Here is a 56,155-nt window from a genome sequence, read left to right on the forward strand (position 1 = left end):
GACTCGGGCAACCGCTGGATCGCGCTCGGCGTGGCCCTCGCCGCCGCCGCGACGTTGGTGACCCTCGTCGTGGACGCCTTCCGCAGCACCTGGATCGACCTCGGCACCGTCGCGGGCAGCACCAAGGCCAACGGCGTCACCCTGTTCCGCTACTGGGTGCTGCCCTTCGAGGCCCTGTCGGTGCTGCTGCTCGCCGCGCTCGTCGGTGCGATCGTCCTCTCCCGGCGTGAGAAGAAGGAGCCCTGAGCGGGATGCATCTCGTCTTCCCGGCCGTGCTCGCGGCCCTGCTCTTCTGCGTCGGGCTCTACGGCGTGCTCGCACGCCGCAACGCCGTGCTGATGCTGATGTCCGTCGAGCTGATGCTCAACGCCGTCAACCTCAACCTCGTCGCCTTCGACGTCTGGCTGCGCGACACCCTGCACGCCGGTCAGGCGCTGACGCTGTTCACCATCACCGTGGCGGCCGCCGAGATCGGGCTGGGCCTCGCCATCGTCCTGCTGATCTTCCGCAACCGCGGCACCGCCGACATCGACAGGGTGGGCCGTCTCGCCGACGGCGACGAGAAGGCCGGCGTCGACGAGACCGAAGCGGAGACCACTGTCGGATGACCCTCACCCTCGCGATCCTCGTCCCGCTGCTGCCGTTCCTCGGCGCGCTCGCCGGCCTCGCCGCGGGCCGTCGCGCGCCCGGGCTGGTCCGGCCGCTGGCCGTGCTGCCGACCTTGGCCTCCGCCGTGCTCGCGGTGCTCGTCGCCGTCGACCTCGGCCCCGGGCACCGGCTGGACGCGTCCACCCAGCTGACGCCGACCGGCGGCCTGCCGATCACGCTCTCGCTGCACCTGGACGGCATCGCCGTGCTGCTGGCCGTGCTCGTCACGGTCGTGGCCGCCTGCGTGCAGATCTACTCCACCGCGTACCTGCGCGAGGACCCGCGCTACCCCTCCTACGCGGCGCTGGTCTCGCTGTTCACCGCCGCGATGCTGCTGGTCGTCTACTCCGGCGACCTGATCGTGCTGCTGGTCGGCTGGGAGGTCATGGGCGTCTGCTCGTACTTCCTGGTGGGTCACCACTGGGAGCGCCCGGACGCCCGGTCCGCCTCGATCAAGGCGTTCCTGGTCACCAAGCTCGGCGACGTCCCCTTCCTCTTCGGCATCTTCGTGCTGGCCGCCGACGCCGGGACGTTCCGCATCGACGGCATCCTCGCCGCGGCGAGGACCGGTCAGCTGCACCACGCGACGCTCGCCGCAATCCTGCTGCTGTGCGGCGTCGCCGGGAAGTCCGCGCAGTTCCCGCTGCACACCTGGCTCCCGGACGCGATGGCCGGCCCCACGCCGGTCTCCGCGCTGATCCACGCCGCCACCATGGTCGCCGCCGGCATCTACCTGGTGGCCCGGCTCGAGCCGGTCTTCCTGCGCTCCACCGCCGCACTGGTGGTGCTCGGGATCATGGCCGTGATCACCATGATCGGCTCGGCGCTGTGCGCACTCGCCCAGGACGACCTCAAGCGCGTCCTGGCCTACTCGACGGTCGGGCAGCTCGGCTACATGGCCGGGGCCCTCGCCGTCGGCGACCGCGACGCCGCGCTGTTCCACCTGATCACCCACGGTGCGTTCAAGGCGCTGCTCTTCCTTGCCGCGGGTGTGGTCATCCATGCCGCGCACACCAACTCGCTGACCGCGATGAGCCGCATGGACGGCCTGCGCCGCCGTGTCCCGGACGCCTACGCGACCATGGGCATCGGCCTGGCCGCGCTGGCGGGCATCCCGCCGTTCTCCGGTTTCTTCAGCAAGGACGCCGTCCTCACCGCCGCCGAGCACGCCGCCAACGGCGACGCGCTGACCGGCGGCCTCGGTCCGGCCGGGAACGTGCCGTGCTGGCTCGGCTGGACGGTGCTGATCGGCGGCCTGCTCACCGCACTGCTCACCGCCGCCTACGCCACCCGCCTGTGGCTGCTGGCCTTCTTCCCGCTGACGTCGGCGGCAGCCCAGGCGTCCGTCGCGCCGACCGCCGCGGCGGCGGCCGCCCTCGCCTCCGACGAGCCCGCCGGGCCCGTGGAAACGCCCGCGATGCGCGGCCCGCTGTGGCTGCTGGCCGTGCCGAGCCTCGGTCTCGGCCTCGTCGGCCTGTGGCCGCACGCGCTGCCGCAGTGGCTCGACGGCGTCTCGCTCACCCCCTCCAGCGTCACCTGGCCGATCGCCGTCGCTGTCGCGCTGCTCGGCGCCGGTGCCACCTGGCTGGCCTGGCGTCGCGCCGCCGCCCGCGTGCAGGCCGAGGCGGAGACCGACACCGCAGCCGCCGCCGACCCGGCGCCGCTGCTGCTCGGCCCGCTGCTCGGGCCCGCCCGCACCGGCTTCGGCGTCGACACCCTCTACGACCGTGTCTTCGTCCGGCCCGTCGTCGCGGCCGCGCGACTGGTCTCCTTCCTGGACCGCGAGGTCGTCGAGACCTACGTCAAGGGCGCCGCCGGCACCCCCGGCCTGATCGGCCGCGCCGTCCGCCGCGCCCAGAACGGCAACACCCAGGACTACCTGAGCGCGCTGGCCGCCGGGGTCGTCGTGCTGGCCGTGATCGTGGCGGTGGCGCAGTGACCGGACAGCTGAACCGTACGGAGGCGACCGCCCGATGACCGCCCTGCTCCTCGCCCTGCTCGCGCTGCCGTTGGCCGGTGGAGCCGCCACGCTGGTGCCGGCGCTCGGCGGGCGCCGCGCGCTCTGGCTCGGCGTCGCCGTCACCGGTGCGGACCTGGCCCTCGCGATCGCCCTGGCCGCCGGCTTCGACCTGCACCGCCCCGCCGCGATGCAGGCCGTCACCGACGTGGCCTGGATCCCCGCCCTGAACGTCCGCTTCCACCTCGGCGTCGACGGCATCTCGCTGCCGCTGCTGGTGCTGACCGCGCTGCTGACCTTCCTGTGCTCGATCTACTCGCTCCGGAAGCTCCCCGCGGGCGGCAGCGAGCGCGCCTGGACCGGCCTGCTGCTGCTCCTGGCGACCGGCATGCTGGCCACCTTCGCGGTGCTGGACCTGCTGCTGTTCTTCCTGGCGTTCGAGATCGTGCTGGTGCCGATGTACTTCCTCATCGCCCGGTGGGGCGGCGAGAACCGGGGCCCGGCAGCGTTCCGCTTCATCCTCTACACCCTGCTCGGCTCCGCTGTGATGCTGCTGGGCCTGCTGCTGCTCGGCCTCAAGGGCGGCACCTTCGACATGACCGCGCTGGCCGCCCACCACGGACTTGGCCTCTCCCGCGGCACCCAGGTGATCGTCGTCCTTGCCATCGGTCTCGGACTGGCCGTCAAGTCGCCGATGTGGCCGTTCCACAGCTGGCTCCCGGACGCCCACACCGCCGCGCCCACGGCCGGCTCCGTGCTGCTGGCGGGCGTGCTGCTGAAGATGGGCACCTACGGCTTCGTCCGGGTGCTGATCCCGAGCGCTCCGCTCGGCATGCACACCCTGGCCCCCTACCTGGGCGCCTTCGCCGTCGTCGGCATCCTCTACGGCTCACTCGCCTGCCTGGCGCTGGTCCGGCCCGGCGCCAAGGGCGACCTGAAGCGCCTGATCGCCTACTCGTCCGTCGGCCACATGGGCTTCGTGCTCCTCGGCATCGCGACGCTGACCGCCACCGGCATCAACGGCGCGCTCTTCGCCAACATCGGCCACGGCCTGATCACCGGCCTGCTCTTCTTCCTCGTCGGCGCCGTCAAGGACCGCTACGGCACCGCCGACCTCGACGCGCTCGCCGGGGCCGGCGCCGACAGCGGCGCCGCACTGTACGGGCGGCTGCCACGCCTGGGCGGGCTGCTGGCCTTCGCCGCCGTCGCCAGCCTCGGCCTGCCGGGCCTCGCCGGTTTCTGGGGCGAGCTGCTGGCGATGCTCGGCTCCTTCCAGCCGGCCGCCGGCCTCTCCCGGCCGACCTTCCTCACCCTGATGGCCCTGGCCGGGCTCGGCACCCTGCTGACCGCGGCCTACCTGCTCTCCGTCGTCCGCCGCGTCTGCATGGGCGACCCGGCGCTGGAGAGCCCGGCCACCGCCAAGGCCCCTGCCCTCCTCGACGTCCGCGGCTACGAGGCCGCCGCCTGGACCCCGCTGGTCGTCCTGACCGTCGTGGCCGGGCTCTGGCCGGCGCTGCTGCTCTCGCTGACCACCCCCGCCGTCAAGGCCCTGCTCGGAGGCAGCTGAGCCATGCTGACCGTCGCCGCTCCCTCCATGATCCAGTCCGTCGACTGGGTCGCGATCGCGCCGCCGCTGGTGCCCGCGGCCCTGGCGCTCGTCGTCCTCGTCGCCGACCTCTTCCTGCCGCCGCGGCACAAGCCGCTGCTCGGCTGGCTCTCCGTCGCCGGGCTCGTCGCCGCGCTGGCCCTGCTGTTGCCGCTGGTCGACAGCCCCCGCAGCACCTTCTGCCTCCCCGGCTCCGCCCACGTGCCGACGTCCTGCTCGTACGTGGCCGACCACTTCGCGCTCGCCTTCCAGCTGCTGGTGCTCGGCGGGGCACTGGTCGTGGCGCTGCTCTCGATCGTCTCCGTCGAGGAGGACCGCCTCCCCACGGGCGAGTTCTGGTTCCTGCTGCTCGCCGCCACCTGCGGCGCGGCCCTGCTGCCCGCCTGCCGTGACCTCGCCTCGCTCGTCGTCGCGCTGGAGGTCGCCTCGCTGCCCGCCTTCGCGCTCGTCGCGCTGCGCCGCGACGGCCGCGGCGGGGAGGCCGCGCTGAAGTTCTTCCTGTCCTCGGTGACGGCCACCGCCGTCACCCTGCTGGGCGTGAGCTTCGTCTACGCCGCCACCGGCAGCCTCTACCTGGACCGGATCGCCGCGGCCCTGCCGGGCGTCCCCGGGCAGCTCCAGCCGCTGACCGCCGTGGGGACCGTGCTCACCCTGGTCGGCTTCGCCTTCAAGACGGCGGCCGTGCCGTTCCACTTCTGGGTGCCCGACACCTACGCGGGCGCCCCGGTGCCCGTCGCCGGATACCTCTCCGTGGTCGGAAAGGCTGCCGGACTCTCCGGCCTCGCCGCAATCGCCGTGCTCGGTTTTCACTCCTACGGGCGAGACTGGGGTCTGGCCCTGGCGGTGCTCGCGGCGCTCACCATGACGGTCGGCAACGTCGGCGCCCTGCGCCAGCGCGGCGACGCCCCGCACAGCGCGGTGCGCCTGCTGGCCTGGTCCTCGGTCGCCCAAGCCGGTTACCTGCTGGCCCCGATCGCCGCGGCGGGCTGGGGCGCCAGCGCCGCCGCGATCGGCGCGACGGTCGCCTTCGCCCTCGTCTACGGCGTGGTCAACCTCGGTGCCTTCGCCGTGGTCACCTCGGCCGGCAGTCGCCTGGACGACTACCGCGGCCTGTTCTCCCGCCGCCCCGCCGCGGCCCTGGCGATGGCCTTCTTCCTGCTGAACCTGGCCGGCCTGCCGCCGGGCGTGATCGGCCTGTTCGGCAAGGTCGTGGTCTTCCGCGCGGTCGTCGACTCCGGGATGGGCTGGCTGGCCGTCATCATGGCCGTCAACGTCGTGATCGCCCTCTACTACTACCTGGTGTGGACGGCGAAGCTCTTCCAGGCCGCACCCGAGGCCGTCGCGGTGCGCCGCCCGGTCCCGGTCGCGCTCGTCGGCGCGCTGGCCCTGGCGGCGGCGCTCGGCGTGGTGCTGTCGGTGGACCCGCAGCTCGTCCTGCAGCTGGCGTCGGGCTCCCTGTTCGGGTAGCACCACCTCGACTTGCGCGCGGAGCCCGCACGGGTGAGAAGGGAACCAACGAATCCGTCTCACCCGTTGAAAACACCGAACGGGCTGTGAAAGACACCCCCCACGCACGTCTCGGAGGGCTTCCGTGCACCGCCAGCACAACGGTCTGAAGACGGCCGTACTCCTCGGCGCGATGTCCGCGCTGATCATCGTGATCGGCAGCTTCTGGGGCCGTACCGGCCTGGTCGTCGGGCTGCTCCTCGCGCTGGCGACGAACGGCTTCGCCTACTGGAACAGCGACAAGCTGGCGCTGCGTTCGATGCGGGCCCGCCCGGTCAGCGAGATCGAGGCGCCGGTGATGTACCGGATCGTGCGGGAGCTCTCCACCTCCGCGCGGCAGCCCATGCCGAGGCTCTACATCTCGCCCACCGACGCGCCCAACGCCTTCGCCACCGGCCGCAACCCGCGCAACGCGGCGGTCTGCTGCACCCAGGGCATCCTCAACATCCTCGACGAGCGCGAGCTGCGCGGCGTGCTCGGGCACGAGCTGTCCCACGTCTACAACCGGGACATCCTGATCTCCTCGGTGGCCGGCGCGCTCGCCTCGGTGGTGATGTTCCTGGTCAACTTCGCCTGGCTGATCCCGATCGGCCGCAGCGACGACGACGAGGGCCCGGGCCTGGTCGGGATGCTGCTGATCATGATCCTGGGGCCGCTCGCGGCGAGCATCATCCAACTGGCCGTCAGCCGCTCCCGTGAGTACCAGGCCGACGCCTCCGGCGCCCAGCTCACCGGCGACCCGCTCGCCCTGGCGAGCGCGCTGCGCAAGCTGGAGCGCGGCACCCAGATGCTGCCGCTGCCCGCCCGGCCGGAGCTGGAGACGACCAGCCACATGATGATCGCCAACCCGTTCCGGGCCGGCTCCGGCGGCGGGCTGGCCACCAAGCTGTTCTCCACCCACCCGCCGATGCCGGAGCGCATCGCCCGCCTGGAGCAGATGGCCGGCTACGACAGCGCCGCGGACCGGTCCTGACCCGGGGCCTCAGCCCAGGCCGAACCAGCCGAGGACCGTGTCGACCAGCAGGACCGTCGACATCGTGGCCACGCCCACGACCACGACCGTGGCGGCGATCCGGAAGCCGCGCTTGTTCGCGTGCTCGCCCAGCAGGCTGCGGCGGTTGGTCAGGATCAGCAGGTAGACCAGGACCACGGGGGTGATCAGGCCCTGCAGCACCTGGGTGCCGATCAGCAGCTGGATCACGTCGATCGGCGTCATCGCGACCACCGCGCCCAGCGCGATCTGCGCGGTGAACAGGGTGAGGAAGAACGGCGCGTCGCGGAACGAGCGGGAGACCGAGCGCTCCACTCCGGCCGCCTCGCCGATCGCGTAGCTCGCCGAGAGCGGCACCACCGCACCGGCCAGCGCGGAGGCGCCGATCAGGCCGAGCGCGAAGAGCAGCTCCGCGCTCTGCCCGGCGACGGGTTCCAGCGCCTTGGCGGCGTCCGCGGCCGAGTTCAGCGGACCGGTGCCGCCGATGGTGGTGGCGGTCGCGATGATGATCGTCAGGCTGATGCAGCAGGCGAAGACCGCGCCGATGATCGCGTCGGCGCGGATCAGGGGGTAGTCGATGGTGCGGGTGCCGCGGTCGACGACGCCGGAGGCGGCGTAGAACTGCATGTAGGGGCTGACGGTGGTGCCGATCAGGGCCACGGCCAGCAGGATGAAGTCCTTGTCGCCGCTCAGGTGCGGGATCGCCAGGTTCTTGCCGACGGTGCCCCAGTTCGGCTTGCCCATGATCATCGCGATCGGGTAGGCGAAGAAGACCAGCGACATCACCAGGAAGATCCGCTCGGCGTAGCGGTAGGAGCCGAACAGCACCAGCCCCCACAGCAGCAGCGCGGCAGGCGGGATGATCGCCCACTTCGGCACGCCCAGCAGCTCGAAGCCCGCGCCGATCCCGGCGAACTCGGAGACCACCAGGCCGGTGTTGGCCAGCAGCAGACAGCCGAGCGCCAGGCCGGTCGCCCGCAGGCTGAACTGCTCGCGGATCAGCGCGCCCAGCCCCTTGCCGGTGAAGGCGCCGAGCCGGACCGCCATCTCCTGCACCAGCACCAGGGCGACGGTGACCAGCACCATGAAGAAGAGCGTCCCGTAGACGTACTGCGAACCGGCGCTCGCATAGGTGGCGATCCCGGCCGCGTCGTTGCCGGCGTTCGCCGCGACCAGGCCCGGCCCGGCCACGCCCATCAGGGCCACCAGTCGGGCCCAGCGGTTCCAGCGGGTGATCCGGCCCAGCACCGGTATCCGGGCCAGCCGGCTCGCCGGCAGTGCGCCCACGCCTTCCGTGGCACCGGCGGCCTCGGCCCGGCTCCTGTCGGTCTCGACGGTCACTGCAGGAACCTCCGGAAGTGCAGGCGGCCCCGGGCGGGCAGCAGGTAGTCCAGGACGTCGTCGGCCAGGATCCGGCCCACGGGACGTCGTTCGTCGTCCACGACCAGGAGCGAGGACGCGCGCGAGGCGACCAGTCGCTCGGCCACCTCGCCGAGGCGGGCGGTGGCGGCCACCGCTTCGTCCCGGGTGAACTGGCTCAGCCAGTCCGCGACCTCGCCCATGGTGGTGCGGTCCTCGGCCACGGCCAGGTCGAACAGCGGGATGTCCGCCAGCAGCAGGCCGTCCTCGGTGACCAGCGCCACCGCGTCGATCTCGGTCCGGTGCTCGGCGGAGGTCGCCAGCTCGGCGCGGATCTCGCCGACGGTCTGCTCCCGGCGCGCGGTCACCAGCGTGGTCGTCATCGAGCCGCCCGCGGTGTCCTCCGGGTAGGCGAGCAGCTCGCGCAGCTGCGCCGCCTCGTCGTCGCCGATGTGGGTCAGCAGCTGCTCGCGCTCGTCGTGCTGGAGGTCGCGCAGGGCCTCGGCGGCCTCGTCCGGCTCCATCTCCTCGACGATCCGGGCGGCGCTCTCCGGCGGAGACTCGCGCAGCAGGTTCTCCAGCTCGGCGGGCTCCATCTCCTCCAGCGCGTCGGCGGCGTGGGCGGGGTCGAGCATGGCCAGCAGCTGCTGGCGCTCGGCGCGGCCGAGGTCCTCCAGCAGGTCGGCGAGCTCGGCGGGGCGCAGCCGGTGCAGCGCGGAGCGGGAGGCGTTCAGCTTCACCTCGGCCGGGCCGTCGGTGGCGTTCTCGGCGAAGGGGGCGACCGTCTGCCAGTCGACCACACGATCGGGTGTCGCTCGCGTCTGCCAGCGCTTCGGGCCGAGCCGCCGCAGGAGGGTGGGGAGGCTGACATCGACACCGACGAGCAGCACGCGGCCGCCCACGGGCGCCAGGTAGAGGTCGGCGGCGCGGTTCACCTGGACGCCGTCCACGTCGACCAGTTGGTGGTCCAGCACATCGCGCCCGAGCAGCACCTCGCCGGGGCGGCGGACGAACTCACTGAGATCCATCCGGGCGCTCTTGAGCTGCACCCGGTCGGCGTGGATCTGGCCGATGGCGGAGGCGGTCAGGAACGAGCGGCGGCGTCCGACGCGGACGACCAGACCGGTGACGGGCGGGTAGGGCTCGTTGCCGTACAGCCGCGCGACGACGTCGACGACGCGGCCGACCTCGTCGCCCACGGGGTTGAGCACGGGGCGTCCGGTCAGGCCGGCCAGGGAGACGAGCGCGTCCCGGACCGTCTTCGACGCGGTGGCCTGACGCACGAGCTGGACGCGACGGCCGCGCAGCTTGGCCGTGGTGCTCATCAGCAGCGCGGACGCGCCCGGTCCGGCGGCGGAGCCGGACGTGCGCGTGGTCGAGCGCGAGGTGGTGGAAGCCATGGCGGAGACACCCCCAGTAATCCGCAGTGAGGCGGAGCAGGGCAGCACGCAGCCGGACGGCCTCGGGCACAGAGGTGGGCGCGATTCGTTGGGAGCACGCCTACCGGCGCGGGGCGGTCGACCTCGTGCGGCGGGAGAAGGCGATGGACGGTTTCGGTGCGGGGTGGGGCCGACTATGGCCCGGACTACTGTCCACTGTTCGCCTCCTTCCGGTCGGGACGCCGTAGGTGCGGGACGCCGCAGGTGCCGTTGACACAATGACAGCTCGACACGGTGGCAACCGGCCGGATTCTACCCAGGTGGAGCACAGGCACGCCATCAGTCCAGCTCCGGGGCGGGTAAGGGCTCGAGTGGCGGCCTGCCCGGCGGGGAACCAGACTGGCTCGGACGGGCGTGTAGCCGAGTGGACGTGTCGGCATCGACGACATCGAGGAGAGACGTGAAGCTGATCAACTTCGTCCTCAACGTCATCTGGCTCATCTTTGCCGGGCTGTGGATGTCCATCCTCTACGTGCTGGCCGGCATCGTCTGCACGATTCTGATCATCACCATCCCGTGGGGCATCGCCTCGTTCCGGCTCGCCGTCTACGTGCTGTGGCCGTTCGGTCGCACCACCCGGGTACGCGACGACGCGGGCGCGCCCTCCTGCGTCGGCAACGTGGTGTGGCTGGTCTTCGCCGGGTGGTGGCTCGCGCTCGGCCACCTCACCACGAGCATCGCCCTGGCCTGCACGATCATCGGCATCCCGTTCGCCTGGGCGAACCTGAAGATGATCCCGATCTCGCTGATGCCGCTCGGCCGCGAGATCGTCTCGACCGACCAGAGGTTCGCGGGCTGGTGAGACCCCGCTGACCTTCAGTCCACGGCGCGGTCCTCGTCCTCGACGGCCGCGCGCAGGCGGCGGAACTCCGCGGCGATGCCGTCCGGCGTGTAGTGGGCGTTGAGGCCGCTCGGGTTCGGCAGCAGCCAGACCAGGGTGTCCCCGGTCGCGCCGCCCAGGCCCAGGTCCTGCGGGCCGACGGTGGCCCTGGGTCGGCCGAAGGCGGCCCGGTAGGCGCCGATGCCGAGAACCGCCAGCACGCGCGGACGCCACCGTTCCACCCGCTCGACCAGCGCCTTCCCGCCCTCCCGGTACTCCTCGGCGGTCAGCTCGTCCGCCTTGGCGGTGGTGCGGGCCACGACGTTGGTGATCCCGAGCCCGAGGCCGAGCAGCTCGTCCTGCTCCTCCGGCCGCAGTTGACGCGGCGTGAAGCCGGAGCGGTGCAGCGCCGGCCAGAAGCGGTTGCCCGGCCGGGCGAAGTGCCGGCCCGTCGCGCCGGACCACAGACCTGGGTTGATGCCGCAGAACAGCACCCGTAGATCCGGCCCGATCACGTCGGCGATGGTCGCGTCCTGCGCGGCGGCGAGCTGCTCGGCGGTCGGCTTCATGCCCCTAGTGTGCCGACCGCCTCGGGCTCCTACTGGTCCGGCTCCGTCGGGATCCACTTGCTGCCGTCGTAGGAGTAGGCCGGGTCCCCCTTGAGCCCCACGGTGCGGAACGGTCGGCCGTTGTCGTTCACGAGGTACCGGCCCTGTTGGCCTCCGCTGCTCCAGACCAGCTCCAGGTACCAGCTGACGTCCTGCTGCACCGTGCTCGCGTCCACGTCGAGCACCTGCGGGTCGGTGGCGGAGATCTGGAAGGGGAAGTTCAGCAGTTGGGAGGTCTCGCCGTTGCCCACGGTGCCCGCGACGGGCGTCGTGGCGGGGGTCGTCCGATCGAGGTCCACCGCGAACGACGCCGGGTCGAGCCCGCCGCCGCAGCCGTCGGCCGGCGTGTAGGCGAGCCCCTTCGGCGCCGGCTTCCGGCTCAGGACGTGGATGTAGGCGGCGTGCAGCACCACCGACTGGCTGCCCAGTCCCTGCGCGGTCAGCTGCAGTCGCAGGTGCCCGGCCGGGATCCCGCCGAGCGCCGACGCCCACGCCTGCGCCTGCTCCAGGGAAGGGGGCGGCGGCACCTTGCCGGGCTGTTGGTTCATCAGGAACCACTGGCCGCATTGGGTGTCCCAGTTGTCCGCCAGCACGCTCACCCGGAACGGCGTCGGGCCGCCCGGCGTCGGTGCGGCGGAGGCGGAGCCGGAGGGGCTGCCGCTCGCGGCCGGGGAGGTGGGGGACGCCGTCGCGGAGCGGGACGCGGAGACAAGGGGGCTCGCCGAAGGTGTCCCTGCCGCGCCGGTGACGCTGCGACCCGGCACGGGGGAGGAGGCGCCGACGTCCTGGGGGGCGCCGGTGCCGTGAAGGGCCAGCGGGATCGCGGCGATGGCGGCGACGGCCGCGACCGCGCCGAGTGCGAGCACGGTCCGCCGGCTCCGAGGCCGTCGGGGCGGCGCCTCCAGGAGATCCTGCCGACCAGCCTCCGGTGCGGGCTCCGGTGCGGGCTCCGGTGCGGGCTCCGGTGCGGGCACGGGGGTCGGCCCGGGCGTCGCTTCGCGCCCCGGCTCGCGGTCCGGCTCGCGCCCCGGCTCGCGGTCCGGTTCGCGGCGGGCGGCGTCCGCGAGGAGCCAGCGGCGGTGCAGCGCCACCAGCTCGTCCGGGCTCGCGCCGCACAGGCGGGCAAGGCGCTCGACCGGGGCGTAGTCGGTGGGGACCGCGGCGCCGTTGCAGTAGCGGTGCAGGGTGGAGGTGCTGACGTGCAGTCGTGCGGCGAGCTGGCCGTAGCTGCGCCCCGACCGCTCCTTGAGTTCTCGCAGCGTCGCCGCGAAATCCTCGATGTGCGTGGCCATGTCGTCCTCCCCCTCGTCCCGGACCGGCGTTCCAGGCAGTGCCATTCTCGCAGGTCAGGGCGGCAGGAACGTTCCAGCGTCCCCAACTGTCGCGAGACTGTGGCATCGGGGACGGGACGTGGACGACGGTTGCGGCAGACCGATCGACCAGCTCTCTCAGACAGCGAAGGTTTGCCGCCATGTCTCTGCGCACCCTGAAGTCCGCCCTGTCCTCCGCCGCCGTCCTCGCCCTCGGCGCGCTCGCCCTGACCGCCTGCCAGCCGGGCACGACCGGAACGGCGTCGGGCGCCTCGTCCGTGGCGGCGTCGAACCCGGCGTCCTCGAGCCCGGCCCCGGGCGGCACGGGAGTGGCTCCCGTGTCGGCGCAGTCGTCGGCGCCGTCCCACGGTGCGTCCGGCGGTACGGGCACCGGCGGCGGTGACGCGACCAGCGACAGCTACGCCTACAAGCACCCGTGCTCCGCCGGGCAGCTGTCCGTGCACGTGACCCGCCGTGCCGCCGCGCCGTCCCAGCGGGTCATCTCGGTCCGCAACACCGGGTCGCGCTCCTGCGGGCTCAGCTACTTCCCGCTCGTCTACCTGGACCAGTCCCACGCCGCGAACGCCGCCGGGGCGGTCAAGCCGCTCGTCCCGGGCGGCCTCGGCGGCGCCCCGGCCTACCCCGTCTACGCCGGCCGCACCGCCTACGCGGTCATCGACCTCGACCCGAGCGGCGCGACCTCCGGCACCGTCGCGGGCATCGACGAGCTGAACGTGCTGGCCGACGGCGACCACATGCCGAACGCCGACACGCTGAACTTCCCGCTCGGCTCCGGCGCGCTCGTCCTCAAGCCCAAGCTGGGCCTCTACGAGGCGACCGTCGCCGACGCGGTCACCTCGATGCAGTCCGCCGACACCCCGCAGTCCTGACCGGGAAAGCAGCGAGGACGGCGGCGGGAGACCCCACCACCGTCCTCGCTCTGCCCTGCCTGTCCGAGTCCTAGCGGTAGTTCACGAACTGGATCGCGAAGTCCAGGTCCTTGCCCTTGAGCAGCGCCTGGACGGCCTGCAGGTCGTCACGGCTCTTGGAGCTGACGCGCAGCTCCTCGCCCTGGACCTGCGCCTTGACGCCCTTGGGGCCCTCGTCGCGGATGATCTTGGCGATCTTCTTCGCGTTCTCCTGAGTGATGCCTTCCTCGATGGTCGCGAAGATCTTGTACTCCTTGCCGGACAGCTGCGGCTCGCCCGCGTCCAGCGACTTCAGCGAGATCCCGCGCTTCACCAGCTTGGTCTCGAACACGTCGAGGATGGCCTTGACCCGCTCCTCGCCGTTCGCCTTCATCTCGATCTTCTCGCCGGACCACTCGATGGAGGCCCCCACGTTCTTGAAGTCGAAACGCGTGGCGATCTCTCGGCCGGTCTGGTTGAGCGCGTTGTCGACCTCCTGCCGCTCGACCTTCGAAACGATGTCGAAACTGGAGTCGGCCATGATGCTTGAGTCTCCTTGATTGCTACGGGGCCCGTGCGCCGGCCCGGGCACGGTGGTCGATCCAGCCTAGCCACCCGCCTGCGCCGCCGCCTGCCCCCACACTGATCAACCGAGTGGCGAAGCACCCCCCACCATCAGGTATGGTTTACGTCGTCGGAGCGGGAGACCGCGAAGACACCATCCCTGGCGGGTTGCCCGAGCGGCCAAAGGGAGCAGACTGTAAATCTGTCGCGCAAGCTACGCAGGTTCGAACCCTGCACCCGCCACGTGGAAGACGAGAGGCCCCGGACCAGCACAACGGTCCGGGGCCTCTCGCATGTCCAATCCCCGGTGATCTCCGCCGCTCCCCGGTGTTCCCCGCTGCCCCAGGGCACGCGCGGGGCACGCTGCGACCGGGCTTGCTCGTCCAGGCTGAGGCAAGATCACACCCGGAGGGGTGTGCATGGATGTCTTGGAACTCATGGAGTGGCTGGCCGAGCACGGGTGCTCTGTCGTCTTCAAGGCGGACGGTGAGCGCTCCCGGGGCACGCGCTGGATGGTGATCGTCTCGGGCGGGGGCTTGGGGGAAGAGTCCTTCTTCCGGGTCGACCTGCCGTCCCCTGACGCCTGCCTCGCGGCCGTGCTGGACCACCTGGAGGCGGTTGGCCTCTCCCCGTTCGCCTGAGATCGGACGCGTTCCGACCCCGTTGGGCACCGCCTGCCCGACGACCTCGAGCATTCTGGCTCGCGAGGCCCGTGCTGTGGAGTGGTCGCACGGCAGTGGGCGGCCGTCACCGTGGTAGGCCCATGTGGACCCGGATCGGCAACCCCAGGGCTGCGCGGATCTTACACACGCGCAGCTGACGAGTTGCGGTTTTCCTCAATTCGACGATGCCTCAGTTACGCATCCCACTACGGTCCCTGGACATGGCGAATACCGACATTGCACTCAAAGAAGCGATGATGATCGACGGCGCCCTCGGGGTGGCCCTGGTCGACTACAACAGCGGCCTGGCTCTGGGCACTGCCGGCGGGGGACGCGAGCTGGACCTGGCTGCTGCTTCCGCAGGCAACACGGACGTCGTGCGGGCGAAGCTCCGCACGATGGAGATGCTCGGCCTGGACGGCGCGATCGAGGACATCCTCATCACGCTGACCGAGCAGTACCACATCATCCGTCCTCTCACCGCCCGGTCCGGCCAAGGCCTGTTCCTCTACCTTGCGCTGGATCGCGCGCGGGCGAATCTGGCGATGGCACGCCGAAAGCTGCACCTGATCGAGAAGGACCTGGACGTGTAATGGCGGCACCACCGCTCTACCAGGTCAAGGCCGAATTCTTCCGGCTTCTGGGCCATCCGGTTCGGATCCGAGTGCTGGAACTCCTCCAGCACGGCCCCCGCCCTGTTCGCGACTTCCTCGCGGACCTGCAGATCGAGCCCTCCACGCTCTCCCAGCACCTGGCGGTCCTGCGCCGCTCCGGGATCGTCGTGTCCTACCGCGACGGCGTGAACGTCTGCTACGAACTGGCGGGCACCGATGTGGCGGACCTGCTTGCCGCCGCGCGCCGGATCCTCACCGTCATGCTCGCCGACCGTGACCGCCTGCTCGACCAGCTGCGTGAGTCGGACGACGCCACCGCCTCAGGCCTGGCGCCAACCGCCTGAAGCGAAATCGCGACGATGGCGCCTGCGGACCTGACCGACCCTTGAGGCGGGGACGCTCTGGCGGGCAGACGAGCCGCGGTGGGGGATGCGTGGGGCCGCCCGGCCGGGCCTGGGCGGCGAGGCAGGTCAGGTGTGGTTCGGCGCGCGGTCTGCAGATCTGTCGCGCAAGCTGCGCGGGTTCGAAACCTGCACCCGCCAGGTGGAAACGAAGAGGCGCCCCATCTGTGGAAACACGGATGGGGCGCCTGCTTTTGTCCGGCCGCGGGGGTCGTGCGGTCGCAGGGGGAGTGGTAGAAAGCGACCGCACGGGCGGGAGGCGGGTCGAGCGAGGGGGCCGCATGGGCGGGGGCGTGGTGGTGATCGGGCCGGCCGCGGCTGAGGAGGTCGGGGAGGCGCTGGCTGTCTGGCAGCACTCGCACATGATCCGCCGCAACGGGCGGCCGCTGTCGCGGGCGCACGTCAGGTCCGCGTACGCGCGGATGGCCGCGCCCGGGGCGATGCTGTTGCTCGCCCGCGAGGAGGGCCGCCGGGAGGACGGCGGGCCCGGGATCATCGGGACCGTGCTGGGCGTCCAGGGGCTGGCGGACGACGGCGCGGGACCGCCGCAGCCGGGGTTGCTCCACCTCAGCCTGCTGAGCGTCGCGCCCGACCGGTGGGGCCAACGGGTGGGCCGGCGACTGATCGAGCGGGTCGTCGCCGAGGGCCGCGAGCGCGGGTTCACCGAGGCGCAGCTGTGGACGCACGCCGACAACCTGCGTGCCAACCGGCTCTATCGCGTGCTGGGTTTCCGCCGCACCGGCCGCGTGAAGATCGACGACTGGGGCGAGTTGCTCGTGCACTACCGCCGGACGCTGGGCGAGGCGTAGCCGACGGCTACGCCGGGCCCAGGGGGCGGACCTGGCGGGGGACCGCCGCCGTCGTGGTGTCGGCGTACTCGCGGACCGCGCTGGTGCGGGAGACGACGCGGCCCGCGTGCAGCACCACGCGGCTGTGACCGCCGCTCAGCGCCGCGTCGAGGCAGTCGCCGCGCAGCGCCAACAGGTCGGCGGGGCGGCCGGGTTCGACCGCACAGCCCGGCAGGCCGAGGATCGCGCGGGCAGCCGGGGCGACGGTGTCGTAGGCGGCGCGGGCGGACAGGCCCGTCGCTGCGGCAAGCAGGAACGCCGCCTCGATCGGGTCGGCGCGGCCCACCGGACGCGCGGCGTCGCGCAGCGCGCCGCTGCCGGCCGCGAGGGGGAGGCCGGACTCGGCGAGGCGTCGCGCGGTCGCCGCGTCGAACCCGCCCGGGCCGCTGGGCCCCACGCAGCAGCCGCCCTGGGGGAGGACCACGATCCCGAAGCGCGAACCCGTCCCGGTGGCGGCGCTCCCCGGTGCGGCGGCGTCGGCGAGGGTGGATACCGCGGGCGGGGGCAGCGGGCCGGCGAGCGTCAGGACCGAGCCCGGCGGCAGCGAGGACAGCAACCGGGGCCCGCCCGAGGACAGCAGCCGAGGCCCGTCGAGGTGCAGGTCGAGCGGCAGGTCGCAGGTTCCGGCCAGCTCCAGCAGGGCCGCCAGCGCCTCCTGCGGCGCCGGGGCCGCGCCGGGGCGGCCACCCAGGGCGTGGGCGCCGGCGCGCGCGGCCTGGCGCAGGAGCGCACGCTCCTCACGTCCACGATCGCCCGTCAGGTTCGGCGACGGGTCAGGCATGGCGATGATCTGAAGATCCATCAGGCCGCGCAGGTCGCGCGCCGCCGCGAGCGCGGCGTCGAGGCGGGTGAGGCCGGTCGCCGCGGAGACCAGGACGTGGGTGCGTACGGCGGTCGAGCCGTAGCCGAGGTGGGTCAGTGCCGCCTCGGTGATCCGGCGCCGCAGGTCCTCCTCCGCCTCGCCCGCCGGGACACCGCTGCTCGCCGCGCCGCCGCTCCCCGCCGGGGCACCGCTCCCCGCCGTGAGCGCCTCGTCGAGGTGGGCGTGCGGTTCGACGGGGGCGGGCAGCAGCAGGTAGCCGCTCAGGTCGAGCCGTTCCGCTGCGCGCAGGGAGCCGGCCGTGCCGACGGCCTCGATGCGGTCGCCGCTGAGGCGGACGTCCACCGTGCGGCCGTCGGCCAGGCGTGCGCCGGTCAGCAGCAGGGCGCCCGGTCCGGGCAGCACAGGCTCCGGCTCCGCTTCAGGTCCCATGCCCCGCACGCTCCCTCCGCCAAGATCGCAGACCTGTGAGCCTAGGGCGCTGCGGCCGGGCCGCAGGGGAGGCGCGTGGGGCCCGCGAGCCGCGGTGGCAATAGTCGTACCGGGGGGCCTCGATACGGATTTCACGGTTGGGCTGCGGACCGTGTAATGTCTTCCCCGTTCGCCCCTATAGCTCAGTCGGTAGAGCGTCTCCATGGTAAGGAGAAGGTCTGCGGTTCGATTCCGCATGGGGGCTCGGATGAGAGGGTTCCCCGTCGCAAGGCGGGGAACGCGATCGTCGTGGCGGTGTAGCTCAGTTGGTAGAGCAAGCGGCTCATAATCGCTGTGTCACCGGTTCAAGTCCGGTCACCGCTACCACGCCTGTAGCCGATTTTCGGGTAACAGCCCGATCGGCTATTCTTGTCTGTCTGTAACGTTGTCTGTCCCAGGAAGGCACTCCCGTGGCCGCCACTGATGTCCGTCCGAAGATCACGCTGGCGTGCGTGGAGTGCAAGGAGCGGAACTACATCACCAAGAAGAACCGGCGTAACGACCCGGACCGTCTTGAGATGAAGAAGCACTGCCCCCGCTGCAACGCTCACACGGCGCACCGCGAGACCCGCTGACGTTTGAGGCCGCAAGGCCCCAGGGTCGGTCTCGTGCCGATGGTTTTCAACGAAGGCCGCTCCCACTTGCTGGGGGCGGCCTTCGTCGTTCCCGCCCAGCTCACCTGCCCAGCTCACCCCACCGATGCCAGGAGTCAGCATGCCGCTGGACCCCGCCTTCGTCGGGCGGTCGTACCCGCCCACCCCGGCCTACGAGGTCGGCCGCGAGAAGATCCGCGAGTTCGCCGAGGCGGTCGGGGACGCCAACCGCGCCTACGTGGACGCCGAGGCCGCCAAGGCGCTCGGCCACCCGGACGTGATCGCTCCGCCGACCTTCCCGTTCGTGATCACCTACCGCGCCGCCGCGCAGGTGGTCCAGGACCCGGAGCTCGGCCTGGACTTCACCCGCGTGGTCCACGGTGACCAGCGCTTCGTCTACACGCGCCCGGTCCGGGCCGGTGACCGGCTGAGTGTGACCTGCGTCATCGACTCCATCAAGTCGCTGGCCGGCAACGACGTCCTCTCCGTCCGCGGCGAGGTGCACGACGAGAGCGGTGAGCACGTGGTGACCGCCCACATGACGCTGGTCGCCCGCGCGGCCGAGGGGGAGTGAGGAGCGAGATGAGCGCGAGCATCGACTACGACGAGGTCGAGGTCGGCACGGAGCTGCCGGCGCAGACGTTCCCGGTGTCCCGGGCCACGCTGGTGCAGTACGCGGGGGCGTCGGGCGACTTCAACCCGATCCACTGGAACGAGACCTTCGCCAAGGCCGTCGGCCTGCCGGACGTGATCGCCCACGGCATGTTCACCATGGCCGAGGCGGTCCGCGTGGTCACCGACTGGGTCGTGGACCCGGGTGCGGTGGTCGAGTACGGCGTCCGCTTCACCAAGCCGGTGGTCGTGCCGAACGACGCGACCGGTGCTGTGATTGAGGTCACCGGCAAGGTGGCGGCCAAGCTGGACGACCGCCGGGTGCGGGTGGACCTCGTCGCGACCAGCGACGGGCAGAAGGTGCTGGGCATGTCCCGGGCCGTGGTCCAGCTGGTCTGAGATTCACCGCACATCTCCTCTTGCGTAGTTAGTAATCAACCACTAACTTTGAGGGCATGGCGAAGGCGAGCATGCGGATGAGCGCGGAGGAGCGACGCGAGAGCGTCATCCGCGCCGCCATGGTCGAGTTCGCCGACCACGGCTACAACGGCACCTCGACCGCGGCGATCGCTCGCCGGGTCGGGGTGTCGCAGCCGTACCTGTTCCGGCTCTTCGAGAACAAGCGGGCTCTTTTCGAGGCCGTCGTCCGCCGCTGCATGGAGGAGATCAAGCAGAGCTTCATCGAGGCGGCGGAGGGCAAGACCGGCGAAGAGGCCCGCGAGGCCATGGGTGACGCGTACTTCCGGCTGATCGAGGACCGGTCGCGGCTCCTCATGCAGCTCCAGATGTACGTCTCCACGGCGGCCGCCGAGGCCGCCGGGGACCGGGCGGTGGGCGAGGCGGTCCGTGCGCTGTGGACGGACATGTGGGACTCGGTGGCCGTCGCCTCCGGCTCGACGCCGGAGGAGATCACCGACTTCTTCGCCTATGGAATGCTGATCAACAACCTGGTGGCCATGGGCTTTCCGCTGGAGCACCGCATGTGGCAGGGCTTCGGCTGGGACCAGGTCAAGAAGGGGATCTGCACCACGAAGGGGACCTGAGAGCGCCGGCGCCTGCCGCCGGTGTGTTTTTTTGAACGTCAAAGTTATTGATCGATCACTACAATCTGCGCCTGGGGGACATCATGCGCAAGATCAGCCCGGCCGTCTGGGCCTTCGTCGTCACCAGCACCGCCGGCTTCATGGCGGCACTCGACAACCTCGTCGTCACCACCGCCCTGCCCTCCATCCGGGCCCACCTCGGCGGCGGCATCACCGACCTCGAATGGACCGTCAACGCCTACACGCTGACCTTCGCCGTGCTGCTGATGCTCGGCGCAGCGCTCGGCGACCGGTTCGGCCGCCGACGGGTCTTCACCGTCGGGTTGACGCTGTTCACCCTCTCCTCGTTGGCCGCCGCGCTCGCCCCGAACATCGGCGCGTTGGTCGGTGCGCGCGCCGCCCAGGGCGTCGGCGCGGCGCTGCTCACCCCGGTCAGCCTGACCCTGCTCACCGCCGCCGTCCCGGCCGCCCGGCGTGGGCTCGCCTTCGGCGCCTGGGGGGCGGTCAACGGCATGGCCGTCGCGATGGGCCCGCTCATCGGCGGCACCATCGTCGAGCACCTCTCCTGGCAGTGGATCTTCGCGCTCAACGTGCCGATCGGCCTCGCCCTGCTGCCGCTGGCCCGCCTGCGGCTGACCGAGTCCCACGGACCGAACAGCCGACTCGACGTGGTGGGCACCGCTCTGGCCAGCGCCGGACTCTTCGGCATCGTCTACGGACTGATCCGCGGCAACTCCGACGGGTGGACCAGCGCCCCCGTGCTCGCCGGACTCGCCGCCGGTGGCGCGCTGCTGGTCTCCTTCGTCGTCTGGGAGTCCCGGACCGCCACCCCGCTGCTGCCGCTGCGCCTCTTCCGCAACCGCACCTTCTCGGCCGTCAACGGCGCCTCGATACTGATGTCGCTCGGCATGTTCGGCTCGATCTTCCTGCTCAGCCAGTTCCTCCAGAACGTCCAGGGCTACAGCCCGATGACGGCAGGCGTGCGGATGCTGCCGTGGACCGGCATGCCGATGATCGTCGCCCCGCTCGCCGGACTGCTCGTCGACCGCATCGGCGGCCGGGTCGTCGTCGCCCTGGGCCTGGCGCTGCAGGCCACCGGGCTGGCCTGGTTCGCGCTGATCGTCTCCCCGCACGTGAGCTACGCCGCACAGGTCCCGCCGCTGGTCATCTCCGGGACCGGCATGGCGCTCTTCTTCGCCCCGGTCGCGGCCGTGCTGATGGGCTCCGTCCGGCCGCAGGAGCAGGGCGTGGCCTCCGGCGCCAACAACGCGCTGCGCGAGGTCGGCGGCGCACTCGGAGTGGCCGTGCTGACGTCGGTCTTCACCGCCCACGGCAGCTACGCCAGCGGCCAGAGCTACGTGAACGGCCTGACCCCGGCACTGTGGGTGGGATCCGCGGCCATCGGGCTCGCCACCCTCGCGATGCTCACCGCGCCCCGCCGCTCCCGGGCCCGGGCCCTCGTGGCGGCCGGGACCGCGCAGCCGGTCGCGCAGGGAACGGTCGGGGACGGAGAGGTCGTGGACGGCGCAGCCACCCCGGTCGGCTGACGGACGCGTCCGCGCGGGCCCGTAGGCTGGACCCCGTGCAGGAACTCCATGACGCGCCCCTGGCCCCCCTGACCACGCTGCGGATCGGCGGCCCCGCCGCCCGGCTGGTGACGGCGACGACCGACGACGAGGTCGTCGCCGTCGTCCGTGCCGCCGACGCGGCGGGCGAGCCGCTGCTGGTCCTCGGCGGCGGCAGCAACCTGGTGATCGGCGACGCCGGTTTCCCCGGCACCGTGCTGCGTGTCGCGACACGGGGCTTCGAGTTGGACGGCACCCGGCTCACCGTCGCGGCCGGCGAGGTCTGGACGCAGGTCGTGGACCGCGCCGTCCTCGATCACGGGCTGGCCGGCATCGAGTTCCTGGCCGGCATCCCCGGCTCGGCCGGGGCCACGCCGGTGCAGAACGTCGGCGCCTACGGCCAGGAGGTCGCCGACACGATCACCGAGGTCGTCGTCCACGACCGCCGGTCGGGGGAGACCCTGACCGTCCCGGCCGCCGACTGCGGATTCGCCTACCGGCACAGCCGGTTCAAGGCCGAGCCCGACCGCTACGTGGTGCTGCGGGTCGTCTTCGAGCTCCAGGACGCCGACGGGGCGTCCACCCCGGTCCGCTACGCCGAGGCGGCCCGCACACTGGGCGTCGCCCAGGGCGAGCGTGCGGAGCTGCGCGCGGCCCGCGAGGCGGTGCTGAAGCTGAGGGCCGGCAAGGGCATGGTGCTGGACCCGGAGGACCACGACAGCTGGTCGGCGGGGTCCTTCTTCACCAACCCGATCCTCACCGACGCCGAGCACGCCGCCTTCCTGCAGCGTGTCGCCGAGCGCCTCGGCGCCGACGTCGAGCCGCCCGCCTACCCGGCGGGGGAGGGCCTGGTGAAGACCTCGGCCGCCTGGCTGATCGACAAGGCCGGCTTCACCAAGGGCTACGGCAGCGGTCCGGCGCGCCTCTCCGGCAAGCACACCCTGGCTCTCACCAACCGTGGCGACGCCACCGCCGCCGACCTGCTGGCGCTCGCCCGCGAGGTCCGCGACGGCGTCGCGTCGGCCTTCGGCGTGACGCTGGTGAACGAGCCCGTCATGGTGGGCGTCGAGCTGTAGCGGCGGGCCCCCGCGCGGGGTCGGACCGTGGGTCGGACCCGGGGTCGGACCGTGGGTCGGGCCAAGGTCGAGCCGGGGGTGGAGCCTGCACCACCCCCGTTTCGGGCTTCCGCGCTACCGCGCCGGGCGCCGCGCGTCGCGACGATGAGTGGCATGACTCCTCGCGTGCGGCCCCGCGCCGCCTTCCTCGCCGCACCGCTGCTGCTCGCCGCCTACGGCGCGATCCGGCTCGGCAGCCACCACCGGGCCCCGAGCCTCGGCTGGACGCTCGGGCACGTCTGCTTCCTGCTCTCGCTCCTGGCCTTCGCGCCGGTGCTGATCGAGCTCTCCCGCCACGCCACCCGCCCGTGGCTGGGCCGACTGCTGCTGGCCCTGGCCCAGGTCGGGCTGGTCGGCATGGCGGGCCAGGCCGCCGTCGACCTGTGGGCCGGGGCGGTCGCCGCCGACCGGCCCGGCATGGGCGCCGTCTACGACCGCGTCGACGCGGTGCCCGGCCTGCACGCCTGGTTCTACTCCGCGGGGCCGACCGACTTCGTGCTGGGGCTTGTCGCACTGGCGGCCTGCGCCGCCTACGGCGCCGGACCGCGGGCGCTCGCGCGCTGGGCGCCGCCCGTGCTGCTGCTGGGGATGCTGCTCGGCACCGCCGACCTGGACCTGCTGTCCGCCGGTGCGGCGCTGGTCGCCCTCGCCCTCGTCGCGCCGCCGGCCCGTGCCCGCCGCGCCCCCGCCGACTCCCGCGCCGACTCCTACGCGGGCTGCTCCAACCAGGCGTCCACGTCGGCCAGCAGCCGCGTGCGCACCGGCTCGGGCGCAAGCGAGCCCCGCACGGACTGGCGGGCCAGTTCCGCCAACTCCTCGTCCGTGAATCCGTGGTGACGACGCGCCACCTCGTACTGCGCGGCCAGGCGCGAGCCGAACAGCAGCGGGTCGTCCGCGCCCAGCGCCAGCGGCACGCCCGCCTCGAAGAGGCGCCGCAGCGGGACGTCCTCGGGCCGCTCGTACACCCCGAGGGCCACGTTGGACGCCGGGCAGACCTCGCAGGTCACCTGGGCGTCGGCCAGCCGCCGCATCAACTCCGGGCTCTCCGCGGCCCGCACGCCGTGACCGATCCGTCGCGCGCCGAGATCGTCCAGGCAGGACCTGATGCTCTCCGGCCCCGCGAGCTCGCCCCCGTGCGGCGCGGCCAGCAGGCCGGCCTCGGTGGCGATCCGGAACGCGCGGTCGAAGTCCCGGGCCATCCCCCGGCGTTCGTCGTTCGAGAGACCGAACCCGATCACGCCCTGGTCCGCGTAGCGCACGGCGAGACGGGCGAGGGTCCGGGCGTCGAGCGGGTGCTTCATCCGGTTCGCGGCCACCAGCACGCGCATCCCCACGCCGGAGCGGCGTGAGGCGTCGTCCACGGCGTCCAGGATCAGTTCGAGCGCGGGGATCAGCCCGCCGAGACGGGGCGCGTAGGAGGTCGGGTCGACCTGGATCTCCAGCCAGCCCGAGCCGTCGGCCTTCTCGTCCTCGGCGGCCTCCAGGACGAGACGGCGGATGTCGTCCTCGTCCTGCAGGCAGTTGCGGGCGGCGTCGTACAGCCGCTGGAAGCGGAACCAGCCGCGCTCGTCGGTGGCGCGGAGCTTCGGGGGTTCGGCACTGATCAACGCCTCGGGGAGGCGGACACCGTGCTTGTCGGCGAGCTCCAGCAGCGTCGCGGGACGCATGGAGCCGGTGAAGTGCAGGTGCAGGTGCGCCTTCGGCAGCAGCCGGACATCGCGGGGGGCGGAAGGCAGCGTCGATGGACGGGACGGGGCAAGGACCTGTTCCATTCACAGATCCTACCGGGAGGCGTGAGCCTCAAGGGGCGCGAGGAACTGCGCGACAAGCCACCCACGGCCTTGAGATCCCGAGCAGACAGGGCCATCCGCCTGGAGTGGGTTGCTCGCGCAGTTCCTCGCGCCCCTGAAGAAGCCCTACCTCGCTTCGGCCAGCAGCTTCTGGATACGGCTGACGCCCTCGACCAGGTCGTCGTCGCCCAGCGCGTAGCTGAGCCGCAGGTAGCCGGGGGTGCCGAAGGCCTCGCCCGGGACGACCGCGACCTCGGCCTCGTCCAGGATCAGCGCGGCCAGCTCCGCCGAGGTGGTGGGGCGCTTGCCGCGGATCTCGCGGCCCAGCAGGCCCTTGACCGACGGGTAGGCGTAGAACGCGCCCTCCGGCTCGGGGCAGAGCACGCCGTCGATCTCGTTCAGCATCGCCACGATCGTGCGGCGGCGACGGTCGAAGGCGACCTTCATCTCGTCGACCGCGGACAGGTCACCCGCGACCGCGGCCAGCGCGGCCCGCTGGGCCACGTTGGAGACGTTGGAGGTGGCGTGCGACTGCAGGTTGGCGGCCGCCTTGACGACGTCCTGCGGGCCGATGACCCACCCGACGCGCCAGCCCGTCATCGCGTAGGTCTTGGCGACGCCGTTGACGACGATGCACTTGTCCGCCAGCTCCGGGACCACGACCGGGAGGGAGACGAACTCCGCGTCGCCGTAGACGAGGTGCTCGTAGATCTCGTCCGTCAGCACCCACAGGCCGTGCTCGGCCGCCCAGCGGCCGACCGCCTCGACCTCGGCGCGGGTGTAGACCGCGCCCGTCGGATTGGAGGGGGAGACGAAGAGCAGCACCTTGGTGTTCTCGGTGCGCGCGGCCTCCAACTGCTCGACGGAGACCTTGTACCCGGTGGTCTCGTCGGCCACGACCTCGACCGCGACGCCGCCCGCGAGCTGGATCGACTCGGGGTAGGTGGTCCAGTACGGAGCCGGCACGATCACCTCGTCGCCCGGGTCCAGGATCGCGGCGAAGGCCTCGTAGATGGCCTGCTTGCCGCCGTTGGTGACGAGCACCTGTGAGGCGTCCACGGCCCAGCCGGAGTCGCGCAGCGTCTTCGCGGCGATGGCGGACTTCAGCTCCGGCAGGCCGCCGGCGGGGGTGTAGCGGTGGTTCTTCGGGTCGCGGCAGGCGGCCACGGCCTCCTCGACGATGTAGTCGGGCGTCGGGAAGTCGGGCTCGCCCGCACCGAAGCCGATCACCGGGCGCCCGGCGGCCTTGAGGGCCTTCGCCTTGGCGTCGACGGCGAGCGTGGCGGACTCCGCGATGGCGCCGACGCGGGCCGAGACCCGGCGGTCGGCGGGGCGGACAGATGCGTCAGGGGTGGGGGAGGCAGTGCTCATGTCGGCATGCTCGCAGAAGGCTCCGGGCCGGGTCGTGGCGTTTCGGGATGCGACCCGAACGGGCCCGAGCTGCGGAACTCATTCGACGCGCGGGCCCTCCACCCCCTACACTCAACCCTCGTTGGAAGCCCTTCCGACGGCACGCCAAAGCGCAGTCAGCTGCACCGGCCGCGATGCTGTAGGTTGGGTCTGCGAGTCCGCACCACGGGCTCAAAGGGCTATAGCTCAATTGGTAGAGCACCGGTCTCCAAAACCGGCGGTTGGGGGTTCAAGTCCCTCTGGCCCTGCTGTCCGCTCTGTCGAAATCCTTGGACAGGCGGTACGGTCAGCAGTGCACGCAGGGGCCTCGTGATATGCGAGCGCCCCTACAGGTACCCGGACATCAGGTGAGGGACAAGTGACGGAGACCGTGGGCTCCACCGCCACACCTGAGAGCGGCAATTCCGCCGACGGGGACGAGCTTTCCCGTCGTGACCGGAAGCGCGCCCGCAAGGCGGGCGACCCGGACGGCAAGGGCGGTCGCAAGCGCGACAAGGGCCCGAACATCTTCGCCCGTACCGCGCTCTTCTACCGTCAGATCATCACGGAGCTGCGCAAGGTCGTCTGGCCGACGCGGACCGAGCTGACCTCCTACACGACGGTGGTCATCACCTTCGTCGTGGTGATCATGGCTCTGGTCTACGGTCTCGACACCGGCTTCGTGAAGCTGGCGTCCGTCGTCTTCGGCTGAGTTCTCGCCCGAGGCGTCCGTTCCCTTCACCCTCGTTCGGCAGCTTCGTCCCGTGGTCCGGGCGCTCCGCTACCGTTGTATCGGTATCGTTGAATCCACCGATCGCAACAAGCAGGAAGAAGCAGCCAACGTGTCTGAGTCCCACTCGTACGACGCCGCTGAGGCCCTGGAGGCCGAGGAGCAGGCGTGGGGCGACGACTCCGTCGAGGAGATCGTCGACAACGCCGATTCCGACGTCGACGAGGTCGAGGCTGCCGAGGAAGCGGCCGGCCGCTCCGCGGAGGAGGAGGCCCTGACGGTTGTCAGCGCCGACGAGTCCGCCGCGACCGAGGCCTTCGAGGAGTCCGCCTCCACCGTCACCGAGGACGACGGTGTGGAGATCGACCCCGTGGCCGCCTTCCGCGAGGAGCTGCGTATCGCCCCGGGTGAGTGGTACGTCATCCACACCTACGCGGGCTACGAGAACCGCGTGAAGGCCAACCTGGAGCAGCGCGCCGTCTCGCTGAACGTCGAGGACTACATCTACCAGGCCGAGGTGCCGCAGGAAGAGGTCGTCCAGATCAAGAACGGCGACCGGAAGACCATCCGCCAGAACAAGCTCCCCGGCTACGTGCTGGTGCGCATGGACCTGACGAACGAGTCCTGGGGCGTCGTCCGCAACACCCCCGGCGTCACCGGCTTCGTCGGCAACGCCTACGACCCGTACCCGCTGACGCTGGACGAGGTCGTCAAGATGCTCGCACCGGACGTCGAGCGCGCCGCGGCCAAGGAGGCCGGCAAGCCGAGCCCGGTTCGTCCCGCCGAGGTCCAGGTCCTGGACTTCGAGGTCGGCGACTCGGTCACCGTCACCGACGGCCCCTTCGCGACGCTGCAGGCGACGATCAACGAGATCAACCCGGACTCCAAGAAGGTCAAGGGCCTCGTCGAGATCTTCGGCCGCGAGACCCCGGTCGAGCTCTCCTTCGACCAGATCACGAAGAACGACTAGTACCAAGAGCGACTGAGCCACTGATCGGCTGACGACGCCGGAACCCCGTGCCCATGATGGGTGCGGGGTTCCGGCGTCTTTGGAGGGCCCCTGGAGGGTGCGCCGCGGGTCGTCCCCGGGCCGGCGGAGGGGGTGGCCCGGCTGCTCGGGCGGTAAGCGATTTCGGGGCTGCGGGGGTCTCGGGCTATTCTGGTTCGATGTGTGTGCGCTGTCGGCCGTGTGCCCGGCGCCTCACGATCATCCAAGGCCCCGCCGGTGTGCTGACGCGCGCCGGTCGGGAACACCTCTCGTAAGGACCCGGAGAGAGCATGCCTCCCAAGAAGAAGAAGGTCACGGGGCTTATCAAGCTCCAGATCAACGCCGGTGCGGCCAACCCCGCGCCGCCCGTCGGCCCGGCCCTGGGTCAGCACGGCGTCAACATCATGGAGTTCTGCAAGGCCTACAACGCGGCCACCGAGTCGCAGCGTGGCATGGTGATCCCGGTGGAGATCACGGTCTACGAGGACCGTTCCTTCACCTTCATCACCAAGACTCCGCCGGCCGCTCGCCTCATCCTGAAGGCCGCGGGCGTGGAGAAGGGCTCCGGCGAGCCGCACAAGACCAAGGTTGCCAAGATCACGGCTGCCCAGGTCCGCGAGATCGCCACCACCAAGATGCCCGACCTGAACGCGAACGACATCGAGATGGCCGAGCGCATCATCGCCGGTACCGCTCGTTCGATGGGCATCACCGTCGAGGGCTGACCTTCCCAGGTCACCTTCCGACAGAGCTTTTCCGTGGTAGGGCCTGCGCGGCCCGTAGCAACCACGACTCCACGCCAAGAAATCCAGTAGGAGCAGCAGTGAAGCGCAGCAAGGCTCTGACTGCCGCGGCCGCCAAGGTCGACCGCGAGCGTCTGTACGCCCCCCTCGAGGCCATCCGCCTCGCCAAGGAGACCTCCACCACCAAGTTCGACTCGACCGTCGAGGTCGCCATGCGTCTGGGTGTCGACCCGCGCAAGGCCGACCAGATGGTCCGCAGCACCGTGAACCTCCCGCACGGCACCGGCAAGACCGCCCGGGTCCTGGTCTTCGCGACCGGTGACCGTGCCGCGGCCGCGGAGGCTGCGGGCGCCGACATCGTCGGTGCCGACGAGCTGATCGACGAGGTCGCCAAGGGTCGCCTGGACTTCGACGCCGTCGTCGCCACCCCGGACCTCATGGGCAAGGTCGGCCGCCTCGGCCGCGTGCTCGGTCCCCGTGGCCTGATGCCGAACCCGAAGACCGGCACCGTCACCGTCGACGTGGCGAAGGCTGTCACGGAGATCAAGGGCGGCAAGATCGAGTTCCGCGTCGACAAGCACTCGAACCTGCACCTGATCATCGGCAAGACCTCCTTCGACATCGAGAAGCTGGTCGAGAACTACGCCGCGGCGCTCGAGGAGGTCCTCCGGGCCAAGCCGTCCGCCGCCAAGGGCCGCTACATCAAGAAGGTCGCCATCAGCACCACGATGGGCCCGGGCATCCAGGTGGACCCGAACCGCACCCGCAACCTCCTCGTCGAGGAGGACCCCGCGGCGGTCTGACGACCGAGCGAGGCACGAGCGAGGGCGGCATGCGCCGCCAACAGCTCGGCGGCGGTCTGACGACCGAGCGAGGCACGAGCGAGGGCGGCATGCGCCGCCAACAGCTCGGCGGCGGTCTGATCCCACCGGATCACCGTAGGACCGTAGGTCTGTAACGGGCCGGTACCAGCTCCCCCGGGAGCGGGTACCGGCCCGTTCGCTGTCCGGGGGCGGGTGTAGCGTCGGGTGTCGCACAGTAAGCGAACAGGGGGATTCCCATGCGTCACACCCGTACCCTCGCGGCAGCCACCGTGGTCCTTGCCATGGCCGGTCTGGCCGCGTGCAGCGGTTCGAGTTCGGGCACCAAGTCCGGGTCCAATGCGGCCGGCAACGCCGGGGCGTCGATGGTGAGCGTGGCGGACGCCATGTCGAACACGACGAAGGCGACCTCGCAGTACACCTCGGTCAAGATGAAGATGGACGAGAAGGTCGTCGCCGCGGGGCAGAACGTGGCGATCACCGGCTCGGGCGCCGTGTCCTGGAAGCCGGTGGCGATGGACATGACGATGACCATGCCGCAGCTGGCCCAGCTCGGTGGCAGCGGCTCCATCCGGATGATGATGAGCGGCACCACCATGTACATGGACATGGGCGACGCCGCCGCCGCGAAGCTGGGTGGCAAGCACTGGATGAAGATGGACCTCTCCAAGGTCGCCGGCTCCCAGGGCCTGTCCGGGCTCAACAGCGGCTCCGGCAACGACCCGTCCACGCAGTTGGCCCTGTTCACCTCCTCCGGTGACGTCAAGCGGGTCGGCACCGAGACCGTGGACGGCGTCCAGACCACGCACTACGCCGGCACGGTCGACCTGGCCAAGCTGGCGGGCAGCGACAACGCGCAGCTCAAGTCGCTGCTCGGCCAGACCTCGAAGATCGGCCTCTCCTCGCTCACTCTCGACCTGTGGGTCAACGCCCAGAACCTCCCGGTCAAGGTGCACGAGAGCAGCCCGGCGTCGTCGTCGGTCCAGTTCGACGTCACCGTCGACTACAGCGACTACGGCACCGCCCCGGTCACCGTCACCCCGCCGCCGGCGGGCGACACCACCGACCTCAGCGGCATGGTGCCGACCGGCTCCTGATCGGCGCCTGCTCCACCGCGTTCGGCCACGGGCCGGTCCCGCCCCGCGAGGGGCGGGGCCGGCCCGTTCCGTGCGGCCGTGACCCTTCCGATCCCTCCCCGGTGCCGTTTCTCCACGTGTCGGCGGGTATACCGGGAGTAGTTGGACGTGTAGGCCAAACGGGGGGCCCTGATGCGTCGCACATTCGCCGTTCTCACTGTCCTGACGATCGGTCTCGGCGGCATGGCCGCCTGTACCAGGTCGACGACGACGCCGAAGGCCACGGCCTCGGCGTCACCCAGCCCGACCGGGCTGCCGAGCGATCCCGCCGCGGCGCTGCGCTGGGCGGCCGCGCAGACCCAGGCCGCCGGGTCCGCGAAGATCGACGCCACCAGCCAGTCGCCCGCGGGCGGCAAACCGCAGGTGATCAAGGGGGCGCTCTCCTGGGCGGGGGAGGGGCAGCTCGCCGGCACCATCTCCGGCTCGCCGGGCATCTCGCAGTTCTCGCCGGACGGCACCGTCACGATGCTGGTCACCGGCGGGGACATGTACCTGAAGCTGACCGACCCGAAGATGCTCACCCAGTCCGGTGGCCGCAGCTGGATGAAGCTCGACTTCGCCGAGCTCGCCACCCTCGCGCCGGGCAGCGGCGGCGCGGACCTCGGCAGTGTGATGGGCAGTCTGCTCAAGCAGCTGTCGCCGGGGGTCGAACTGCGCGCCCTGGCCGGCGGCACGGGTCTGACGAACGACGGCCCGGAGGTCATGGACGGGGTGCGCACCACGCACTTCTCGGGCACCCTGACGCCGCAGCAGCTCCTCGCCGCCATGCCGGGCCTGACCGCCCAGCAGCGTGACGCGCTGGCCAAGCAGGACCAGGCGGCCGGCGTCACCAGCGAGTCGGTCGACGTCTGGCTGGACGCGCACGGCCTGCCGATCCGCACGGAGGACCACGCCTCGTCGAACGCGGGGGCCTTCGACGTGGACCGGCACTTCTCCGCCTACGGCACCCAGGTCCAGGTGACCACGCCGGACGCCGCCGACGTCCTGGATCTCGCGGCCGTGCTCAAGGCCTGCGGCAGCGGGTGCGGCAGCGGCGGGGCGACGGGAGGCACCGTCTGACGGGCGGCGGCATCGGGGGCGCGGGCGGCGGCATTCGGGGCGTCAGTATCCGATTTGCTCCCGCGCCACCCGGTCACGTACTCTCGAGACCAAGCCACTGACCGCTGGTTGTTCCCGTCTGCCCTCGGGTGGACGAGAACCGAAGGATCCGCACAGCGAAAGCTGCGGGCGACCCGCGCAGGTCGATTCGAGGACTTCTGTCCCATCGCTCCGTTGTGTGTTCCGCACACTCCGTCGAGCGAAGGTTGAGAGCCCCGTGCGCCTGCGCCGGGGCTCTTCGTAGTTCCACCGAGCTTTTCCTTCCGGCGGTCGAGGGCCAGTAGGTCGACTCATTGGTCGGCCCCGCATCGACATCACGGAAGGAGGCGTAAGCCTATGGCAAGGCCCGACAAGGCTGCCGCCGTTGCCGAGATCACGGACAAGTTCCGCGGCTCGAACGCGGCCGTGCTGACCGAGTACCGCGGTCTGACCGTGGCGCAGCTGAAGACGCTGCGTCGCTCGCTCGCCGCTAACGCCCAGTACGCCGTGGTGAAGAACACGCTGACCAAGATCGCGGCCAACGAGGTCGGGATCACTGAGCTCGACGACCTGTTCACTGGTCCGACGGCTGTCGCCTTCGTCACCGGTGACCCGGTGGAGTCGGCCAAGGCTCTGCGTGACTTCGCCAAGGAGAACCCGGCGCTCGTCATCAAGGGCGGTGTGCTTGACGGCAAGCCGCTGACGGGTGACGAGATCAAGAAGCTCGCGGACCTCGAGTCCCGCGAGGTGCTGCTCTCCAAGCTCGCCGGCGCCATGAAGGGCAAGCAGTCGCAGGCTGCCGCGCTCTTCCAGGCTCTGCCGTCGAAGCTGGTTCGTACGGTCGAGGCGCTGCGCGCCAAGGTCGAGGAGCAGGGCGGTGCCGGTACGCCGGCTCCCGCCGTCGAGGACGAGGCTCCCGCCGCGGAGTAATCCGTCCTCGCAGCGGGCCGTGTACGCCCGCCGTTATGTACATCCGGCACCTGCCGACTTAGTGGAAGGACGCCAATCATGGCGAAGCTGACCCAGGACGAGCTGCTCGCGCAGTTCGAGGAGATGACCCTCATCGAGCTCTCCGAGTTCGTTAAGGCGTTCGAGGACAAGTTCGACGTCACCGCTGCCGCCCCGGCCGCCGCTGTCGTCGTCGCCGGTGGCGGCGCCGCCGCCGAGGCCCCGGAGGAGAAGGACGAGTTCGACGTCATCCTCACCGGTGCCGGCGACAAGAAGATCCAGGTCATCAAGGTCGTGCGCGAGCTCACCTCCCTGGGCCTCAAGGAGGCCAAGGACCTGGTCGACGGTGCGCCGAAGCCGCTCCTCGAGAAGGTCAACAAGGAGGCCGCTGACAAGGCCGCCGAGGCCCTCAAGGCTGCCGGTGCGGCCGTCGAGGTCAAGTAAGACCTTTCGCGCCTAGCGCGAGCGCTCTGCCGAACCGGGGCGATCACTCTTTGGAGTGATCGCCCCGGTTTGTTTATGTCCGGAACGGTTCGATTCAGGCCATCTGGTCTAGCGTGGGTGCTCGCTGTCAGTGGAGGCGAGTAAGGTGATCGTCGTTGTCCTGACCCGGCATCAAGCAGCCATGATGCCTGTCCGTGACCGATTCGGCAGGCACTGTGCCCTTGACGAACGGCACGCGGCGCGCAATTCTCAGGACGCGAGGCAACGCAGTGAGGCATGGAATCGCCGCGCGGTGGGAAGCATTCCCCCGGCAGCGAAGTGATCGCCACAGGGGGTCCCCGGGAGGGGGCGTCCCGCGAGGTAGGGAGTTCTGAGATTCGGTCTCCGAATCCGGACTGGACAGCAGTGCGGCCTATGGCTACACTGTCCCTTTGCGCTGCCTTTTAGCTGCTCCGTGACTCGTCGCCCGGAGTCTGCGCTGCCCCGACCAGGGGTGGCACCCCGCCCGCGCACCGGCTGTGACCAGGGAAGATCCCCTGGCTGAGGCTTCGGTGCGAGAGCGCGGATGCTACCCGTGAGAAGGGCGGGCCCGGTACGCGCGTAGTGAGTCCGAGCCCTCGGAAGGACCCCCTCTTGGCCGCCTCGCGCAACGCCTCGAACACCTCCGCATCCACCGCCCCGCTCCGCATTTCCTTCGCGAAGATCAAGGAGCCTCTTGAGGTTCCGAACCTCTTGGCGCTCCAGACCGAGAGCTTTGACTGGCTCCTCGGCAACGCCGCGTGGAAGGCGCGGGTCGACGCCGCCCTCGATGAGGGCCACGCAGTCCCGACCAAGTCCGGCCTGGAGGAGATCTTCGAGGAGATCTCCCCGATCGAGGACTTCTCCGGGTCCATGTCGCTGACGTTCCGCGACCACCGTTTCGAGCCTCCGAAGAACTCGATCGACGAGTGCAAGGACCGCGACTTCACGTACGCGGCCCCGCTCTTCGTCACGGCCGAGTTCACCAACAACGAGACTGGTGAGATCAAGTCCCAGACGGTCTTCATGGGGGACTTCCCCCTGATGACCAACAAGGGCACCTTCGTCATCAACGGCACCGAGCGTGTCGTCGTGTCCCAGCTGGTCCGTTCTCCGGGTGTCTACTTCGACACCACGCTGGACAAGACCTCGGACAAGGACATCTACTCCGCCAAGGTCATCCCGTCCCGCGGTGCCTGGCTGGAGATGGAGATCGACAAGCGCGACATGGTCGGTGTCCGCATCGACCGCAAGCGCAAGCAGTCGGTCACCGTGCTGCTCAAGGCCCTCGGCTGGACCTCGGAGCAGATCCTGGAGGAGTTCGGCCAGTACGAGTCGATGCGCGCCACCCTGGAGAAGGACCACACCCAGGGCCAGGACGACGCGCTGCTCGACATCTACCGCAAGCTGCGTCCGGGCGAGCCGCCGACGCGCGAGGCCGCGCAGACGCTTCTGGAGAACCTCTACTTCAACCCGAAGCGTTACGACCTGGCCAAGGTCGGCCGGTACAAGATCAACAAGAAGCTCGGCGTCGCCCAGGGGATCGACTCCGGTGTGCTGACGGTGGACGACATCATCGCCACCATCCGCTACCTGGTGCAGCTCCACGCCGGCGAGACCGAGCAGGTCGCCCCGAACGGTTCGACGATCGTCATCGAGGACGACGACATCGACCACTTCGGCAACCGTCGTCTGCGCAACGTCGGCGAGCTCATCCAGAACCAGGTCCGCACGGGTCTGGCTCGTATGGAGCGCGTCGTGCGCGAGCGCATGACCACCCAGGACGTCGAGGCGATCACGCCGCAGACCCTGATCAACATCCGGCCGGTCGTCGCCTCCATCAAGGAGTTCTTCGGCACCAGCCAGCTGTCCCAGTTCATGGACCAGACGAACCCGCTGTCGGGCCTGACCCACAAGCGTCGTCTGTCCGCGCTGGGCCCCGGTGGTCTGTCCCGTGAGCGCGCCGGCTTCGAGGTCCGTGACGTGCACCCGTCCCACTACGGACGTATGTGCCCGATCGAGACCCCGGAAGGCCCGAACATCGGTCTGATCGGTTCGCTCGCCTCCTACGGCCGGGTCAACGCCTTCGGCTTCGTGGAGACGCCGTACCGCCGCGTCGTCGAGGGTGTCGTCACCGACGACCTCGACTACCTGACCGCCGACGAGGAGGACCGCTTCGTCATCGCGCAGGCCAACGCCCCGCTGACGGACGAGAACACCTTCGCCGAGGCCCGTGTCCTGGTCCGCCGCCGTGGCGGCGAGATCGACTACATCCCCGGTGTCGAGATCGACTACATGGACGTCTCGCCGCGCCAGATGGTGTCGGTCGCGACCGCCATGATCCCGTTCCTCGAGCACGACGACGCCAACCGCGCGCTCATGGGCTCGAACATGATGCGTCAGGCCGTCCCGCTGCTGAAGAGCGAGTCCCCGCTCGTCGGCACCGGCATGGAGTACCGCGCCGCCGTCGACGCCGCCGACGTCATCACCGCCGACAAGGACGGTGTGGTCCAGGAGGTCTCCGCGGACTACGTCACCGTCGCCAACGACGACGGCACCTACACCACCTACCGGGTGGCCAAGTTCACGCGCTCCAACCAGGGCACGGCCTTCAACCAGAAGGTCATCGTGGACGAGGGCGCCCGGATCATCGCCGGCCAGGTCCTGGCCGACGGCCCGTGCACCGACGAGGGCGAGATGGCCCTCGGCAAGAACCTGCTCGTGGCGTTCATGCCGTGGGAGGGTCACAACTACGAGGACGCGATCATCCTGTCGCAGCGCCTCGTGCAGGACGACGTCCTCTCCTCGATCCACATCGAGGAGCACGAGGTCGACGCCCGTGACACCAAGCTCGGCCCGGAGGAGATCACTCGGGACATCCCGAACGTCTCCGAGGAGGTCCTGGCGGACCTGGACGAGCGCGGCATCATCCGCATCGGCGCCGATGTCACCACCGGTGACATCCTGGTCGGCAAGGTCACGCCCAAGGGTGAGACCGAGCTGACCCCGGAGGAGCGCCTGCTGCGCGCCATCTTCGGTGAGAAGGCCCGTGAGGTCCGCGACACCTCGCTGAAGGTGCCCCACGGTGAGTCCGGCAAGGTCATCGGCGTCCGCGTCTTCGACCGCGAAGAGGGCGACGAGCTGCCCCCGGGCGTGAACCAGCTGGTCCGCGTCTACGTGGCGCAGAAGCGCAAGATCACCAACGGTGACAAGCTGGCCGGCCGTCACGGCAACAAGGGTGTCATCTCCAAGATCCTCCCGGTCGAGGACATGCCGTTCCTCGAGGACGGCACCCCGGTCGACATCGTGCTCAACCCCCTCGGTGTCCCGTCCCGAATGAACCCGGGACAGGTGCTGGAGACCCACCTCGGCTGGCTCGCCAAGACCGGCTGGGACGTCTCGGGCATCGCCGAGGAGTGGGCCCGCCGTCTGCAGAAGATCGGCGCGGACACCGCGGAGGCCGGCACCAACCTGGCCACCCCGGTCTTCGACGGCGCCCGCGAGGACGAGATCACCGGCATGCTGGACAACACCACGCTCACCCGTGACGGTGACCGCCTGGTGAACTCCACCGGCAAGGCCCGGCTCTTCGACGGCCGCTCCGGCGAGCCGTTCCCGATGCCGATCTCGGTCGGCTACATGTACATCCTCAAGCTGCACCACCTGGTCGACGACAAGCTCCACGCCCGTTCGACCGGTCCGTACTCCATGATCACGCAGCAGCCGCTGGGTGGTAAGGCGCAGTTCGGTGGTCAGCGCTTCGGTGAGATGGAGGTGTGGGCCCTGGAGGCGTACGGCGCCGCCTACGCCCTGCAGGAGCTCCTCACCATCAAGTCCGACGACGTCCTCGGCCGCGTGAAGGTCTACGAGGCCATCGTCAAGGGCGAGAACATCCCCGAGCCCGGCATCCCCGAGTCCTTCAAGGTCCTCATCAAGGAGATGCAGTCGCTCTGCCTGAACGTGGAGGTGCTGTCGTCCGACGGTATGTCCATCGAGATGCGTGACTCCGACGAGGACGTGTTCCGCGCCGCGGAGGAGCTCGGTATCGACCTGTCCCGGCGCGAGCCGAGCAGCGTCGAAGAGGTCTGACAGGGGTAGGGCCGGCCTCCGCGTGAGCGAGGCCGGCCCGCCACCCCCAGGCCCCCTTTCAGACCAGACGTAAACGACCCCCACCCTGTTCTTGGGGTGACGAAAGGGATTGACGAGAGTGCTCGACGTCAACTTCTTCGATGAGCTGCGAATCGGCCTGGCCACCGCTGACGACATCCGTCAGTGGTCGCACGGCGAGGTCAAGAAGCCCGAGACCATCAACTACCGCACCCTCAAGCCGGAAAAGGACGGGCTCTTCTGCGAGAAGATCTTCGGCCCCACCCGGGACTGGGAGTGCTACTGCGGTAAGTACAAGCGTGTCCGCTTCAAGGGCATCATCTGCGAGCGCTGCGGCGTCGAGGTCACTCGCGCCAAGGTGCGTCGTGAGCGGATGGGCCACATCGAGCTGGCCGCCCCTGTCACGCACATCTGGTACTTCAAGGGCGTCCCGTCGCGCCTCGGCTACCTCCTGGACCTTGCCCCCAAGGACCTCGAGAAGGTCATCTACTTCGCCGCCTACATGATCACGTGGGTGGACGACGAGCGCCGCACCCGTGACCTGCCCTCCCTGGAGGCGCACGTCTCGGTCGAGCGCCAGCAGATCGAGCAGCGTCGCGACTCCGACCTGGAGAACCGCGCCAAGAAGCTCGAGGCCGACCTCGCCGAGCTGGAGAACGAGGGCGCCAAGGCCGACGTTCGCCGCAAGGTGCGCGAGGGTGCCGAGCGTGAGATGAAGCAGCTGCGCGACCGCAACCAGCGTGAGCTGGACCGCCTCGACGAGGTGTGGGCGCGCTTCAAGTCCCTCAAGGTCCAGGACCTCGAGGGCGACGAGCTGCTCTACCGCGAGCTGCGCGACCGCTTCGGCACCTACTTCTCGGGCTCGATGGGTGCCCAGGCGCTTCAGCGTCGCCTGGAGTCCTTCGACCTGGAGGAGGAGGCCGAGAAGCTCCGCGAGATCATCAAGACGGGCAAGGGCCAGAAGAAGACCCGCGCCCTGAAGCGTCTCAAGGTCGTCTCCGCGTTCCTGCAGACCAACAACAAGCCGGCCGGCATGGTCCTGGACTGCGTCCCGGTCATCCCGCCGGACCTGCGTCCGATGGTGCAGCTGGACGGTGGCCGCTTCGCGACCTCCGACCTGAACGACCTGTACCGCCGCGTCATCAACCGCAACAACCGCCTGAAGCGGCTTCTCGACCTCGGCGCGCCCGAGATCATCGTGAACAACGAGAAGCGCATGCTCCAGGAGGCCGTGGACTCGCTGTTCGACAACGGCCGTCGTGGCCGTCCGGTCACCGGTCCGGGTAACCGCCCGCTGAAGTCCCTGAGCGACATGCTCAAGGGCAAGCAGGGTCGTTTCCGTCAGAACCTGCTCGGCAAGCGCGTCGACTACTCGGCCCGTTCGGTCATCGTCGTCGGCCCGCAGCTCAAGCTGCACCAGTGCGGTCTGCCGAAGGCCATGGCGCTGGAGCTCTTCAAGCCGTTCGTGATGAAGCGCCTGGTGGACCTGAACCACGCGCAGAACATCAAGTCGGCCAAGCGCATGGTCGAGCGTGCCCGCCCGGTCGTGTGGGACGTCCTCGAAGAGGTCATCGCCGAGCACCCGGTCCTGCTGAACCGTGCGCCCACGCTGCACCGCCTCGGCATCCAGGCCTTCGAGCCGCAGCTGGTCGAGGGCAAGGCCATCCAGATCCACCCGCTCGTCTGCACCGCGTTCAACGCGGACTTCGACGGTGACCAGATGGCCGTCCACCTGCCGCTCTCCGCGGAGGCGCAGGCCGAGGCCCGCATCCTGATGCTGTCCTCGAACAACATCCTCAAGCCGGCCGACGGCCGACCGGTCACGATGCCGACGCAGGACATGGTCCTGGGTCTCTTCTTCCTGACCAGCGACCGCGACCTGGACACGCTCAAGGGCGTCGGCCGTGCCTTCGGCGCGACCCCGGAGGCCGTCATGGCCTTCGACGCCAAGGAGCTGGACCTGCAGGCCCCGATCGACCTGCGTCTGCCGGCCGGCACGGTTCCGCCGCGCGGCTGGACCCCGCCGGTCGACGAGGACGGCAAGTCCACCTGGTCGGAGGGTGAGCCGCTGCGTCTGCGGACGACCCTGGGTCGCGCGCTCTTCAACGAGCTGCTGCCCGAGGACTACCCGTTCGTCGACTACGAGGTCGGCAAGAAGCAGCTCTCGGCCATCGTCAACGACCTGGCCGAGCGCTACCCCAAGGTCACCGTCGCGGCGACCCTGGACAACCTCAAGGCGGCCGGTTTCCACTGGGCCACCCGCTCCGGTGTCACGGTGTCCATCTCGGACGTCGTCGTGCCGCCGAGCAAGCCGCAGATCCTCGAGGGCTACGAGGCTCAGGCCGAGAAGGTCCAGAAGCAGTACGAGCGCGGTCTGATCACCCGTGACGAGCGCCAGCAGGAGCTCGTCGCGATCTGGACCAAGGCGACCAACGAGGTCGCCGAGGCGATGAACGCGAACTTCCCGAAGACGAACCCCATCTTCATGATGGTCGACTCGGGTGCTCGTGGAAACATGATGCAGATGCGTCAGATCGCCGGTATGCGTGGTCTGGTGTCGAACGCCAAGAACGAGACGATCGCCCGTCCCATCAAGGCGTCGTTCCGTGAGGGTCTGTCCGTGCTGGAGTACTTCATCTCCACCCACGGTGCCCGTAAGGGTCTGGCCGACACCGCCCTGCGTACCGCCGACTCCGGCTACCTGACTCGTCGTCTGGTCGACGTCTCCCAGGACGTCATCATCCGCGAGGAGGACTGCCAGACGGAGCGCGGTCTCAAGCTGCCGATCGCCACCGTGGGCACCGACGGGTCCCTGCGCAAGGTCGACAACGTCGAGACCTCGGTCTACGCCCGCACGCTGTCCGAGGACATCACGGTCGACGGTCAGGTCATCGCCCCCGCGGGCGTGGACCTGGGCGACGTCATGATCGACGAGCTGGTCCGCCACGGCATCTCCGAGGTCAAGATCCGCTCGATCCTGACCTGTGAGTCCGCCGTCGGCACCTGCGCCATGTGCTACGGCCGCTCGCTGGCCACCGGCAAGCTGGTCGACATCGGTGAGGCGGTCGGCATCATCGCCGCCCAGTCCATCGGTGAGCCCGGTACCCAGCTGACGATGCGTACCTTCCACACCGGTGGTGTGGCCGGTGACGACATCACCCAGGGTCTGCCGCGTGTCGTCGAGCTCTTCGAGGCCCGTAACCCGCGTGGTGTGGCCCCGATCGCGGAGGCGGCCGGCCGCATCCGCATCGAGGACACCGAGAAGACCCGCAAGGTCGTCATCACGCCGGACGACGGCAGCGACGAGATCGCCTACCCGGTCTCCAAGCGCGTCAAGCTGCTGGTCGAGGAGGGCTCCTGGATCGGCGTCGGCGAGAAGCTGACCGCCGGTACGGTGAACCCGCACGACGTGCTGCGCATCATGGGCCAGCGCGCGGTGCAGGTGCACCTGGTGGAGGAAGTCCAGAAGGTCTACAACTCCCAGGGTGTGTCGATCCACGACAAGCACATCGAGATCATCATCCGGCAGATGCTGCGCCGCGTGACGATCATCGAGTCGGGGGACGCCGAGCTGCTCCCGGGCGAGCTCGTCGAGCGCGGCCGCTTCGAGGTCGAGAACCGTCGTGTGGTCTCCGAGGGCGGTCACCCCGCCTCCGGCCGTCCGCAGCTGATGGGTATCACCAAGGCCTCGCTGGCCACCGAGTCCTGGCTGTCGGCCGCCTCCTTCCAGGAGACGACCCGGGTCCTGACGGACGCGGCGATCCACGCCAAGTCCGACCCGCTGCTGGGCCTCAAGGAGAACGTCATCCTCGGTAAGCTCATCCCGGCCGGTACGGGTCTGCCCCGCTACCGCAACATCCGGGTGGAGCCCACCGAGGAGGCGAAGGCCGCGATGTACTCCGCCGTCGGCTACGACGACATGGACTACTCGCCCTTCGGCGCCGGCTCCGGCCAGGCCGTCCCGCTGGACGACTACGACTACGGCCCGTACACGGGCTGACGGTCACACAGCACGAAGCCGCAGGGCGGCTGCGCTCCCCGCAAGGGGAGGGCAGCCGCCCTGCGGCGTTCTCAGCGCGGGGGCAGGTACGTCTCCAGCTGGCGCAGCCGGGTGTAGTAGTCGGGGTGGGTGGAGAGCAGGCGTGAGCGCAGACCTTCGTTCAGCGGCTGCTTGCCCTGGGCCTGGCGCTTGGCGTTCTCCGCTGCCGTCTGCCGCTCCTCCTCCTGGTGGAGCTCGGTCAGCATGGCCACCAGGTCCCCGGCGAAGCCGAGCTCCGCGGCCTTGCGGTCCGCCCGCAGCTCGCCGTGCCGGCCGACGGCCGCGAGGAGGTACGGGGCGGCGAGGACCAGCAGCGGGATGCCGTAGAGGGTGAGCGAGATCCCGACCAGGATCGCGCCGAGGACCAGGATGAGAACCCCGCCGACCAGGCAGGACATCTCGACGGAGACGTAGATCAGCCCGGCGGTCAGCATGCGGATGGCCCACCAGGCGACGCGGCCCGGGGCGGAGTACCACAGGCCCAGCAGACCCGCCCAGGCGTGGCCGCCGGTGTGGTGGCCCAGCTCGTGGGCGAGCACGGCGGCAAGCTGCCGCTCGGGCAGGGTGGTCAACGAGCGCCGGGTGACTCCGACGATGTGTCCGGCCGCGGCGTACGCGTTGACGTCGTCGCTGTCCTCGATCCACAGGTCGTAGGCCGATCCGTCGATCTGGGCGCGCGTGGTGACCTCCCGCCACAGCGGGGTGAGCCGGGCCAGCTCGTCGCGGGTGGGGTAGCGCATCCGGAGCAGGTACTTGGCGACGAAGGTCTCCGTCGGCCGGTGGAAGACCATGGCGCCAGAGGCCAGCCAGAGCAGGATCAGCACCCAGCTGGTGGCCGAGCCCAACCAGATGCCGAGGATCTGGCCGACGAGTCCGACGACCAGCAGGCTGCACAGCAGGTTGGGCAGGTAGAGGGCGAGGCTTCCGGCGCCGGTGGCGTCCAGGCTCCGCTGACGCTGCTTGACGTAGGCGCGGCCGGCGGTGAAGTTCAGCCCCGGTGCCTGCCCGGGCGGCTGCGGCTGCTGCGGTGGCGGGTAGGACGGTTGTGGCGGGACGGAGGCGGCCTGCGGGTAGGCGGGCGGCTGCTCGGGGTACGGGGGCTGCTCGGGGTACGGCGGCGGACCGTAACCCCCGGTGCTCGGTGTGGTCATCGTTGTCCTTCCTGGGGAGCGGAGGGGGTTCGGGTGTTCAGCCGGCCAGCAGGCCGAGCAGGAGCAGGGTCAGTGCGGCTCCGAAGGCGGTCAGCCCGGCGCGGATGCAGCGGTGCTTGCGGGCGACGATCCGGCTGGACTCCGCGAGGGCCAGCAGCAGAGCGGTCTCCCCCTTCTCCTCCGTCTCCGCCAGGGCCTGCGCGAGCAGTCCGGCGTCGGCGGCGTCGACGATGTCCTGGAAGTGCGTCAGCGGCCGTCCGGGGCGCCAGCTGTTGCGGGAGAACCGTGGCAGCACCGCGAGCAGCAGCGCGGCCAGCGCCGTCAGCAGCGCGAGCAGGCCGCACCACCAGGCGAGCTGCCCGACCGCGGCGAGCCGGTGCGGGGACCAGCTCGCGGAGGACTGCAGGCCGATCACGCCGCTCGCGCTGACACCCAGCACCGCCAGCAGGATCGAGGCCTTGCTGTCGGCCCGCCCGATCTCGTCCCGGGTCTCGGCGAGCAGCCGGACGCCGACCGCCCCAGGCGTCCTGGTCACCCCGGCCATGACAGCCCGTCCTCGGCCGGCAGCGTCGGATAGGCGGGCGGCTGGTCCTCCGGAGCGGGAGGCGCCGGGGGAGTGGGCTGCGGCGGTGCGAACAACGCCTGCAACTGCTCCAGGGCCAGCCGACCGGTCTCCTCCAACTGGTAGCCCTCCAGATGGCGTTGCTCCAGCAGCTTGGTGACGACGTCGAGCCGGTGCCGAAGGAGCGAGGACTCCTCGCCGCGCAGGGCCTCCACCACGACCCGCAGGTCCTCCGGATGCTGGGCGAGCTGGACCGCCCACTGCGCGGAGCCGCCACGGGCGAGGTGCCACTGGTAGAACTCGGCCTTCTGGGCCAGCAGCTGCTGCTCCTGGGTGGTGCGCAGCCGTTCCCTCTCGAAGGTCGGGGTGAGGGCGTCGGTGTCGTAGCGGATGCCGCGCAGCCGGGACTGCTGCTCGCGTGCGGCGGCGTCGAGGTCCAGCCGGACCACGACCGTCACCCGCAGGCCCTCGGCGGCGCCGAACTCGACGTCGGTGACGGCCTGCTGAACGGCGAGCTCGGCCGTCTCGCTGTGCTCGACCGAGTGGCGGCGGCTGGCGGCCCGCATCGTCTGCTGGATGCGGGGACCGATCAGCCTCGGCACGTCCCTGACGCCGCTGCGGACGACCTGCTCGGGGTCGAGGACCTGCCAGGTGACGTCGACGAGCGCGGTGAAGGTGAAGGCGTCGCCCTGGCTCGGCAGCGGCTCGGTCAGCTGCAGGTGGTGGATGCCGGTGTCGACCTCGTAGACGCCGCGGTAGTTGCGCGAAGCGGCCTCGGCCCGGCTGGGACGCAGCGGGGGACGGTAGGTGAACAGGCCGCCGTCGGGGGTGGTGAAGACCAGCGCCCGGTCGGCGTGCGCGGTCATCCCTCGGCCCGCCATCGGGTCGAAGCGGGAGATCTGGCGGACCGTCAGGACGGGGTCGGTGATCTGGCTGTCGCGGTTGGCGGCCTGGTCCCAGTCGGGGGCGCGCCGGAAGTCGGGCATGGGTCCTTCCTCGGATGAGGCTCGGATGAGGTGGGATGAGGTGGGGGCCGGCTCAGCGCCGGGTGTCGGGCGGCACAGGCAGGGACAGCGCCCGGAGCAGGCGTTGGGCCACCGGCAGTGGATCGGTGCGCCCGGGGACGCGGAGCCGGCGCAGCAGGTGGCTGAGGCGTTGCTGCTCGGCCTCGGTGCCTGCGACGCCGCGTAGCAGCGCGGCCAGCGCGAGCTCCGCCTCGGGGTCGTGTGCGGAGCGGTGGATCCAGTCGCCGAGGGTGTCGCGGGCCGTGTCGCCCTGAGGGCGGACGGCGAGCGCCTGACGCCACAGGAAGACGAGTCGGGCCCGCTCCCCCGGCTCGGCGCCGGTGGCCGTGTCCTCGGCGAACCAGCGCAGCAGTGGCGGCCAGCCCGACCCCGTGCCGCGGCCCTCGTCGGCGGCTGCCGCGACGAGGAACGCGTCCAGGGACAGCGTCCGCAGGGGTCCCGCCTCCTGCTGCCACCAGGAGCCCAGCCGGTCCAGGGCGACCGAGCGGGTCGCCGGGCCGAGCAGGAGCAGCAGGGCACAGGACTCCGTCAGGGCCTCCCGTTCCGTCGCGGCGACGGCGGCATCGGGTCGGTCGGTGCCGGCGGCCGCCCGTGCCGCGATGTCGGCGAAGTCGTCCAGCGCGCCCACGACCGCCTCGTCCAACAGCAGTGGGTAGGCACGGACTGCCGACCAGCGCAGCCGGTGGTCCTCGCTGCGGCTCCACTCGTGCAGGATGCGCGGCACCGCGCCGCTGGCGTCGGTGCGCCGGATCAGCGCCAGTGCCGTGCCGGCCTGGAGCCGCAGGCGGAACCTGCGGTCGCGGGCCCACGGCAGCAGCAGCCGGTTCATCGCCCCGGCCAAGTCGGATTCGGCCAGCAGCGCCGCTGCGGCGGCGGCCCTGGTGCGCACCACCGGGTCGGTGGAGTTCGCGAGTACGGTCAGCCAGGCGGCGAGTGCCGTCCGCGAGGAGGGATGCCCGAGCCACGCCTCCCGCAACACGCTGGTGGCGGTCCGGCTGTCCCCGAAGCGGACCACCTGCTGGCGCACCAGGCCCCAGGCGCTCTCCACGTCCTCCTCGACCAGCGCGGCCCGGATGCCCTGGAGTCGCTGCTCGGGACGGTCCGCGAAGAGTCGGATCCGCGCCTCGCGCCGGGGGGCCTCGGTCTGCTGGAGGCGTCGGTGCAGGGTGTCGCCGTGTTCGACCGCGTAGGCATGGGCTGCGCCGTCGAAGACCGATGTGGCCAGCAGGAAGGCCTTGTCGGCGAGGGGGGTGGTGGTGTCCGAGAGCCAGGCGGCTGCCTGCGCGTCGACGGCGTCCTGGCCGAGCCGTCCCAGCTCGTCGCGGCTCAGCTCGCCGCGGCCGTGACGAGCCAGTCGCTCGGCGAAGGCTGCCACTTCGCGCGGCGACGGGACGGTCTTCAGCAGTGCCGTGGCCTCGTCCAGCTCCAGCAGCCCGGTGAGGTCGGCGGGGTGGTCGCCGAGGAGCCGGCGCAGATGGGTGCGGAGCAGGACGGCGGGCTCGGGCGGGGCCCAGGGCACCGGCCTGATCCCGGATTCCAGCGCGCGGTCGTCGACGGTGACAACCAGGTAGCCGTCGTCGCCGAGCAGCCGCTCGTGCGCCTTCAGCAGGTGCGCCTGGTGCAGCGGACGGCCGTGGCCGAGCGCGAGGTCGCACAGCACGTAGCCGCGGGCCGACTTGGCCTGGCTCATCAGTTCGGCCGGATCCACGTAGGGGTCGAGCAGCCGGATCCGGCGGATGTCCAGCGCGTGCAGCAGCATCAGCGCGGCGGCGCGGCGTCCGGACCGGGGGCGGCCGCTCAGGATCAGCACCCGCTCGCGGCGCAGCCGCGTCAGTGCCTCGGCGAAGTTCTCGCCGGGCTGGAAGACGTCGGCGAGTGTGTCCAGTTCCTCTTCCGGCACCAGGCCCGAGCCGTGGACCGGCGCGCCCGTGCCGAACTGCGCGTTCTCGACCTTGATCCCGATGACCGAGTCGCCCCGGAAGGTGTTGCCGGAGACGGTGGTCTGGTCCCGTCCCGCCATCCCGCCGTGGAAGCGGGCGTCGTCGAAGCCGGGCGGCAGGTGCGAGAGCAGCTCCCGGGCCTGCGACCAGGAGCCCTGCGGCGTCTCCTCGGCGCCGTCGGTGTCGCCCGCCGCGGGGGAGCCGAGGTCCTGGAGCTCCGGATCGGCCGTCGCGGGGCTCACGGGTGGCCGTCCGCGCGGCCGCCGAAGACCACGTCGCCGTGGACGGTGCTGCCGGAGACGGTGATCTGGTCCCGCCCTGCCACGCCTCCGTTGTACGTCGGCGCCGGACCGGTCGGCGCGGGACCGGTCCGGGCAGGGCCGGTCGCGGCGGTGGACCGGTCGTCGGCGCGGCCCGTGGGCGCGACGCCGTGGACCCAGGCCGTCAGCTCGCCCTCCTTGCCCAGCACCGGGACCGGATGGAACTCCTCGGGCACCAGGCCCGGGTGGCCCTGCCGGACGACCCGCTGGTAGACCGAGTCCGAGACGCACAGGACGCAGTCCCCGGTGACGGCCTTCAGCGCCGTGCGGAGCTCGTCCGAGTTCAGCAGCCGGAAGGCCTGGTTGAGCTCCCGGCCGACGGCGCCGCCGATGGCGCCGGGGATCTCGTGGAGCGCGACCTCGCCCTCGGCGAGGACCATGCGCAGCCGGACCTGGGCGCTGCTGGCGGCGAGCCGGTTGTATCCGGCGAGCGCGGCCGGGGTCTCCCGCAGCAGCGCCCGCAGCACCCGGGTGCGGGGGATCGCGGCGTCGACGAAGACCATCACGGAGTCGCCCCTGTCCTCCAGGCGGGCCTCGGTCTGTTCGACCTCGGCTGCGCGCAGGGTGTCCTGGACGACGTCGTAGAGCACCCGGCGCATGAAGGCCTGCTGCACCTCGTCGTGGGTGCCGAACCTCTCGATGTCCAGCAGGAGGATGGTGCGGTTGACGGGATCGGGCATGGCCGCCTCTCGGTCCGGTGTGTCGGCGGACAGCAGCGTCGCGCCTGCGGCTCCGGAGAAGGAGGGCAGCGGCCACACACGAACTGTGACGGATTACCCAGAGTCGGTGCCGAGGGTCGCCCGGCGCAGCAGGTCGGGGCGGAGGATCACCAGTCGACGACGGTGGGTGAGCAGGACCCCGCGCTCCCGGTAGTCGCGCAGCAACCGGGTCACCGCCTCGCGGGAGGCGCCGACGGAGCCCGCCAGCTCCTGCTGGCTGAGCGGCACGGTCAGTTCGATGCCGCCCTCGACGGTGTGGCCGTGGGAACGGGTCAGCTCCAGCAGCAGGCCCGCGAGCCGCTCCTTGACGGTCAGCGCCGCGATCTCCAGCCGGCGACGGTCGCCGACGCGCATCCGGTCGGCGGCAAGGCTGAGCAGCTGCAGGGCGACGCGCGGGTGCCGTTCCAGGAAACCGGTGAACCGTTCCTGCTCGACGGCGACGGTGTGCACCTCCTCCAGCGCGGTCACCGTGGCCGAACGTGGACGGCCGCTCAGCGCCGCCGACTCGCCGACGATGTCGCCGGGACCGCGCAGGGCGAGCAGCGCCTCGTAGCCGTTGAGGGCCGAGGCGGTGACCTTCAGCCAGCCGCGGAGGATCAGCAGCACGTGGTGGGAGGGTTCCTCCTGCCGCAGTGCCACCGCGCGGGCCGTGAAGCGCAGTGGTCGGCCGAGTGCCAACAGGGTCTCGCGCTCGCCCTGCTCCAAGCGGGCCAGAAAGGGCACCCTGTCGTCCAGCGCCCGGTCCCAGCCCGACGCGCCCCAGCCCGTCCCCACCCTGCACCTCCGGCTTGCGCGTCCGCCGGCGGAGCGGACGCAGGGCTTGAAGGTACTGGCTCAAGCACGCGGGTGGGAGGCATTCGAACGAGTTGAGATGATCTTGTGCTCAGCCCTCCAGGGCCGGCTCGTGGCCGTGGAGGCGCGCGCGGTCGGCGGCGGCCTGGCCCTGGGTCCAGCCGTCGAGGTCGGAGACGCGGATGGCGCGGCCCTTGCGGAGAGTGGGGAAGAGCGTGCTGGTGTGCGACTCGACCGCCTCCTTGCGGGCGGCCAGGACCGGGAGGAGGTCCGGGACGCCGGGCTCGGTCGTGGCCTCGTGCTGGGCGTGCGCGGTCGCGCGCGAGAGGCGCTCGCGGATCCGGCTGGCGTAGGCGACCAGGAAGGACTGGCGGAACGCCTTGCTGCGGCCGCCCTGCTGCACCTTGCCGCTGTTCATCGCGGTGACGCCCTGCACCAGCAGCGAGGTGAACAGCAGCTCCACCGCGTCGAGGTCCGCGTCGAAGCCGACGACGGTGCAGAAGCCGTTCTGCTTGTCCCAGACGGACTGGGTGCGGTTCGCGGAGGCGACGGCGTCCAGCAGCAGGGCCTTCGCCGACTCGTACGGGTTGTCGATGCCGATCCGGACCGCACCCGGCAGGGTGCGGTCGCCGGAGCGTGCCGCGAGCAGCGCCTCGTCGATGCTGTGGCGGGCCATCAGCTCCTGGGCCTTGGCCGTGAAGGCCTCCGCCTCCTCGGCGTAGGTGGTCGCCTCGGCCTTGGCCAACAGGGCGCGGATGCGGGCCAACTGCTTCGGTTCGCCCGCGACGGGCTCGGTGAGGGTCGCGGCCGAGCCCGGCGGCGGGCCCACGGGGGTCAGCGCCGGGGCGGTGCCCCACAGGCGCAGCAGTTCAAGGAGGTGGATCAACGCGGAGAAGCGGTCCAGCCGCAGCCGTGCCGAGGCGTGGTCGAGCCAGTCGGTGTCGTCCGCCCAGCCGGGACGCGCCGCGTCGAGCTCCTGCAACTGCTCGGTCCAGCGGCGGTCGAGGGCGGCGGGGGAGTAGCGCCGGGCCTCGGCCGCGATGAGGTCGACGGCCAGGGAGACGTGCGCGGGCCGCAACTGGCGACGGGTGAGCCGGGCCAGATCGGCCGGACGCCAGTGCCCGCGGGTCCACAGCACACCGAGCAACTCCTCGGCCCGGCGCAGCAGTTCACGGTCGATCCGGGCCTGCTCGGCGCTCTGCGCGGCCAGTCGGGAGGCCCAGTCCTCCACCGTGCGCTCGGCCTGCCGTGGCGGTGCGTACCGGGTCTCCTGCAGGGCCTGCGCGACCAGCTCGCGGGTGCCCGAATCCGTGCTCATGCGCTCCAGTGTCTCAAGCCGCGCCCGGTCCACGAAGATCACGATTCACGCACAGGGCACGTTCCATGCTGTTCGCACCCAACTCGCTCACGTGTCCGACACACCCTTGTGGCAAGCTGTCTCCCGCTCCAGGCACCCAGCGACCCACGAAGCGAGCACGCCCCATGGCCGACCGCCCCGTGATAACCAAGACCCACCGCACCCTCATCGGCGCGGTGGCCGTCGGCGCGTTCATCATCGCCGGCATCGGTTTCGCAGGCTCCTACTCCGCTGTCCGCGAGCTCGCCACCCACAAGGGCTTCGGACTCTTCGCCTACGTGTTCCCGATCGGCGTCGACGTCGGCATCGCGGTGCTGCTCTCGCTCGACCTCGTGCTCACCTGGCTGCGCATCCCCTTCCCGCTGCTGCGTCAGGCCGCCTGGCTGCTGACCGTCGGGACCATCGTCTTCAACGCGGCCTCCTCGGTCGGCGACCCGTTGGCGATGGGGATGCACGCGATCATCCCGCTGCTCTTCATCGTGGTGGTCGAGGCGGCACGGCACGCGGTGGGGCGGATCGCGGACATCACCGCGGACCGCCACATGGAGTCGGTCCGGCTGTTCCGCTGGGTCCTCTCCCCGATGCCCACCTTCCTGCTCTGGCGCCGGATGAAGCTGTGGGAGCTGCGCTCCTACGACGAGGTCATCCGTCTCGAGCAGACCCGCCTCGTCTACCGGACGCACCTGCGCTCCCAGTACGGCCGCGCCTGGCGCTACCGGGCCCCGGTCGAGCTGCTGCTGCCGCTCAAGCTGGCCCGCTACGGGGTCCCGCTGGACCTGGACGTGGTCCGCGACCACCGCGACTTCCAGAGCGAGGTCGCCCCGCTCGGCGCCCCCGCACTGGAGGCCCCGCACCCGCGCCCGGTGCCGGTCCAGCAGGCGCCGCAGCAGGCGCCGCAGCCGGTGCAGCAGGCCCCGCAGCCGGTCCAGCCGACGGCGCAGCGGCAGCCCGCCGCTTCACCCGTTCAGCCGCATCCACCGCAACAACCGGAGCAGCCGCAGCCGCCGGTGGATCCGCTGGTGGTCGACACCCTGACGACCATGGTCCGCAACCGCCACCGACGCCTGCTCAACGTCCCCGGTCGGACCCCGCAGCCGGAGGACGGGGAGGCCGAGGGCGCCCCGGGCGACCCGAACACCCGCGGCATCGGCTGGCTGCCGAACCAGCAGCCGCCGTACCCGCCGCCGGGCCCGGAGGCCTGGTTCGCGCCGCAGCGGGAGGACGGTCCGCCGCTCGACCTCTACTTCGAGGCGCTCAGCTCCTTCATGGACACCTACAACCAGGAGCCGGACCCGCAGCAGCTCAGCGAGTACCTGGCGAGCGAGTACGGCACCCAGGTGGCACCGGCGCTGTTGGACCGCCACTGGGAGGAGCTCCGCAAGCGCTACGCGGAGCGGGTGGAGACCTCCTCCTGAACCATGCGCGATCTTCGCTCGTCTTGCACTATGAGGTGAGCAGGCGAGCGGGGAGGTCGCAGTGTCGATGATGCAGCCGGGTAGCCCTTGGCCCGTACCCCAGTCCGCGATGCGCGCGGCCCAGGCGGACCGCGAGCGGACCGTTGACGTGCTGAAGGCCGCCTTCGCCGAGGGGCGCCTGACCACGGACGAGTACCACGACCGCAGCGAGCGGGCGCACTGCGCACAGACCTACGGTCAGTTGGCCGTGCTCGTGCAGGACCTGCCGGTGGGGCCGATGCCCACGCCGATGCTGCCGCCCCCACCGGCCCCGTTCGCTCCCTTCCCTCGCGTCGCGCCCGTTCCGCCGGCGCCGTACGCCTACGCGCCCCCCGCCTGGCCGCCGGTGCGGCGCCGGACCAACGGGCCCGCGATGGCCTCGCTGCTGCTGGGCCTGGGCCAGGTGGTGAGCCTCGGGGCGACCGGCCTGCCCGCGCTGATCTGCGGGCTCGTCGCGAAGAACCAGCTGAAGGTCCGGGACGAGGAGGGCGACGGCATGGCCACCGCCGGGATCATCCTCGGCAGTCTGGGCACGGCACTGTGGGGCCTGTTCTTCCTTCTGGCGGTCACCCGGGGCTAGGCTGCCTGCCCACATCAGTTTGTTTTGACCGGGGCCCTTGCGCTAGGTACGCTCTGACCTTGTGCCTGGGGTGTCCCCCGGTCTCTCGCGCGTGCGTGCATATTGGCCGCCGCGCCACGGGATACCGCGCTTCCACACACTCGAGCTTCGCCAGCCCGGGGTCTGTGCAAGGCGTCCGACACACCCGACCGCGTGGGTCGGGAGTCGGTGAGACGCACCAGGTTAGTTACACCAGCCTTGGCACAGAGAATCGGAGATACGGTGCCTACGATCCAGCAGCTGGTCCGAAAGGGCCGGCAGGACAAGGTCGAGAAGAACAAGACGCCCGCACTGAAGGGTTCGCCCCAGCGTCGCGGCGTCTGCACGCGTGTGTACACGACCACCCCGAAGAAGCCGAACTCGGCTCTCCGTAAGGTCGCCCGTGTGCGCCTCACCAGCGGGATCGAGGTCACCGCTTACATTCCGGGTGAGGGTCACAACCTGCAGGAGCACTCCATCGTGCTCGTGCGTGGCGGTCGTGTGAAGGACCTGCCGGGTGTGCGTTACAAGATCATCCGCGGCTCGCTCGACACCCAGGGTGTCAAGAACCGCAAGCAGGCCCGCAGCCGCTACGGCGCCAAGAAGGAGAAGTAAGAATGCCTCGTAAGGGCCCTGCCCCGAAGCGCCCGGTCATCATCGACCCGGTTTACGGCTCCCCTGTGGTGACCCAGCTCGTCAACAAGATCCTCCTGCACGGCAAGCGCTCCACCGCTGAGCGCATCGTGTACGGCGCCCTCGAGGGCGTCCGCGAGAAGACCGGCAACGACCCGGTGGTCGCGCTCAAGCGCGCCCTGGAGAACGTCAAGCCGACTCTCGAGGTCAAGTCCCGTCGCGTCGGTGGCGCGACCTACCAGGTGCCGATCGAGGTCAAGCCCGGTCGCGCCAACACGCTGGCCCTGCGCTGGCTGGTCGGTTACTCCCGCGCTCGCCGCGAGAAGACCATGACCGAGCGTCTGCTCAACGAGATCCTGGACGCCAGCAACGGTCTGGGCGCCTCCGTGAAGCGTCGCGAGGACACCCACAAGATGGCCGAGTCCAACAAGGCCTTCGCGCACTACCGCTGGTAGTCCGAACCCCCTTCGAAACACGATTGAGAGAGCTGAGCCACCATGGCTGCAACCTCCCTTGACCTGGCCAGGACCCGCAACATCGGGATCATGGCCCACATCGACGCGGGCAAGACCACCACGACCGAGCGCATCCTGTTCTACACCGGTGTGTCTTACAAGATCGGTGAGGTCCACGACGGCGCTGCCACGATGGACTGGATGGAGCAGGAGCAGGAGCGCGGCATCACGATCACGTCGGCCGCGACGACCTGTCACTGGACCGTCGATGGCGTCGACAACACCATCAACATCATCGACACCCCGGGCCACGTCGACTTCACCGTCGAGGTGGAGCGTTCGCTCCGCGTGCTCGACGGCGCCGTGACGGTGTTCGACGGTGTCGCCGGTGTCGAGCCGCAGTCCGAGACGGTGTGGCGTCAGGCCGACCGTTACGGCGTCCCGCGCATCTGCTTCGTGAACAAGCTGGACCGCACCGGCGCGGAGTTCTTCCGCTGTGTCGACTCCATCGTCGACCGCCTGGGCGCCACCCCGCTGGTCATGCAGCTGCCGATCGGTGCCGAGTCCGACTTCACCGGTGTCGTCGACCTGGTGAAGATGAAGGCTCTGGTCTGGTCCGCCGAGGCGACCAAGGGCGAGATGTACGACACCGTCGACATCCCGGCCACGCACACCGAGCTCGCCGAGGAGTACCGGGCCAAGCTGCTCGAGACCTCCGCGGAGGGCGACGACCAGCTGATGGAGATGTTCCTCGAGGGCCAGGAGCCCACCGAGGAGGAGCTCATCGCCGGTATCCGTCGTGGCACCCTGGCCTCGAACTTCACCCCGGTCTTCTGCGGCACCGCGTTCAAGAACAAGGGCGTCCAGCCCCTGCTCGACGCCGTCGTGAAGTACCTGCCGTCGCCGCTGGACATCGAGTCCATCATCGGTCACAAGCCGGGCGACGAGTCGGTCGAGGTCATCCGCCACGCGTCGGACGACGAGCCGCTGTCGGCTCTGGCGTTCAAGATCATGTCTGACCCGCACCTGGGCAAGCTCACCTTCGTCCGCGTGTACTCCGGCCGCCTCGAGGCGGGCACCCAGGTGCTCAACTCGGTCAAGGGCCGCAAGGAGCGCATCGGCAAGATCTACCGCATGCACGCGAACAAGCGTGAGGAGATCGACTCGGTGGGCGCCGGCGACATCGTCGCCGTCATGGGCCTGAAGCAGACCACCACCGGTGAGACGCTGAGCGACGACAAGAACCAGGTGATCCTGGAGTCCATGGACTTCCCGGCCCCGGTCATCCGCGTCGCGATCGAGCCCAAGTCCAAGGGTGACCAGGAGAAGCTGGGTATCGCCATCCAGCGTCTCGCGGAGGAGGACCCCTCCTTCCAGGTCAACACGGACGAGGAGACCGGCCAGACCATCATCGCGGGTATGGGCGAGCTGCACCTCGAGGTGCTGGTCGACCGTATGAAGCGTGAGTTCAAGGTCGAGGCCAACGTCGGCAAGCCGCAGGTCGCGTACCGCGAGACGATCCGCAAGGCCGTCGAGCGCATTGACTACACCCACAAGAAGCAGACGGGTGGCTCCGGTCAGTTCGCCAAGGTCCAGATCGCGATCGAGCCGCTGGAGTCCGGCGAGGGCTACGAGTTCGTGAACGCCGTCACCGGTGGTCGCGTGCCTCGTGAGTACATCCCGTCGGTCGACGCCGGTGCGCAGGAGGCCATGGAGTTCGGCATCCTCGCCGGCTACCCGCTCCAGGGTGTCCGCGTGACGCTGCTCGACGGTGCCTCGCACGACGTCGACTCCTCCGAGCTCGCGTTCAAGATCGCCGGTTCGATGGCGTTCAAGGAGGGTGCTCGCAAGGCGTCCCCCGTGCTGCTCGAGCCGATGATGGCCGTCGAGGTCACCACGCCCGAGGACTACATGGGCGACGTGATCGGCGACATCAACTCTCGCCGTGGCCAGATCCAGGCCATGGACGAGCGTTCCGGCGCCCGCGTCGTCAAGGCGCTCGTCCCGCTGTCCGAGATGTTCGGCTACGTCGGCGACCTGCGCAGCAAGACCTCGGGTCGCGCCAGCTACTCCATGCAGTTCGACTCGTACGCCGAGGTTCCCAAGAACGTGGCGGAAGAGATCGTGGCAAAGGCCAAGGGCGAGTAAGTACCTCGGTACTCGCATACCGGGGCAACCCGGTGCGAAACCTCGCATAGGCTGTACGAAGGTGGTCCTGGGGGCCGCGTGACACACGCGACCCCTGGGCTCCTTCGGCCCCCCACCCCAGACCACCTGACGTCGAACGGCGTACAGAAACTGTCCTCAGGAGGACCCCAAAGTGGCTAAGGCCAAGTTCGAGCGGAGCAAGCCGCACGTCAACATCGGCACCATCGGTCACATTGACCACGGCAAGACCACCCTGACTGCCGCGATCACCAAGGTGCTGCACGACGCGTACCCGGACATCAACCCCTTCACGCCGTTCGACCAGATCGACAAGGCGCCGGAGGAGCGTCAGCGCGGTATCACCATCTCCATCGCGCACGTCGAGTACCAGACCGAGGCGCGTCACTACGCCCACGTCGACTGCCCGGGTCACGCGGACTACATCAAGAACATGATCACCGGTGCCGCCCAGATGGACGGCGCGATCCTGGTCGTGGCCGCCACCGACGGCCCGATGCCGCAGACCAAGGAGCACGTCCTCCTGGCCCGCCAGGTCGGCGTCCCCTACATCGTTGTCGCCCTGAACAAGGCCGACATGGTGGACGACGAGGAGATCCTGGAGCTCGTCGAGCTCGAGGTCCGCGAGCTGCTCTCCGAGTACGAGTTCCCGGGCGACGACCTCCCGGTCGTCCGCGTCTCCGCGCTGAAGGCGCTGGAGGGCGACAAGGAGTGGGGCGAGAAGCTCCTCGGCCTGATGCACGCGGTCGACGAGGCCATCCCGACCCCGGACCGCGACGTCGACAAGCCGTTCCTGATGCCGATCGAGGACGTCTTCACGATCACCGGTCGTGGCACCGTCGTCACCGGCCGCATCGAGCGTGGTGTCCTCAAGGTCAACGAGACCGTCGACATCATCGGCATCAAGACCACCAAGACCACCACCACGGTCACGGGCATCGAGATGTTCCGCAAGCTGCTCGACGAGGGCCAGGCCGGTGAGAACGTCGGTCTGCTGCTCCGTGGCATCAAGCGCGAGGACGTCGAGCGCGGCCAGGTCATCATCAAGCCGGGTACGGTCACGCCGCACACCGACTTCGAGGCCCAGGCCTACATCCTGTCGAAGGACGAGGGTGGCCGTCACACCCCCTTCTTCAACAACTACCGCCCGCAGTTCTACTTCCGTACCACGGACGTGACCGGCGTCGTGACCCTCCCCGAGGGCACCGAGATGGTCATGCCGGGCGACAACACCGGCATGACGGTCGCGCTGATCCAGCCGATCGCCATGGAGGAGGGCCTGAAGTTCGCCATCCGTGAGGGTGGTCGTACCGTGGGCGCCGGCCAGGTCACCAAGATCATCAAGTAATTGATGATTCGCTGACTTAGCATCAGAAACCCCCTGCCGGCTTGCCGGCAGGGGGTTTCTGTCTGTCCGCGTCGGGCTTGATTGGCGCCCACGCTGTCCGGTATGGCACACTAGTCAAGTTGCTCGGTTGAGCGCCGATGTTGCGCGCCTCCTGTCGGAGGACCGAAAGCGAGTCCCACAGTACTCGTCGTGCCCGTGATGGCCGTTTGTCTGTGATCCAGCACGTCTGGACGAGACGCGGCAGCTGCGGCGCGAAAGTACGGGAATCTTTCGGGAAGCGTGGTCAAAGGCGCCGATCCGGTGTTTCCGCCAAGGCTTCATTGCGAAGGCATGCACGACACGCCCGACCGCGTGGGTCGGCCGAATCGTGCAAAAGCGGAGCCCCCGAATGACTCCATCCGGAGAAGCTCGGTGCAGAGGCAACAGACGACAAGAAGGACTACGAGTAGCCATGGCGGGACAGAAGATCCGCATCCGGCTCAAGGCCTACGACCACGAGGTCATCGACTCCTCGGCGAAGAAGATCGTCGAGACGGTGACGCGTACTGGTGCGCAGGTCGCGGGCCCGGTGCCGCTGCCCACTGAGAAGAACGTGTACTGCGTCATCCGCTCGCCGCACAAGTACAAGGACTCGCGCGAGCACTTCGAGATGCGCACGCACAAGCGCCTGATCGACATTCTCGACCCGACGCCCAAGACCGTTGACTCTCTGATGCGACTCGACCTGCCGGCCGGTGTCGACATCGAGATCAAGCTCTGAGGGGCGTGAGCTGAGAATGGCTAAGCAGATCAAGGGCATCCTGGGCGAGAAGCTCGGCATGACGCAGGTCTGGGACGAGAACAACCGCATCGTCCCGGTGACCGTCGTCAAGGCCGGCCCGAACGTTGTGACCCAGGTCCACACCGCTGATGGCACCGGCTACGACGCCGTGCAGATCGGCTTCG

General features: G+C 70.4%; 51 protein-coding genes and 4 tRNA genes (2 of these 55 only partly in view). 40 read left to right on the forward strand and 15 right to left on the reverse strand.

From position 1 onward, the window contains the following. From BMY61_RS11855 to htpX, 6 genes are all read left to right on the forward strand, one after another. Positions 1-246, forward strand: the end of a protein-coding gene (locus BMY61_RS11855) for an NADH-quinone oxidoreductase subunit J family protein (protein ID WP_042451678.1). The gene continues 309 nt to the left of window position 1, outside the view; only the last 246 of its 555 coding nucleotides appear in the window; its start codon lies off the left edge, out of view; its stop codon occupies positions 244-246. A gap of 5 nt (positions 247-251) precedes the next feature. Further along, entirely contained in the window at positions 252-608 is a 357-nt protein-coding gene (nuoK, locus tag BMY61_RS11860) for an NADH-quinone oxidoreductase subunit NuoK (protein WP_042451681.1), read from the forward strand. Then, complete coding sequence (locus BMY61_RS11865) at positions 605-2,587, forward strand: NADH-quinone oxidoreductase subunit 5 family protein (RefSeq protein ID WP_042451683.1); 1,983 nt, start codon at positions 605-607, stop codon at positions 2,585-2,587. The genes nuoK and BMY61_RS11865 overlap by 4 nt, the downstream gene beginning before the upstream one ends. Before the next feature lie 34 nt (positions 2,588-2,621). Continuing rightward, positions 2,622-4,172, forward strand: a complete 1,551-nt coding sequence (locus BMY61_RS11870) for a complex I subunit 4 family protein (protein ID WP_042451685.1) — start codon at positions 2,622-2,624, stop codon at positions 4,170-4,172. Between the two features lie 3 nt (positions 4,173-4,175). Then, positions 4,176-5,678, forward strand: coding sequence for an NADH-quinone oxidoreductase subunit N (locus BMY61_RS11875; RefSeq protein ID WP_042451687.1), 1,503 nt, complete (start codon positions 4,176-4,178; stop codon positions 5,676-5,678). 124 nt (positions 5,679-5,802) lie between these two features. Then, entirely contained in the window at positions 5,803-6,690 is an 888-nt protein-coding gene (gene htpX / locus BMY61_RS11880) for a zinc metalloprotease HtpX (protein ID WP_042451689.1), read from the forward strand. A gap of 9 nt (positions 6,691-6,699) precedes the next feature. Here the strand turns inward: htpX and BMY61_RS11885 are convergent, their stop codons facing one another. After that, positions 6,700-8,049 (reverse strand): NRAMP family divalent metal transporter, encoded by a 1,350-nt coding sequence (locus BMY61_RS11885; RefSeq protein WP_236656194.1) that lies wholly within the window; start codon positions 8,047-8,049, stop codon positions 6,700-6,702. After that, positions 8,046-9,467, reverse strand: coding sequence for a magnesium transporter MgtE N-terminal domain-containing protein (locus BMY61_RS11890; protein ID WP_082015242.1), 1,422 nt, complete (start codon positions 9,465-9,467; stop codon positions 8,046-8,048). The genes BMY61_RS11885 and BMY61_RS11890 overlap by 4 nt, the downstream gene beginning before the upstream one ends. Positions 9,468-9,906: 439 nt before the next feature. Here BMY61_RS11890 and BMY61_RS11895 point away from each other — a divergent pair, with 439 nt between their 5' ends. Beyond that, positions 9,907-10,308 (forward strand): YccF domain-containing protein, encoded by a 402-nt coding sequence (locus BMY61_RS11895; protein ID WP_042451692.1) that lies wholly within the window; start codon positions 9,907-9,909, stop codon positions 10,306-10,308. 14 nt (positions 10,309-10,322) lie between these two features. Here BMY61_RS11895 and mug read toward each other — a convergent pair whose 3' ends face one another. After that, a complete protein-coding gene (mug, locus tag BMY61_RS11900) occupies positions 10,323-10,895 on the reverse strand; it encodes a G/U mismatch-specific DNA glycosylase (protein ID WP_042451695.1) in 573 nt (190 codons plus the stop codon). Positions 10,896-10,924: 29 nt separating this feature from the next. Then, on the reverse strand, positions 10,925-12,226 hold the full coding sequence (locus BMY61_RS11905) for a helix-turn-helix domain-containing protein (RefSeq protein ID WP_075003866.1): 1,302 nt from the start codon (positions 12,224-12,226) through the stop codon (positions 10,925-10,927). 179 nt (positions 12,227-12,405) lie between these two features. On the opposite strand from BMY61_RS11905, the gene BMY61_RS11910 reads away from it, so the two are divergent. Further along, complete coding sequence (locus tag BMY61_RS11910; RefSeq protein WP_052438969.1) at positions 12,406-13,134, forward strand: DUF4232 domain-containing protein; 729 nt, start codon at positions 12,406-12,408, stop codon at positions 13,132-13,134. A 70-nt stretch (positions 13,135-13,204) separates the two neighbouring features. On the opposite strand, the gene BMY61_RS11915 is transcribed toward BMY61_RS11910, so the two are convergent. Further along, positions 13,205-13,693, reverse strand: a complete 489-nt coding sequence (locus BMY61_RS11915) for a YajQ family cyclic di-GMP-binding protein (RefSeq protein ID WP_042451699.1) — start codon at positions 13,691-13,693, stop codon at positions 13,205-13,207. 185 nt (positions 13,694-13,878) lie between these two features. Between BMY61_RS11915 and BMY61_RS11920 the strand changes: the two genes are divergently transcribed. From BMY61_RS11920 to BMY61_RS11940, 5 genes are all read left to right on the forward strand, one after another. Next, positions 13,879-13,959, forward strand: a tRNA-Tyr gene (locus BMY61_RS11920). A 176-nt stretch (positions 13,960-14,135) separates the two neighbouring features. After that, entirely contained in the window at positions 14,136-14,357 is a 222-nt protein-coding gene (locus BMY61_RS11925) for a hypothetical protein (protein WP_042451701.1), read from the forward strand. A gap of 242 nt (positions 14,358-14,599) precedes the next feature. After that, positions 14,600-14,971, forward strand: a complete 372-nt coding sequence (locus BMY61_RS11930) for a hypothetical protein (RefSeq protein ID WP_042451704.1) — start codon at positions 14,600-14,602, stop codon at positions 14,969-14,971. After that, positions 14,971-15,336, forward strand: coding sequence for an ArsR/SmtB family transcription factor (locus tag BMY61_RS11935; RefSeq protein ID WP_042451706.1), 366 nt, complete (start codon positions 14,971-14,973; stop codon positions 15,334-15,336). The genes BMY61_RS11930 and BMY61_RS11935 overlap by 1 nt, the downstream gene beginning before the upstream one ends. 338 nt (positions 15,337-15,674) lie before the next feature. Further along, the gene (locus BMY61_RS11940) at positions 15,675-16,202 is read left to right on the forward strand and encodes a GNAT family N-acetyltransferase (RefSeq protein ID WP_052438970.1); all 528 of its coding nucleotides are present in this window, start codon (positions 15,675-15,677) and stop codon (positions 16,200-16,202) included. A gap of 7 nt (positions 16,203-16,209) precedes the next feature. Here BMY61_RS11940 and BMY61_RS11945 read toward each other — a convergent pair whose 3' ends face one another. Continuing rightward, the gene (locus BMY61_RS11945) at positions 16,210-17,493 is read right to left on the reverse strand and encodes an amidohydrolase family protein (protein WP_042451707.1); all 1,284 of its coding nucleotides are present in this window, start codon (positions 17,491-17,493) and stop codon (positions 16,210-16,212) included. Positions 17,494-17,664: 171 nt separating this feature from the next. Here BMY61_RS11945 and BMY61_RS11950 point away from each other — a divergent pair. From BMY61_RS11950 to BMY61_RS11985, 8 genes are all read left to right on the forward strand, one after another. Then, positions 17,665-17,737, forward strand: a tRNA-Thr gene (locus tag BMY61_RS11950). A gap of 46 nt (positions 17,738-17,783) precedes the next feature. After that, positions 17,784-17,859 (forward strand) — tRNA-Met (locus tag BMY61_RS11955). 83 nt (positions 17,860-17,942) lie between these two features. After that, positions 17,943-18,107, forward strand: a complete 165-nt coding sequence (gene rpmG / locus BMY61_RS11960) for a 50S ribosomal protein L33 (protein ID WP_004571794.1) — start codon at positions 17,943-17,945, stop codon at positions 18,105-18,107. A 139-nt stretch (positions 18,108-18,246) separates the two neighbouring features. Then, positions 18,247-18,699 carry a MaoC family dehydratase N-terminal domain-containing protein gene (locus BMY61_RS11965; RefSeq protein ID WP_042451709.1) on the forward strand — a complete coding sequence of 151 codons (453 nt, stop codon included), beginning with the start codon at positions 18,247-18,249 and terminating at the stop codon, positions 18,697-18,699. Between the two features lie 8 nt (positions 18,700-18,707). Next, a complete protein-coding gene (locus tag BMY61_RS11970) occupies positions 18,708-19,136 on the forward strand; it encodes a MaoC family dehydratase (RefSeq protein WP_042451711.1) in 429 nt (142 codons plus the stop codon). 56 nt (positions 19,137-19,192) lie between these two features. Continuing rightward, entirely contained in the window at positions 19,193-19,780 is a 588-nt protein-coding gene (locus BMY61_RS11975; RefSeq protein ID WP_236656197.1) for a TetR/AcrR family transcriptional regulator, read from the forward strand. An 83-nt stretch (positions 19,781-19,863) separates the two neighbouring features. After that, positions 19,864-21,327 (forward strand): DHA2 family efflux MFS transporter permease subunit, encoded by a 1,464-nt coding sequence (locus tag BMY61_RS11980; RefSeq protein ID WP_042451897.1) that lies wholly within the window; start codon positions 19,864-19,866, stop codon positions 21,325-21,327. Positions 21,328-21,353: 26 nt separating this feature from the next. After that, entirely contained in the window at positions 21,354-22,421 is a 1,068-nt protein-coding gene (locus tag BMY61_RS11985) for a UDP-N-acetylmuramate dehydrogenase (RefSeq protein ID WP_082015253.1), read from the forward strand. Positions 22,422-23,167: 746 nt separating this feature from the next. On the opposite strand, the gene BMY61_RS11990 is transcribed toward BMY61_RS11985, so the two are convergent. Next, complete coding sequence (locus BMY61_RS11990; protein WP_082015244.1) at positions 23,168-24,232, reverse strand: adenosine deaminase; 1,065 nt, start codon at positions 24,230-24,232, stop codon at positions 23,168-23,170. A gap of 144 nt (positions 24,233-24,376) precedes the next feature. Then, positions 24,377-25,621 (reverse strand): pyridoxal phosphate-dependent aminotransferase, encoded by a 1,245-nt coding sequence (locus BMY61_RS11995; RefSeq protein WP_042451716.1) that lies wholly within the window; start codon positions 25,619-25,621, stop codon positions 24,377-24,379. 214 nt (positions 25,622-25,835) lie between these two features. On the opposite strand from BMY61_RS11995, the gene BMY61_RS12000 reads away from it, so the two are divergent. The 11 genes from BMY61_RS12000 to BMY61_RS12050 all read left to right on the forward strand — a co-directional run bounded on the left by BMY61_RS12000 (position 25,836) and on the right by BMY61_RS12050 (position 40,651). Next, a tRNA-Trp gene (locus tag BMY61_RS12000) sits at positions 25,836-25,908 on the forward strand. Between the two features lie 110 nt (positions 25,909-26,018). Then, the gene (gene secE, locus BMY61_RS12005; protein ID WP_042451718.1) at positions 26,019-26,351 is read left to right on the forward strand and encodes a preprotein translocase subunit SecE; all 333 of its coding nucleotides are present in this window, start codon (positions 26,019-26,021) and stop codon (positions 26,349-26,351) included. A 130-nt stretch (positions 26,352-26,481) separates the two neighbouring features. Then, positions 26,482-27,339, forward strand: coding sequence for a transcription termination/antitermination protein NusG (gene nusG / locus BMY61_RS12010; RefSeq protein ID WP_042451719.1), 858 nt, complete (start codon positions 26,482-26,484; stop codon positions 27,337-27,339). Positions 27,340-27,647: 308 nt separating this feature from the next. Continuing rightward, positions 27,648-28,082 carry a 50S ribosomal protein L11 gene (gene rplK / locus BMY61_RS12015; RefSeq protein ID WP_042451720.1) on the forward strand — a complete coding sequence of 145 codons (435 nt, stop codon included), beginning with the start codon at positions 27,648-27,650 and terminating at the stop codon, positions 28,080-28,082. Positions 28,083-28,180: 98 nt separating this feature from the next. Further along, on the forward strand, positions 28,181-28,903 hold the full coding sequence (gene rplA / locus BMY61_RS12020) for a 50S ribosomal protein L1 (protein WP_042451721.1): 723 nt from the start codon (positions 28,181-28,183) through the stop codon (positions 28,901-28,903). A 257-nt stretch (positions 28,904-29,160) separates the two neighbouring features. Beyond that, positions 29,161-30,018, forward strand: a complete 858-nt coding sequence (locus tag BMY61_RS12025) for an SCO4651 family lipoprotein (protein ID WP_143094297.1) — start codon at positions 29,161-29,163, stop codon at positions 30,016-30,018. A gap of 171 nt (positions 30,019-30,189) precedes the next feature. After that, entirely contained in the window at positions 30,190-31,116 is a 927-nt protein-coding gene (locus tag BMY61_RS12030; protein WP_042451723.1) for an SCO4651 family lipoprotein, read from the forward strand. A 375-nt stretch (positions 31,117-31,491) separates the two neighbouring features. Next, entirely contained in the window at positions 31,492-32,064 is a 573-nt protein-coding gene (gene rplJ, locus BMY61_RS12035) for a 50S ribosomal protein L10 (protein WP_042451724.1), read from the forward strand. A 78-nt stretch (positions 32,065-32,142) separates the two neighbouring features. Beyond that, entirely contained in the window at positions 32,143-32,526 is a 384-nt protein-coding gene (gene rplL / locus BMY61_RS12040; RefSeq protein ID WP_042451725.1) for a 50S ribosomal protein L7/L12, read from the forward strand. A 633-nt stretch (positions 32,527-33,159) separates the two neighbouring features. Then, positions 33,160-36,633: a DNA-directed RNA polymerase subunit beta gene (rpoB, locus tag BMY61_RS12045; RefSeq protein WP_042451727.1), complete on the forward strand. Its 3,474-nt coding sequence runs from the start codon at positions 33,160-33,162 to the stop codon at positions 36,631-36,633. A gap of 118 nt (positions 36,634-36,751) precedes the next feature. Beyond that, entirely contained in the window at positions 36,752-40,651 is a 3,900-nt protein-coding gene (locus BMY61_RS12050; RefSeq protein WP_042451728.1) for a DNA-directed RNA polymerase subunit beta', read from the forward strand. Positions 40,652-40,722: 71 nt separating this feature from the next. Here BMY61_RS12050 and BMY61_RS12055 read toward each other — a convergent pair whose 3' ends face one another. The 7 genes from BMY61_RS12055 to BMY61_RS12085 form a co-directional block, all read right to left on the reverse strand. After that, positions 40,723-41,841: a M48 family metalloprotease gene (locus BMY61_RS12055; RefSeq protein ID WP_042451729.1), complete on the reverse strand. Its 1,119-nt coding sequence runs from the start codon at positions 41,839-41,841 to the stop codon at positions 40,723-40,725. 37 nt (positions 41,842-41,878) lie between these two features. Further along, positions 41,879-42,376, reverse strand: coding sequence for a Pycsar system effector family protein (locus tag BMY61_RS12060; RefSeq protein WP_236656199.1), 498 nt, complete (start codon positions 42,374-42,376; stop codon positions 41,879-41,881). Further along, complete coding sequence (locus tag BMY61_RS12065; RefSeq protein WP_052438973.1) at positions 42,373-43,389, reverse strand: hypothetical protein; 1,017 nt, start codon at positions 43,387-43,389, stop codon at positions 42,373-42,375. Before BMY61_RS12065 ends, BMY61_RS12060 begins: the two co-directional genes overlap by 4 nt. A gap of 52 nt (positions 43,390-43,441) precedes the next feature. Then, a complete protein-coding gene (locus BMY61_RS12070) occupies positions 43,442-45,610 on the reverse strand; it encodes a hypothetical protein (protein WP_042451731.1) in 2,169 nt (722 codons plus the stop codon). Next, positions 45,607-46,368 carry a hypothetical protein gene (locus BMY61_RS12075; RefSeq protein ID WP_042451904.1) on the reverse strand — a complete coding sequence of 254 codons (762 nt, stop codon included), beginning with the start codon at positions 46,366-46,368 and terminating at the stop codon, positions 45,607-45,609. Before BMY61_RS12075 ends, BMY61_RS12070 begins: the two co-directional genes overlap by 4 nt. 93 nt (positions 46,369-46,461) lie before the next feature. Continuing rightward, positions 46,462-47,181, reverse strand: coding sequence for a Crp/Fnr family transcriptional regulator (locus BMY61_RS12080; protein WP_042451732.1), 720 nt, complete (start codon positions 47,179-47,181; stop codon positions 46,462-46,464). Positions 47,182-47,290: 109 nt separating this feature from the next. Then, positions 47,291-48,517, reverse strand: a complete 1,227-nt coding sequence (locus tag BMY61_RS12085; protein ID WP_082015254.1) for a DUF2786 domain-containing protein — start codon at positions 48,515-48,517, stop codon at positions 47,291-47,293. A gap of 164 nt (positions 48,518-48,681) precedes the next feature. Between BMY61_RS12085 and BMY61_RS12090 the strand changes: the two genes are divergently transcribed. From BMY61_RS12090 to rplC, 8 genes are all read left to right on the forward strand, one after another. After that, the gene (locus tag BMY61_RS12090; RefSeq protein WP_042451733.1) at positions 48,682-49,971 is read left to right on the forward strand and encodes a DUF2637 domain-containing protein; all 1,290 of its coding nucleotides are present in this window, start codon (positions 48,682-48,684) and stop codon (positions 49,969-49,971) included. 109 nt (positions 49,972-50,080) lie between these two features. Continuing rightward, the gene (locus tag BMY61_RS12095) at positions 50,081-50,590 is read left to right on the forward strand and encodes a DUF1707 and DUF4190 domain-containing protein (protein WP_042451735.1); all 510 of its coding nucleotides are present in this window, start codon (positions 50,081-50,083) and stop codon (positions 50,588-50,590) included. Between the two features lie 261 nt (positions 50,591-50,851). Further along, positions 50,852-51,223, forward strand: a complete 372-nt coding sequence (gene rpsL, locus BMY61_RS12100; RefSeq protein ID WP_014144289.1) for a 30S ribosomal protein S12 — start codon at positions 50,852-50,854, stop codon at positions 51,221-51,223. 2 nt (positions 51,224-51,225) lie between these two features. Beyond that, positions 51,226-51,696, forward strand: a complete 471-nt coding sequence (rpsG, locus tag BMY61_RS12105) for a 30S ribosomal protein S7 (RefSeq protein ID WP_042451736.1) — start codon at positions 51,226-51,228, stop codon at positions 51,694-51,696. Between the two features lie 42 nt (positions 51,697-51,738). After that, the gene (fusA, locus tag BMY61_RS12110; protein WP_042451739.1) at positions 51,739-53,844 is read left to right on the forward strand and encodes an elongation factor G; all 2,106 of its coding nucleotides are present in this window, start codon (positions 51,739-51,741) and stop codon (positions 53,842-53,844) included. A gap of 172 nt (positions 53,845-54,016) precedes the next feature. After that, positions 54,017-55,210 (forward strand): elongation factor Tu, encoded by a 1,194-nt coding sequence (tuf, locus tag BMY61_RS12115; protein ID WP_042451742.1) that lies wholly within the window; start codon positions 54,017-54,019, stop codon positions 55,208-55,210. Positions 55,211-55,661: 451 nt separating this feature from the next. After that, positions 55,662-55,970, forward strand: coding sequence for a 30S ribosomal protein S10 (rpsJ, locus tag BMY61_RS12120; protein ID WP_020549238.1), 309 nt, complete (start codon positions 55,662-55,664; stop codon positions 55,968-55,970). Positions 55,971-55,986: 16 nt separating this feature from the next. Then, positions 55,987-56,155 carry the start of a 50S ribosomal protein L3 gene (gene rplC / locus BMY61_RS12125; protein WP_042451745.1) on the forward strand. It continues 476 nt past the right edge of the window, so 169 of the gene's 645 nt are visible here — the first part of the coding sequence; it begins with the start codon at positions 55,987-55,989; its stop codon lies beyond the right edge, outside the window.

The organism is Streptacidiphilus jiangxiensis (assembly GCF_900109465.1).
Taxonomy (GTDB): Bacteria; Actinomycetota; Actinomycetes; order Streptomycetales; family Streptomycetaceae; genus Streptacidiphilus; species Streptacidiphilus jiangxiensis.

Excerpts from the sequence above, each read along its gene's own strand:
- rplJ (WP_042451724.1), top strand. The coding sequence starts at position 31,492 with ATGGCAAGGCCCGACAAGGCTGCCGCCGTTGCCGAGATCACGGACAAG.
- BMY61_RS11875 (WP_042451687.1), top strand. The coding sequence starts at position 4,176 with ATGCTGACCGTCGCCGCTCCCTCCATGATCCAGTCCGTCGACTGGGTC.
- rplK (WP_042451720.1), top strand. The coding sequence starts at position 27,648 with ATGCCTCCCAAGAAGAAGAAGGTCACGGGGCTTATCAAGCTCCAGATC.
- BMY61_RS12030 (WP_042451723.1), top strand. The coding sequence starts at position 30,190 with ATGCGTCGCACATTCGCCGTTCTCACTGTCCTGACGATCGGTCTCGGC.
- BMY61_RS11930 (WP_042451704.1), top strand. The coding sequence starts at position 14,600 with ATGGCGAATACCGACATTGCACTCAAAGAAGCGATGATGATCGACGGC.
- BMY61_RS11910 (WP_052438969.1), top strand. The coding sequence starts at position 12,406 with ATGTCTCTGCGCACCCTGAAGTCCGCCCTGTCCTCCGCCGCCGTCCTC.
- fusA (WP_042451739.1), top strand. The coding sequence starts at position 51,739 with ATGGCTGCAACCTCCCTTGACCTGGCCAGGACCCGCAACATCGGGATC.
- BMY61_RS11970 (WP_042451711.1), top strand. The coding sequence starts at position 18,708 with ATGAGCGCGAGCATCGACTACGACGAGGTCGAGGTCGGCACGGAGCTG.
- BMY61_RS11890 (WP_082015242.1), bottom strand. The coding sequence starts at position 9,467 with ATGGCTTCCACCACCTCGCGCTCGACCACGCGCACGTCCGGCTCCGCC.
- BMY61_RS11935 (WP_042451706.1), top strand. The coding sequence starts at position 14,971 with ATGGCGGCACCACCGCTCTACCAGGTCAAGGCCGAATTCTTCCGGCTT.
- BMY61_RS11995 (WP_042451716.1), bottom strand. The coding sequence starts at position 25,621 with ATGAGCACTGCCTCCCCCACCCCTGACGCATCTGTCCGCCCCGCCGAC.
- BMY61_RS11915 (WP_042451699.1), bottom strand. The coding sequence starts at position 13,693 with ATGGCCGACTCCAGTTTCGACATCGTTTCGAAGGTCGAGCGGCAGGAG.
- BMY61_RS12065 (WP_052438973.1), bottom strand. The coding sequence starts at position 43,389 with ATGCCCGACTTCCGGCGCGCCCCCGACTGGGACCAGGCCGCCAACCGC.
- rplL (WP_042451725.1), top strand. The coding sequence starts at position 32,143 with ATGGCGAAGCTGACCCAGGACGAGCTGCTCGCGCAGTTCGAGGAGATG.
- BMY61_RS11905 (WP_075003866.1), bottom strand. The coding sequence starts at position 12,226 with ATGGCCACGCACATCGAGGATTTCGCGGCGACGCTGCGAGAACTCAAG.
- BMY61_RS11945 (WP_042451707.1), bottom strand. The coding sequence starts at position 17,493 with ATGGGACCTGAAGCGGAGCCGGAGCCTGTGCTGCCCGGACCGGGCGCC.
- nuoK (WP_042451681.1), top strand. The coding sequence starts at position 252 with ATGCATCTCGTCTTCCCGGCCGTGCTCGCGGCCCTGCTCTTCTGCGTC.
- BMY61_RS12085 (WP_082015254.1), bottom strand. The coding sequence starts at position 48,517 with ATGAGCACGGATTCGGGCACCCGCGAGCTGGTCGCGCAGGCCCTGCAG.
- BMY61_RS12055 (WP_042451729.1), bottom strand. The coding sequence starts at position 41,841 with ATGACCACACCGAGCACCGGGGGTTACGGTCCGCCGCCGTACCCCGAG.
- BMY61_RS11865 (WP_042451683.1), top strand. The coding sequence starts at position 605 with ATGACCCTCACCCTCGCGATCCTCGTCCCGCTGCTGCCGTTCCTCGGC.
- rpsG (WP_042451736.1), top strand. The coding sequence starts at position 51,226 with ATGCCTCGTAAGGGCCCTGCCCCGAAGCGCCCGGTCATCATCGACCCG.
- BMY61_RS11980 (WP_042451897.1), top strand. The coding sequence starts at position 19,864 with ATGCGCAAGATCAGCCCGGCCGTCTGGGCCTTCGTCGTCACCAGCACC.
- BMY61_RS12090 (WP_042451733.1), top strand. The coding sequence starts at position 48,682 with ATGGCCGACCGCCCCGTGATAACCAAGACCCACCGCACCCTCATCGGC.
- BMY61_RS12025 (WP_143094297.1), top strand. The coding sequence starts at position 29,161 with ATGCGTCACACCCGTACCCTCGCGGCAGCCACCGTGGTCCTTGCCATG.
- BMY61_RS11925 (WP_042451701.1), top strand. The coding sequence starts at position 14,136 with ATGGATGTCTTGGAACTCATGGAGTGGCTGGCCGAGCACGGGTGCTCT.
- BMY61_RS12075 (WP_042451904.1), bottom strand. The coding sequence starts at position 46,368 with ATGCCCGATCCCGTCAACCGCACCATCCTCCTGCTGGACATCGAGAGG.
- BMY61_RS11965 (WP_042451709.1), top strand. The coding sequence starts at position 18,247 with ATGCCGCTGGACCCCGCCTTCGTCGGGCGGTCGTACCCGCCCACCCCG.
- BMY61_RS11870 (WP_042451685.1), top strand. The coding sequence starts at position 2,622 with ATGACCGCCCTGCTCCTCGCCCTGCTCGCGCTGCCGTTGGCCGGTGGA.
- mug (WP_042451695.1), bottom strand. The coding sequence starts at position 10,895 with ATGAAGCCGACCGCCGAGCAGCTCGCCGCCGCGCAGGACGCGACCATC.
- BMY61_RS11975 (WP_236656197.1), top strand. The coding sequence starts at position 19,193 with ATGGCGAAGGCGAGCATGCGGATGAGCGCGGAGGAGCGACGCGAGAGC.
- BMY61_RS12095 (WP_042451735.1), top strand. The coding sequence starts at position 50,081 with ATGCGCGCGGCCCAGGCGGACCGCGAGCGGACCGTTGACGTGCTGAAG.
- rpsJ (WP_020549238.1), top strand. The coding sequence starts at position 55,662 with ATGGCGGGACAGAAGATCCGCATCCGGCTCAAGGCCTACGACCACGAG.
- BMY61_RS11990 (WP_082015244.1), bottom strand. The coding sequence starts at position 24,232 with ATGGAACAGGTCCTTGCCCCGTCCCGTCCATCGACGCTGCCTTCCGCC.
- BMY61_RS11940 (WP_052438970.1), top strand. The coding sequence starts at position 15,675 with ATGGGCGGGGGCGTGGTGGTGATCGGGCCGGCCGCGGCTGAGGAGGTC.